The sequence below is a fragment of the Brucella grignonensis genome (genome assembly GCF_002252505.1).
Taxonomy (GTDB): Bacteria; Pseudomonadota; Alphaproteobacteria; order Rhizobiales; family Rhizobiaceae; genus Brucella; species Brucella grignonensis.
The window spans coordinates 283,966-339,959 of the sequence record NZ_NNRL01000164.1; the positions used below are offsets into that span (position 1 = coordinate 283,966).

Genomic DNA, 55,994 nt, shown 5'->3' on the forward strand with positions numbered 1-55,994 from the left:
GAACGGCTCGGGCAAGTCGACGTTGTCCTATATCCTCGCAGGTCGCGATGATTATGAAGTGACCGAAGGCGACATTCTTTACAACGGCGAGTCGATCCTTGAGCTCGACCCAGCCGAACGTGCTGCCAAGGGCATCTTCCTTGCGTTCCAGTATCCGATGGAAATTCCAGGCGTTGCTACGATGGAGTTCCTCAAGGTTGCGATGAACAGCCAGCGCAAGGCGCGTGGCGAAGCTGAGCTCAAGATCCCTGAATTCATCAAGCGCGTCAAAGACGTTGCTGGTGGCCTCAACATCGACATGAATATGCTCAAGCGTCCACTGAATGTTGGTTTCTCGGGCGGTGAAAAGAAGCGCGCAGAAATCCTGCAGATGCAGCTTCTCGAACCAAGCCTTTGCGTACTCGACGAAACCGATTCCGGCCTCGACATCGATGCGCTGAAGATCGTCTCGGATGGTGTGAATGCACTCCGTTCGCCTGACCGTGCCGTGATCGTGATTACGCACTATCAGCGCTTGCTCGAATATATCGTGCCGGACAGCGTTCATGTTCTTTACAAGGGACAGGTCATCAAGTCGGGCGACAAGAATCTTGCTCTTCATCTTGAAGAAAATGGTTATGCCGACGTAATCGGCGAAGTTGCCTGAGGAGGGATGGATCATGAATATCCAGACCGCTCCAACTGCAAAGCCAAAGACGTCGGCGGAAAGCGCGCTGATCGATAGCTTCGCCACCCGTATGGGCGAATTGCCGGGCAATGGTGATGTCGTTGTCGCTCGCGACAACGCGTTGGAATCGCTGAAAGTGCATGGTCTTCCGTCTCGCCGTATCGAAAGCTGGCATTACACGGATTTTCGTACGCTTCTCAAAGGCGTTGCTGACTTCAATTCGGCTGCAGGAACCAATGCGCTTCCAGCGCTGCTCGCAGGCTCATCAATCATTGCCGCAAGCAATGGTGTAGCACTCGACGCAAAGGCTCCGGAAGGTGTGGCCCTGACTGCTGTGCGCGATGCGCTTGCTGATGGATCGCTTGTTCCACAGCTTACCGTTCGCGGCACCGATGATACGATCGGCCAGATCAATGCTGCCTATGTCAGCGATGGCTGGGCTGTTTCGATTGCCGATGACACGGAGCTTGAAGCGCCGCTGGAACTGCAGAACATCCAGACGACCGGGCAGGGCCATACGCGCTTCCCAGTCGAAATTGGTTCAAACGTCAAGGCAACGATCATTGAGCGTCAGTCGGGTGGTGAAGGCGATGCTTTCTCGACCTCTGTCAGCCATGTGACTGTCGGTGACGGCGCTGATGTTATCTGGGTTATCCTGCGTGATTTCGGTCAGGCAACACAGCTTGCCCAGTTTAACGCAACCATTGGCGCAGGATCGAAGCTTACGCTTTACATCGTCAATGCTGGTGGCAAACTGGTTCGCCAGGAAGTGCATCTGACAGTGGCGGGTGAAGATTCGGATTTCGAACTTCGAGGCCTCAACCTTCTGGCGGACGATTCTCACACCGACATCACCATGACGGTGGCGCATCAGGTCGAAAATACACGTTCGACACAGATCATTCGTAACGTGGTCAAGGATCGCGCACGCGGCGTTTTCCAGGGCATGATCCGTGTTGCACAGATCGCTCAGAAAACCGATGCGCGCATGGCCTGCAACACGTTGCTGCTGTCTGATGATGGCGAGTTTGATGCGAAACCAGAGCTGGAAATTTTTGCGGATGACGTGGCTTGCGGCCATGGTGCGACGGTTACAGAGCTTTCCAAAGACTATCTCTTCTATCTGATGGCACGCGGTGTTCCTGAAAACGAAGCCCGCGGCCTGTTGATCAAAGCATTCATCGCTGAGATCATTGAAGAGCTGGAAAACGAAGCTCTCGTCGAGGCACTGGAAGATGTGCTTTCGAACTGGCTTTCAGCCCACGCTTGAATAAATAAGGCGGAGTGGATTGTTCACTCCGCCTTTTCTGCCTGAATGGTAGAAGGAACGATCATGGATCAGAAGAATCCGCTTGTAGCGGCCTATGATGTCGAAGCGATCCGCAGAGACTTCCCCATCCTGTCACGACAGGTTCATGGCAAGCCGCTCGTTTATCTCGATAATGGCGCGTCTGCGCAAAAGCCGCAAAGTGTCATCGACGCGATTACCCACGCATATTCAAATGAATATGCGAATGTGCATCGCGGTCTGCATTTTCTCTCCAATGCCGCCACAGACGCTTACGAAAAATCACGCGAAACAGTCCGCCGTTTTCTGAATGCGGGTTCGGTAGACGAAATCGTCTTCACGAAGAACGCGACTGAGGCGATCAACACGGTCGCTTACGGTTATGGCATGCCAAATATCGGCGAGGGTGATGAAATCCTCCTGTCGATTATGGAGCATCACTCCAATATCGTACCTTGGCATTTCATCCGTGAACGGCAGGGCGCAAAGCTTGTCTTCACACCCGTTGATGACGAAGGCGTGTTCCATATCGAGGAATTCGAAAAGCGTCTGACCGAGCGCACGAAGCTTGTCGCAATCACCCATATGTCCAATGCGCTTGGCACGGTCACGCCGATCAAGAAGATCGTCGAACTGGCCCATGCGCGCGGTATTCCTGTACTGGTCGATGGCAGCCAGGGTGCAGTTCATTTGCCGGTCGATGTGCAGGATCTGGGCTGCGACTGGTATGTCTTTACCGGTCATAAGGTCTATGGTCCGTCCGGCATCGGCGTCCTTTATGGTCGCACTGAAATGCTCGAAAAGATGCGTCCGTTTCAGGGTGGTGGAGAAATGATCGAGGAAGTGACGGAAGAAAACGTCACTTACAATCATCCGCCGCATCGTTTTGAGGCTGGCACACCGCCAATTGTTCAGGCGATTGGGCTTGGTGCAGCCCTCGAATATATGGAGAAGGTCGGCCGTCATGCGATCCTCGCTCACGAGGAAGACCTGCGTGACTATGCGCATGAGCAGCTGGGTAAGATCAATAGCTTGCGCATTTACGGCAACGCTCCAAACAAGGGGGCGATCATTTCGTTTGCGTTGGAAGGCATCCACGCGCATGACGTGTCGATGGTCATTGACCGGGCAGGAGTTGCAGTGCGTGCAGGCACGCATTGCGCACAACCGCTCTTGAAACGCTTTGGTGTCACCTCTACATGCCGTGCATCCTTCGGGATGTATAACACCCGTGCTGAAGTCGACGCGCTGGCAGAAGCCTTGGAAAAGGCAAGGAAGTTTTTCGGATGACCGAGATCGAACAAAAAGTTCAGGAACAGACTGAAATCACGACGGACGATACGCTCGCATCGGCAGATGGAAAGTCTGTGTTTTCCGCTTCTGCTATTCCGCAGGACGAGCTGCTCCGGCTGACCGATGATATCATCGGGGCGTTGAAGACGGTTTATGACCCTGAAATTCCAGCGGATATTTACGAGCTTGGTCTGATCTATAAGATCGATATCGAAGATGACCGCACTGTCAAAATCGAAATGACGCTGACTGCCCCTGGATGCCCTGTCGCCGGCGAAATGCCGGGCTGGGTTGAGAATGCTGTCGGTGCAGTTGAAGGCGTTTCGATGGTTGAAGTCACCATGACGTTCGATCCACCGTGGTCGGCTGATCGTATGTCAGAAGAAGCGCAGGTTGCTGTCGGCTGGTACTAAGAAATTAAAAGCCCCGCAAAATGCGGGGCTTTTGTTTGGTCAGAAGCCTGTCGTGTTTGCGTAGTGCAGGGAGTTCTTTCCGATACATCCCTGTACGAGGCCAACCAGCCCGCCCAACGCCGTTGCCGATGATACAAGCCCCTGGCCGCCTCTGAAGGGTATGGACAGAACTGCGCCCACAAACTTGAGTGCACGGCCAGCGATTTTTACAGGCAGCTTTTTCAATGTCTTGTTCGGGTTTTCGCGATACCGAGCACCGAATTCCGTGATGTTGTGATCGCGATTGCGGCGATAGTGATAACGCAGCGTCAGGCGGGATGAGGGCACTGTTTCATAGACGATGGCATCACAGGCCCAGCCAGTTCTTGCGCCCAGCGATTTTGCCTTAGCCCAAAGATTCCAGTCTTCGCCACCTGTCAGGCCGAAGTGGGAATCGAACCGCAATCCTGTATTGCGGAAAAACTCCAGCTTTCCCATCCAGCTGCCTGTGGCAACTTTGATGGAATCGCCACGGCCTAACTGACATTTACGACGACATTTTCTTTCGGATTTGTAGCCGCTACGCTCTATACCTGACCAAACCAGCTTCTGCAGAAAGGTGAGCTTTTCATCAAAGGGCTTTGGCCTTACAGGCGAGCCGATGATGTCGAGATCAAGACGATCCCGCTCAGCGAGCAGAGTTATAAGCCAGTCAGGCTCGACAAATTCGTCATCGTCCACATAGACAAGAAAATCGAAACCATGTTCGATTGCGTGGTTAAGCGCACGATTACGCGCTGACGAAATACCCAAGACGCCTTCGATAATGTAATCGATCTGGTCCTCACGCATCTGCGCACGGAAACCTTCGACAGTTTCATCGAGCGTCGGAGAGGAGTTATTTTCAACGATAAGGAATGTAACGGATGCGTTGTCTGGCTTCTTTATTGAAGCGAGTGATGAAAAAAGATTGCAGAGCATTTTCGGTCTGCTGCGAGTGACGACGGAAATACATATACGCCGCTGTTGCATGATGTACTAAGCCAATAATGGTTTATTTGTGATATTATGCATGCTTATTATGTCTTTATTATGAATAAAATGATTACGAAATAATAATATTAGAACTTGGAACAAGGGAGAGAACCCTTGTTCTTGTAGATCGATCAAATTTAGAAGGAAATAAAGTAAAGCGCTTGGTGCTATGCGCTAGTGGTGCCCCCAGAGAGACTCGAACTCCCGACCCCCTGATTACAAATCAGGTGCTCTACCAACTGAGCTATAAGGGCAGCACAGGCGTGGAATTAGCATAATTCTCAGCCGTGTAAAGCGAAAATTCACATTAGGTGGGTGATGGTAAGCAAGTTTTGCTTATGATAGCCATCAAGCCTGTGGAAATTGCACGAGTGGATTGAATTTGACGTTGGAATCCCGGCTGACATACATGCTGTTTCAAACGTCAAATTTGGTAAATTCACTCGATTCATAACGTTACTCGTGGTCTTTCGATTCTGACATTTGCTGAAAGCCTATATTGAGGGGACGCAAATATCGGGATCAGAACCCAAGCTGGCGCATTGGAATGGAAGATATGGACGATAAATCCCTGGCGCTTCACTTTCTCTCATCGGGAACAGAAGAATCACTTGCGGCTCAGAAAGAGCTGGTGAAACGTTACGGGCATGTTGCGGCCGAAGATGCAGATACAGTTGTGGCTCTCGGCGGCGATGGCACCATGCTGCAGGCTTTGCGTGACTTTATGAACACCGGCATACCCGTATACGGCATGAACCGCGGCTCGGTCGGGTTTCTCATGAATGAGTTCAGCGTGGAAGATTTGCCTGCACGCATTCATGCGGCGCAGAAAGAGACAATCCGCCCGCTGGAAATGATCGCGGAAACCGAACATGCGCCGCCGTTCAAGGCGCTCGCAATCAACGAAGTATCGCTATTTAGACAATCCTATCAGGCAGCCAAGATTCGCATCACCATTGACGGCAAGGTGCGGCTTGAGGAGCTGGTTTGCGATGGGGTCATGGTTGCAACGCCTGCGGGTTCAACTGCCTATAATCTGTCGGCACAGGGACCAATTCTACCACTCGAGGCTCCGCTGCTGGCTCTTACACCCGTAAGCCCATTCCGGCCAAGGCGCTGGGGCGGGGCGTTGTTGCCGAAACATGTAACCGTACGAATGGAGCTGCTGGAAACAGAAAAGCGGCCGGTTAATGCCGTTGCTGACAATAACGAAGTCAAGTCAGTAAGGTCAGTCACCGTCCGTGAAGACCCGGACAGCCAGGTTGCCATCTTGTTTGATCAAAATCATTCTTGGGATGAACGAATTCTAACAGAACAATTTAGACATTAGTTGGCTACGATTTTAGTAAAATCACGCATTAGTGTGGAGTGAAACATAATAAAATACAAATAAATAAGCGTTTTTATATTCTGATGCGGTATTTTAGTTGACTTTTGCACGCTGTGGACGTAGGCGATGCTGCAAGAAGACGCTAATTGCGTTGCAGACGCCTTTTCTGCCTTGGTTCCTGCGCCGGTTGACGCGGCTGCAATGACAGGATGGGTGGAATTCATTTCCAAAAAGAGAGCTGCGCCTCCATTGACGACATTTGCCGAACTCGGTCTTTCCCCGAAAGTGCTCGCTGCTGTTGAAGCTGCGGGATACACCGCGCCTACACCAATTCAGGCTGGTGCTATTCCACCTGCACTGGAGCGTCGAGATGTTCTTGGCATCGCTCAGACTGGCACGGGCAAGACTGCGTCTTTCGTTTTGCCGATGCTCCATCTTCTTGAAAAGGGCCGGGCACGTGCTCGTATGCCGCGCACGCTCATTCTTGAGCCGACACGCGAGCTGGCAGCACAGGTTGAAGAAAACTTTGTGAAGTATGGCGTCAATCAGCGTCTCAACGTGGCATTGCTGATTGGCGGTGTTTCGTTTGAAGAGCAGGAGCGCAAGCTTGAGCGCGGTGCGGATGTGCTCATTGCGACGCCCGGTCGTCTTCTCGATCATTTCGAGCGCGGTAAGCTCCTTCTGACCGGCGTTGAAATTCTCGTGATCGATGAAGCTGATCGCATGCTCGACATGGGATTCATTCCCGACATCGAGCGTATTTGCAAGCTGATCCCGTTCACCCGTCAGACCCTGTTTTTCTCGGCGACGATGCCACCGGAAATTACCAAGCTGACCGAACAGTTCTTGCATTCGCCGACACGTATTGAAGTAGCGAAGGCATCCTCGACTGCAAAGACCGTTACACAGCGTCTGGTAAAGTCGGGCAAGAAGGATTGGGACAAGCGCGCAGCGCTGCGTGATCTGATCCGTGCTGAAGGTGATACGCTCAAGAATGCTATCATTTTCTGCAACCGCAAGAAGGACGTATCCGAGCTTTTCCGCTCATTGGTGCGTCATGAATTCGATGCCGGCGCGTTGCATGGCGATATGGACCAGCGCGCGCGCATGACGATGCTGGCCAATTTCAAAGATGGCAAGTTGCGTCTTCTGGTTGCTTCCGATGTTGCAGCGCGCGGCCTTGACATTCCTGATGTCAGTCATGTGTTCAACTACGATATTCCAATCCATTCGGAAGACTATGTGCACCGTATCGGTCGTACCGGTCGTGCTGGACGTTCCGGTAAGGCGTTTACGCTTGTTACGTCTTCGGACACGAAATATCTGGCGGCGATCGAGTCCATGATTGGCGAAAAGATTGAATGGCTTGATGGCGATCTCTCAACCTTGCCAGCGTCCGACGAATCTGAAGATACGTCACGTAAGGGCAAGAATGCTCGCGGCAAAGGTAAAGATGCCAAGGGTAGATCAAAAGATAAGCAGAAGGTCGAGACACCTGTGATTGTTCAGGCAGATGAGCCGCAGCCGGTAATCAGTGAAATCAAAGAACGTCGCGATGCGATCCGCACGTCAAATGACGAGCGTCGTAACAAGCCACAGCACGACAACCACAAGCGTCGTCGTGATCGCGACGATGATGATGGTCCGGTTCCAGTTGGTTTCGGCAATGACATTCCAGCATTCATGCTGATCCCGACCGGGATTTAAGTTTAGGTTGTTGCGAATTGAAAACGCCGGTCTGGTTCAATCAGACCGGCGTTTTATGTTTTTGATACGGATAGTAGAGAAGAACGAGCTGTTGGAGCGCATCCCGAAAAGTGTGAAACGGTTTTCGGAAAAGATGCGCGTAAAAACAAATGATTAGAGAGCCGATCTGATCCAATCAGATCGAAACGCGCGCCGGAGCTCCTCCTACGACTTCCCTTTAGGCGCAGCCCTGAGACTCGCCGCGAATGCCAGTCGCGCCCAATCAGTCATGATTTCGGGATCGTCATAAGCCTCGTCTGGCACACTCCAGTAAGGCATGGCAACAGGCTTGCCACTCTTCCGACCATCGTAAGTCCATTGTCTGGACCCAGCTTCAATGAAGGCGGGTGCTGTTTGCACATCGGCTTTCAGCAACAGCTCGTCCTGAACAACGAGCGCTATAATCAATCCCTGATGGTAAATACCTTTGCCGCCAAACATGCGACGAATACTGATCGCTCCTAATCCTTCAAACAAATCACGTAAGGATTGGTCGTCCATTTTGGGAACCCGGGTATTTAAGCGGCGCCCTGCATCAGGCGCAGGCTTTCTGGGGAGGCTGCAGTTAGCTCAACAGATTCACCACAACCACAAGCCGATGTCTGATTTGGATTATTGAATACAAATCCGGTGCGCAGTGTTGTGACTTCGAAGTCCATCTGCGTGCCAAGCAGGAACAGCACAGCCTCAGGCGCGATATAGACCTTTGCGCCATCTTTTTCGACGGAATCATCACCGGCTTTCGGCTCAGTGACGAGATCAATCGTATATTCCATGCCAGCGCAGCCGCCTTTTTTGACGCCAACGCGAATACCAACAGCACCGTCACGCGACGCCATGATTTCACTAACGCGAGCGGCTGCTGCATCGGTAAGCGTCAAAACTGAGAAACGGCCCATTTTTCATCTCTTCCGGTGTTATACTGGTCTGCAACTGGAGAATCATCCAGTCTGCTCGAAGCAATACGCTTTTCTGCGAGGTTGCCACGTTTTCACTATAGTTAGTGTTGTAACATCATTACTGCAAGACACCAAATCGGGAGCACGGCCATAACGGGCGTGCGTGCTTTGGCGGGCTGCAAACAAAGAATTGCTGGAAGAGGAGAAGCGAATGTCGATTGAGCGTATGAAGCCTTTGATACTTGCTGGGGTCGCGGGCGTTTTCAGCACCCTGGTTCTGATGTCCGGTGCGCAAGCCCAGGAAGCGCCCAAGAAAGCTGCTCCGGCCCAAGCCCAAACTCAAGCACAGAAACAGGAAAAGCCCGTCGAGGAAACCAAGCCGTCCGAGCAAACTCAGGATGCTGGTGATGGCGTAACTGTTCCTGATTACCGCGATGACCGCTCGACTCCGCAAGCGCTAATGGAATCCTATTACAATGCGATCAATCGCAAAGAATATGCTCGCGCTTACAGTTATTATTCGGAAGAGGGGCGGGAGCCCGATTTCAAGACATTTGCCAAGGGGTATGAGGGCACCAAGAGCGTAAAGGTTGCGGTCCGGAAAGTCGACCCAGATCCGGGCGCGGGGCAAATCTATTGGAGCCTTCCGATTGCTATCGAATCCGAAGGCGATGATGGTAAGAAACAAGTGTTTACGGGCTGTTATACGATACGCCTCACCAATCCCGGTATGCAGGAAGAACCACCTTATAAGCCAATGCAGATTATGACGGGTTCATTGACCAAGTCACCGCTGGCCATTGAAGAAAGCGTGCCGGAAAGCTGCGAGGCACCGTAACGAAATTCATGCTTGACCTTACCACGATGGGAAGCTGCACATTGGTATCAGCTAAAACATCTGAGTCAGACGAGCGAAGTTATTCTGGCCTGAGGTGAATGCTTGAGAATAACCAGATAGAGCGGTTCTGTATCCAATCCCAAGGGAACTGCTCGTGAGCAAGGAGTGAGTTGAATGGTAACTTTTTCTGTACCGAAGATGAAATGCGGTGGTTGCGCCGATAGTGTTACAAGCGCTCTGCGCGAGCTCGATGAAAAGGCTATTGTTAATATTGATCTTGATAAGAAAGAGGTCGAGTTTGATGGTAGCGCATCGCGGGATCAAGCGCTCAATGCTCTGTCTGCTGCCGGTTATCCTGCAACGGTCGCGCAATAATGTGATCATTGTTGCGCGCGTTGTGATGACGCGCCGCTTGTAAGATATCTGACCAAAGCATAATTGCCGGGCTGAAATGCCCGGCAATTTTTGTTCGGTTTCATAGGAGGGCAGATCGCGGCGACCAAGTGTTGCAGTCAGGTCTGCAAATGTTGTGTTCGGCAAATCTTGTGCTCGATTGACTGGAAGGCCGATTTTTGCCACATCAACGGCAAATCTCGTTTATGGTGTCCCATAAAGATAGTGAGCCGCGATTGTCACGGATTTGCCGAATGATCCGGGCTCTGTTCGAAATGGGTGCCAGAAGGCACAATCATCGCGTGATCGCGATATAGAAGGATATAGGGCATGGCTATGGCAGCCGATTTCCAGGATCTTCGCACGAAGATGGTCGATAATCAGATCCGTACCACGGATGTAACGGACCTCAGGGTCATCGATGCTTTTCTGACTGTTGCACGCGAAGCTTTTGTTCCGGCAAACCGTCAGGTGCTTGCTTATATCGATGAAGACCAGCTTCTTGAAAGCGAGGGCCCTGCGCCGCGCTACCTGATGGAGCCATCGCCTTTTGCAAAGCTCGTGCAGCTCGCAAAAGTAAACAAGGACGATGTCGTTCTGGATGTTGGTTGCGGCACCGGCTACTCGTCTGCAATCTTTTCTGAGCTGGCTGGATCGGTCATTGGTCTCGAAAGTGATTCCGCTTTGTTGGCCGTTGCGACGGCTCGTTTGCAGGAACTTGGCCATGACAATGTTGTGATCGTTTCAGGCGATTTGAATACAGGTTATCCTTCTGAAGCGCCTTACGACGTGATTTTCATCGAAGGTGCAGTTGATTTTGTGCCGGAAGTACTTTTCAATCAGCTTAAAGAAGGTGGCCGTCTGGTTGTCGTCGAAGGGCGTGGAAATGCCGGAGTTGCGCGACTTTATGTGAAAGAAAGCGGTGTCGCTTCGGGCCGCAGCGTTTTCAATACAGCAGTTCGTCCGCTTCCTGGTTTTGAGCGTATTGAGCAGTTCGAGTTTTGATCCAGCGCGTGGGGCAATTCTGCAACGATGCAGAAATTGTTTGTGAAAGCACTGGCGGGAAAGATGGAAATAGCGGAATTTACACGTTATTAAGTCTTCCCGAACCGATCGGTTCGATTATAGATTCGTTTGTTCTGATATGAGGTATACGGTGTTCAAAGCGTGCAAAGGACTTATGGCGGCGGCAATACTCCTGTCTGGCACCGTTTTATCGGGACAGGCCGCTTTGTCAGAGACGCTGAATGGCGCTCTCATGAAAGCCTATAAGAACAACGCAACCCTGAACTCATCGCGGGCAGGTGTGCGCATTCAGGACGAAAACGTTGCGATTGCAAAATCTAACTACCGTCCTCAGGTGACAGGTTCTTATAATATCGGTCGCGGTAAGACGCCAACAGCTGGCACGCGCACGACCGGGACTTACGGTATTGAGCTTAATCAGATGCTGTTCGATGGTTTTCAGACCAAGAACAATGTCGCCGCAGCTGAAACTACTGTGTTTGCGCAGCGCGAAAACCTCCGCAACGACGAGCAGAACACACTCTTGGAAGCTGTTCAGGCTTATATGAATGTGTACCAGCTTCGCCAGGTCGCAGTGCTTCGCGAAAAGAACCTTGCTGCGATGAACGAGCAGGTCCGTGCTTCGCGTGCACGTCTTGATGTTGGTGAAGGCACACGTACTGATGTTGCCCAGTCAGAATCGCAGCGTTCAACAGCGATTGCGGAGCTCAATTCGGCTCGCGCCAACGTGAAGTCTGCCGAAGCGACTTATGTTCAGGTCATCGGATCGCAGCCAGATCGTCTTGCCGCCGCACCTGCCGCCAAGAACTTGCCCCGGTCTCCAGATGTTGCCTATGCAAACGCTGTTACCGTGCACCCGGGTATCCTGGCTACCCAGTATGCAGTTAACGCGCAGGGTTACAACGTCAAGGCCAAGGAAGGCGCGTTGCTGCCGACCGTTGGTCTGACCGCCAGCGCGAGCCATCTCGACACTTATGCTGGCACGAACGCTGGCGATGGCAACTCGGCTTCGGTCGGTGTTGGTGTAAGTATCCCGATCTATACCGGCGGTCGTACATCGGCACAGATACGTCAGGCCAAAGAACAGCTTGGTCAGGCACGTATCGAAGTCGATATTATTCAGGACAGGGTGCGTCAGGCAATCAGCTCGGCTTGGTCACAGCTTGAAGCAGCTCGTGCGTCCGTCAAGGCAAACCGCGACGGTATTGCGGCAGCTCAGCTGGCTCTCGATGGTGTTATCGAAGAGCGTAAAGTTGGACAGCGAACCACGCTTGATGTGTTGAATGCGCAGAATGCGCTTGTCACGGTGCAGATCGCACTTGTTCAGGCAGAGCATGACTCGATTGTTGCAAGCTATGCACTTCTGAATGCAAGCGGTCGCATGACAGCGCAGGATATGCAGCTGCAGGTTGCTCAGTATAAGCCTGAAGAACATTACAATGCTGTGAAGGATAAGTGGTTCGGCCTGCGTACGCCAGATGGCCGCTAAGCTCTAAGCATATGAGATAAAGGAACGGCGCCATCGGCGCCGTTTTTGTCTGATTCTCGCTGTGTCAGAGAATTCTTAATAAAATGATAAAGCTGTGGGTTCGGATTTCATGTGCCTGTGGAGGGATTCTCAAATCGCCGCAGGTCCGGTACCCTTAATCCATTGATTCTCTGCCTGTGTGAGTAATTGGCAATAAGGGAAAGACGGACAGCTATGGCACAAACATCCAGCGCAGCACGCGAACCGTCAATGGAAGAGATACTCGCTTCCATTCGTCGGATTATCGAAGATAGCGATGTTTCGCGTCATCCGATGCCTGCTGCGTCCGCATTTCCAGCACGTGGTGAAGTCGCCAAGTTTCGTAAGCCTGTTACAGTGCAGGAAACCCAGCCTGAGGCAGAAGATAAATCTGCCCCCAAGAGCGATGTCTTCTTAGATGAGCCCGTATTGCGTGGCCCGCTTTCAGAAGCTGCTTCTACTGTGACCGTTGTTGATGAAGCTCCTGAAGCGGATGAGGACGATGACGATTTCATTCTCGACGCACAGAATGATGATCATCGCAGTGAAGTCGCAGAGACCAATGCCGAAGTTGAAGTCACTCAATCTTTGGAAGAGCAGATTGCCGTTGAGCTTGATGCTTCACAACCTTCTGAGCCGGAAGCTGAAGCAGCACCTGTTGCTGCAACTCAACCTGCCGACTTGAAAGCGCAGGGTGCAGCACATATTTTGTCAGAGGGCACCGAACGGAAAGTTGCCGCTGCGTTTCAGGATCTGAACCATGCGGTTCACTCGGAACCACGCCGTTCTTTCGATGAAATCGCTTCTGACCTTTTGCGCCCGATGTTGCAGAGCTGGCTTGATAACAATCTGCCGCCTCTTGTTGAGCGGCTCGTTCGCGAAGAAATCGAACGCGTGGTGCGAGGCGAACGTTAAGAATGTCTTCCAGAAATGGGAGCCGCCTTTCATAGGGAGATCAGTTCACTGGACTGATTTCTGATCCTGCTTCGATGGGATAAAGACATGCGAAAAACACTGATCTAAAGCAAGATGCGCTTTAGGGTCTGTGGGGAATTAGGTTTTGGGCGTGGCGTGAGACGGATTTTGTTTCTGAACAGGAGAACAGGACGCGGTGGAGTGTATCTCCACGAGGACTGTTCGACACATTCAGAGAGAAAATCCGCCACGTCCTAAAGGGATATGGTGAAAATGGCCCAGCTTCGCGTCGCAAAACCTCGATGGAGAACCACTCCACCTTCGGCTTTGCTCCTAAACCCGTGCTATTTTCATCCATACCACGCTTCAAAACTAATTCCCCGCAGACCCTAGATCAGGTTCGCGCCAGATTGGACCTCATGACCCGTCTGTCTCGCAGGCGGGTTTTAACTTTTAGGGTGATTTGTAGGCTGTTAATTGCTATTGAGCCGTCAATCAATTCATTCCGCATAAAGACCGGACGTTTCCATGCTTGAGAAGACTTATGACGCCACGGCTGTAGAGCCGAAAATCGCTGAACGCTGGGAAGAAGCCGGCGCATTCAAGGCGGGTGCAGGCTCAAAGCCTGGCGCCGATCCCTTTGCCGTGGTTATTCCTCCGCCGAATGTGACGGGGTCGCTGCACATGGGGCACGCGCTTAACAACACGATTCAGGACATCATGGTCCGTTTCGAGCGCATGCGCGGCAAGAATGTTCTCTGGCAGCCTGGCATGGATCATGCGGGCATTGCCACGCAGATGGTCGTTGAGCGCCAGCTTGCTGAACGCCAGGAACCAAACCGCCACGCCATGGGCCGCGAGAAATTTATTGAGCGTATCTGGCAGTGGAAGTCTGAATCAGGTGGAATGATCTCCAATCAGCTCCGTCGTCTTGGTGCATCATGCGATTGGTCGCGTGAACGCTTTACGATGGATGAGGGGCTGTCGCGCGCTGTTCTTGAAGTCTTTGTCTCGCTTTATAAGCAAGGACTGATGTATCGCGACAAGCGTCTCGTGAACTGGGACCCGAAGCTTCTGACTGCGATTTCCGACATTGAAGTCGAATCGCGTGAAAGCAAGGGTCACCTCTGGCATCTGCGTTATCCGCTGGAGAACATTCCGTTCGATCCAGAAAATCCGCACACTTTCATCGTTGTTGCAACGACGCGTCCTGAAACCATGTTTGGTGACACGGGTGTTGCCGTTAACCCGAACGATGAGCGTTATCATGCGTCGGTCGGCAACAATATCGTTCTGCCGCTTGTTGGACGCCGCATCCCGATTGTTGCGGACGATTATGCTGATCCGGAAGCTGGTTCTGGTGCTGTCAAGATCACGCCTGCGCACGACTTCAACGATTTTGAAGTCGGTAAACGTAACAATCTTCGTGCTGTCAACATTCTGACGCCATCGGCGGCGATTACGCTCAAGGACAATGTTGATTTCCTCGAAGGTCTGGAACTGACACCCGATCTCATCGCGCTTATCAAAGAGTTTGAAGGGCTTGATCGCTTTGCTGCACGCAAGCGCCTTGTCGAAATGCTTGATGAGCAGGGCTATCTGGAGAAGATCGAAGATCACACGCACGCCGTCCCGCACGGCGACCGTGGTGGCGTGCCAATCGAGCCTTATCTGACTGATCAGTGGTATGTAAACGCAGCCGAACTCGCAAAGCCAGCTATGGCTGCAGTTCGCGATGGCCGCACACAGATCGTACCGAAGAACTGGGAAAAAACCTACTTTGACTGGATGGAAAACATTCAGCCGTGGTGTGTTTCCCGTCAGCTGTGGTGGGGTCATCAGATCCCGGCATGGTATGGACCGGATGGTCATTGCTTTGTCGAAAAGAGCGAAGAGGAAGCGAAAGCTGCCGCACGTACTCACTACGGCGAAGAGGTTGCTCTGGAACGTGACACCGACGTTCTGGACACGTGGTTCTCGTCAGGCCTGTGGCCGTTCTCAACACTCGGCTGGCCTGACAAGACGCCGGAACTCGCGACTTATTATCCGACCAGTGTTCTGGTAACCGGTTTCGACATCCTGTTCTTCTGGGTTGCCCGCATGATGATGATGGGCATGCATTTCATGGAAGAGATTCCGTTCCATACAGTTTATCTCCATGCACTCGTACGCGACAAGCACGGTGCCAAGATGTCGAAATCCAAGGGCAACGTCATTGACCCGCTTGAGCTGATGGATGAATACGGTGCGGATGCGCTGCGCTTCACTCTTGCCATCATGGCTGCCCAGGGGCGCGACGTTAAGCTTGATCCGGCGCGTATTGCTGGCTATCGCAACTTCGGCACCAAGCTGTGGAATGCGACTCGTTTTGCCCAGATGAATGGTGTGAAGCTCGATCCGAATTTCAAACCAGATGACGCAAAACTCGCTGTCAACCGCTGGATTCTGACAGAACTGACGAAGGCCACGCGTGCTGTAACCGATGGCATCGCGAACTATCGCTTCAACGAAGCGGCAGGTGCAGCCTATCGTTTCGTCTGGAACCAGTTCTGCGATTGGTATCTGGAACTGCTCAAGCCAATCTTCATGGGCGATGACGAAGCAGCAAAGGCTGAAGCACAGGCAACGGCCGCTTACTGTCTGGATGAGATCTACAAGATCCTGCATCCGTTCATGCCGTTCATGACCGAAGAACTCTGGACCTTGACCGCAGGCGAGGGCACCAAGCGTAAAACGGTTCTCGCCCTGGCAGACTGGCCCGAGCTGTCGTTTGAAGACGAAAAATCGGCTACTGACATCAACTGGCTGGTTGATCTTGTCATGGGCATTCGTTCTGTCCGTGCGGAGATGAACGTTCCAGCGGGCGCTGTAGCTCCAATCGTCGTGCTTGAGGCAAATGCTGCAACCATCGACCGCTTTGCGCGTCACGATGCTGCAATCAAGCGTCTGGCACGTGTGGAATCTGTTTCCTTTGAACAGGAAGCACCAAAGGGTTCAGCCCAATTGGTGCATGGCGAAGCCACAATCTGTCTTCCTTTGGGTAGCCTGATCGACCTGAAGGCCGAAGCCGCTCGCATGGCCAAAGAAGCGGGTAAGATTGCAGCGGAAATGGAAAAGATCGAGAAGAAGCTCTCGAACGAAAAGTTCGTAGCGAACGCAAAAGAAGAGGTCGTTCAGGCGGAGCGTGAGCGTCTGGCGGAATTGAAAGATGCGGCTGCACGTGTTGCAACCGCAGAAGCCCGAATCCGAGAAGCAGGCTGATTGCGCCCGTCAGATCCAACCGCATTCCGAATCATTGGCCCGGCAGCTTCAAGTTGCCGGGCTTTTGCGTTCCCTAGGATTGAAATTTAGTGTTTCAAGGCATTCTGAAGTTAATCGAACCACCGTTTCGATTGTTTTTTAGGTCTGTTGCGCTTTAGCAACAAGGCTCGAATTGGGTCAAAAAGTGGCAAAATTTGGCGGTTTTGGCGTCAAATACGCCTTGAAAATTAGAAGAATTCGTAAATGGCAACCCGATTTTACGCTTTTCGTCAAAACACGTCTTCGCTACTTGCTGTTCTCCCAATTTATGCATCTTGCAGGCTGAATCCTTCCTGATTTACGTTTGCGTCAAAGTAAATTGCTGGTGTTCATTGGATTCTGTTTGGGAGGACATTTTATGAAGCTGCAGCGCATGAAAGCTGTCGGGATCGTAGCGGGTCTGTTGGGGAGTGCCGTTGGCGCACATGCAGGCGGCTTTGAACGTAGTTCGCAGGATTTTGACATTCTGTTTGAGCAGGGCACCGTGATCGATACAACAGGCACGTTTGTGGCCCCGCAGCGTAAGCTGAAGAATATTCGCGGGCCGATCGGAACTGCGACCGGTGGTATCAACCCTATAACAAGGCAGCCTTATTCCACAGAAGTGGATGAAGCAAAGAGCTATTGGGTTCCGAAATTTTCCGCCAAGGTTGATCTTACGGATGATTTGGCTTGTGCGGCGCAGTACCGCCAGCCTTGGGGTATCCACACAGATGTCGGCACCGACAATATCCGCATGTTTACTGCGATCGAGCAGAAAATCTCATCCAACGATTACGGCTTGAACTGTTCTTATCGTTTCAATGCGGGTGAAAAGGGCTATTTCCGCCTTCTTGGCGGTGTCAGCTATCAGGAACTGAAGGGCGAACAGACCCGTATGATTCCACCGGGTTCTGCATTTCGCGGTTCGTTCCGTATCGCTTCGCTTGACGTTGAAGACAAGGCCTTTGGCTGGCGTATCGGCGCTGCCTATGAGCTCCCTGAATATGCGATCCGTGCAAGCGTGGTGTACCAGTCTGAGGTCAAGTATAACCTTGAAGGCACCATCGATAATCTAGCGCTGAGCCCGATTACCGGACGTGCTCTTCCGATTAGTGTCGCCAGCGATGTCGCAACACCACAGTCGGTTGAATTTAAGTTCCAGACCGGTATTGCTCCAGATTGGCTTGCTTTTGGTTCGGTCAAGTGGACTGACTGGTCCAGCATTGAAAAAGTTGCATTCGACTCTTCTTCGAACCTCCAGCTTGCACCGGGCGTGATCATTCCTAAGGGAACGAACATTACCAACCTGAACCTCTATTATCAGGATGGCTGGACTGTTAGCGGTGGCGTTGGTCACAAGTTCAATGATCAGTGGTCGGCTGCAGCGACAGTTACCTGGGATCGTGGCACAACCACAGGTCTTACATCACAGACAGATATCTGGCTGTTTGGTCTGGGCACCAACTATAAGGCTACCGATAACTTCGAAGTTCGCCTTGCTGGTGCAGCAGGCTGGCTGACCTCGGGGGAGATGGATGATACGGTCGTCAACGGCGTATCGAATGCCACTGGTTCTAAGGGTGATTTCGGCAATGACTTCGTCGGCGCTTTGTCGCTGACGGCTAAGGTCAAGTTCTGATTGTTTAATCAGGACAACAAAAAAGCCCGGCTTCAAGCCGGGCTTTTTTGTTGAGACTTATTCTACCGCTCAAGGCGAGCAAGCAGGGAAGACGTATCCCAGCGACCGCCGCCGATTTTCTGCACTTCTTTGTAAAACTGATCAACCAAGGCGGTTACAGGCAGCACCGCACCATTACGATCGGCTTCCTCGAGACAGATACCGAGATCCTTGCGCATCCAGTCGACAGCAAAGCCAAATTCATATTTGCTTTCGTTCATGGTGCTATGCCTGTTTTCCATCTGCCAGGAACCTGCGGCACCCTTGGAGATGACACTGATCAGCTTCTCGATATCCAGGCCAGCTTTTTTACCGAAGTGGATACCTTCCGCGAGGCCCTGAACAAGACCTGCAATGCAAATCTGATTGACCATCTTGGCGAGCTGACCCGATCCGACAGGCCCCATCAACCCGACCGAACGTGCATAGGCTTCGATGATCGGCTTGGCCTTGTCAAAAACGGCATCTGACGCGCCGACCATCACGGTCAGAACGCCATTTTCTGCGCCAGCCTGGCCGCCAGACACAGGCGCATCAATGAAATGAAATCCACGCTTCTGCGCTTCTGCGTCGAGTTCACGTGCTACTTCCGCGGAAGCCGTGGTGTTGTCGATAAAAATAGCGTTCTTTTTCATTGTCGAAAAAGCGCCATCTGGACCGGTTGTCACTTCTCGCAGATCGTTGTCATTGCCAACGCAACAGAAAACGAAATCTGCATCACGTGCTGCTTCGGCAGGAGTGGTTGCATGGTTGCCGTCGAACTGTTCGGCCCATTTTACAGCTTTTGCACTCGTGCGATTATAAACTGTAACGTTGTAGCCACCTTTGGTCTTCAGATGGCCCGCCATCGGATAGCCCATCACGCCGAGGCCGAGGAAGGCCACTTTAATTGCTGTCATTGTCTAAAAACCTCCAGAGGAAACGTGTCAAAACATAGAATTAGGTAAGGGGCGTCATAACCGCTTTGCGATAGGCGGGACGCTGCGTAAGACGGTTATACCAGTCTTCGAGATGAGGCGTTGAAGTGCGTTCAATCGGAAACTCGAACCATGCATGGGCATAGCAACCCAGTGGAATGTCGCCGATGCCGAAATCTTCACCCGATAACCATGGCTGGTTGGCAAGTGCCTGATCGGCAATTTTGAGTGATCGCGTCAGACCATCAATCCCCCGCTGCATGGCCGCCTTATCACGCTTGTCTTCCGGAAGGCGGATCAAGTTCATGATCACATCGCGAAAGTCGGCATAGAGCGTGGAGGAAGCCCAATCCATCCATTTTTCCACTTGAGCACGTTCGGCAGGGGCTTCAATCCAAAGGCTGCTCTCCGCATGCATTGCAGCAAGATAACGAACGATTACATTGGATTCCCAAAGTGTGGTGTCGCCGTCTTCGAGAAGGGGAATGAGACCGTTGGGGTTGCGAGCCAGGAAATTTGAATCTTGTAAACCGCCAAACTGCCCACCTACATCGATCTGTTCATATTCGAGCCCGAGTTCTTCGGCTATCCAAAGCACCTTTTTTACATTGGTGGAATTGGTTCGACCCCAGATTTTCAGCATGATTGAGCCTATCGGTTTGTGATTAAAAGACGCGAGCTACATTTAACAATATGCATGTATTTAAAGCAGATCGCCCCCGGTAGCTGCAAGGCTAACGGGGGCGATAAATTTTCTTTTGTTCGTAAGATTAGCGGATCAAATGTCTTGTCAGTCGCCGTTCAAGGAAGTCCCAGACGTGCCGCAGGCATTCGACAATTAGCAGGTAGATAACTGCTGCCCAGATATAAGTCTGGAAATCAAAAGTCCTTGAATAGGCACGGCGTGTTTCCCCCATGAGATCGAGCACGGTGATGATTGCGACGATAGCCGATCCCTTGATCATCAGGATAATTTCGTTGCCATACGGACGCAAAGCCACGATCAAAGCCTGAGGCAGGATCACTTTCCAGAATGTCACACGCTTGGAGATACCGAGAGCCGCCGCACCTTCCCATTGTCCAGCGGCAACGCTCTGAATAGCGCCACGCAGGATTTCTGCCTGATAGGCTGCAGTGTTGAGCGAAAAGGCCAGAATCGCGCAGTTCCATGCGTCACGGAAGAACACCCAAAGGCCAATACTTTCAAGGAAAGGACGGAAGGTGCCGAAACCGTAATAGATCAGGAAGGTTTGCGCGAGCAGCGGTGTGCCACGGAAGAAATAGACATAGGCAAAGGCGATGCCGCGCAGCCATCGGTTCTTCGACATGCGTGCCGCTGTGATTGGTAGCGACAAGAGCGCTCCAATAACAATCGAAACTGCAACAAGCTGTAGTGTAACCAGCAGCCCGGACCAATAACGCGGAGCGTAGGTTTCAAACAGATCGATACGCCACGCATTATAGAGATAGAGCGCCAGTCCGACGAAAAGCAGTGCCCAGAACGCAACGATGATGTGACCGGCGATGCGTGTGCGTGACCAACCTCTGGTTATTTGAGGAGGGGCCAGAACATCTGCTTCGCTGCGAGAGGTGATTTCACTCATAATCAGGCTCCTCGCGACGCTTTATTACCCGCATCTGCCCAACGAGCGATGCGGTTGATGAAATATGAGGAGATGATTGCAAGCGCGAGATAGAGCAAGCAGGCGACGCCGAAGAACAGGAATGGCTCCTTGGTCACGCGTGCAGCAATCGACGTCTGGCGCAGAATGTCTGACAGCGTAATGACCGAAACGAGCGATGTGTCTTTCAGTAGTACAAGCCAGAGATTGGCAAGGCCCGGAAGTGCAATCTTGATCAATTGCGGGAGAATGACTTTGCGCATCGTCTGCCAATGCGAAAGACCAACCGCGTAACCGCCTTCATATTGCCCACGCGGGATCGCCCGGAACGCCGACAGAAAGACCTCACTCGAATAAGACGAGAAAACGAAACCAAGTGCGATCATACCCGCGACAAAGGCATTGATCTCGATATTTGCGTTGACATCGAACAGAGCCAGTAGGCGTTGCAAACCAAGCGACGCACCGAAATATACGAGAAAAAGTGTCAGTAGCTCCGGCAATCCGCGAAAAATGGTCGTGTAGATATTGCTCGCAAGCCGAACCGATGGCTCTTCCGATTGTTTGCCCAAGGCAACGATAAAGCCAAGGGCGAGGCCGACGGGTAGGGTCGCGACGGCCAATGCGATTGTCACCATAAGCCCGTTGGCGATACTGGCGCCCCAACCGTCAGGGCCGAAACTCAATAGCGTGGCGTAATGTTCCATGCGCCTATTCTCTTCCTGAGGGCTTCAAGTCTGTCGTGAAACAAGACCCGATAAATTTTGATTTTCTCATTATAGCCCAAATAGTTACGCCGGTTTACGTGGAAGTAAACCGGCGCATGAATGTTAAGATATCTTAGTTTTCTGCACCATAGGCATCGAAATCAAAGTACTTGTCATTGACTTCTTTGTACTTGCCGTTAGCGCGGATTGCCTTGATCGCTTCGTTGAACTTTTCAATCAGCTCAGGACGGCCCTTTTTGAAGGCGACGCCGGCACCAGGACCGTGAATTTCGATAACAGGCGGGAAAGTGCCAACCATCTTGCAGCAGGCGCCATCTGGCGATTTCAGCCATTCGGCCAATGTAACGCTGTCGTCGTTAACTGCGTCAAGGCGACCATTTGCGAGATCGAGACGATATTCTTCGGCAGTCGGATAAGCCTTGATCGTGCTGTCGGTGAAGGTCTTCTCCGAATAATTGGCGTGTGTGGTCGAAACCTGTACACCGATCGTCTTGCCTGCCAGATCTTCCTTGGTCACGCCCTTGATGTCGGTATCCTTAGGCGCTGCGATGCCGGGAGGTGTGTTGTAATATTTGTTCGAGAAGTCGACCTGCTTCTTGCGTTCGTCGGTGATGGACATAGACGCGATGAAGGCATCGAACTTACCGGACTGAAGGGCAGGGATAGCACCGTCCCATTCCTGCGTCACGAATTCACATTCGGCTTTCATTTCGTCGCAGAGCGCCCGGGCAATATCTACGTCAAAGCCGGAAAGCGTGCCGTCTGGCTTGATGAAATTGAATGGAGGGTAGGCACCTTCCGTCCCAATCTTGAGCTTCAATGGTTCCTGAGCATTGGCAATACCGGCGCTCATGCTGCCGAGTGTGATAGCAAGTGCTGCAACTGATGTCGCCGCAGCGATACGCTTTATAACGCGCATTCCTAGTCCTCTCGTTTAGTTGTGGCTGGTTCCCTGATTCTTTTTCTGGTTCAGCCGCTTCAAGAGACGCTGTCGACATAATATTTTAAGTAGTAAGTCTGACAGTCGATCCCCCGTTTATTACCAATAGATGCTAGAGTTGACGACGCGCAATATTTTTTCGCACTTATGCCCAGTCATCCGCCCAGAACTTGATAATCCCACCATTTTCCATGTCATTGCAAGACGGTTTGCGTAATTTAATTGTGCATGTAGAAAGGGGATTTAAAAGGGATTTCTATAGAATATAACGATATTACCGTGGTTTTTACGGATACTGGCGAAGCTAATGGGGAAATCCTCAAAGCTCCATCAATTGCACAACATAGTCTGCAATTTCTTCGATTGCATCCAGATCAAACACGGGCAATTTTTCATGTTGCACCAAGTGGTCGCTGGCAATTGCAACGATGCTGGAATCGTCCTCACAAAGCGGCGGACCAACGTGCCCGCCGGAGCGTCGAAGTTCGATTTTTTTATGAGATTCGCGCTTATAGCCCTCAATCAGAACCAGATCGCACGGGGCGAGTTTACCCACGATCGCTTGTAACGACGGTTCCTCTTCGCCCAGATTTTCATGCATGATTGCAAAGCGCGCGGAGGATACGATGGCGACTTCAGCGGCTCCTGCATTTCGGTGTCGCCACGAATCCGTGCCAACGTGATCGATATCAAAATTATGGTGGGCGTGTTTCACTGTTGCGATTCGATAGCCACGTTTGGTTAGCTCCTGAACGAGCCTTTCGGTTAACGTGGTCTTGCCCGAGTTTTTCCAGCCAGTGATGCCGAACAGCTTATGGGTCATTTCAGGGCCTCATTAAGACGGATCGCTTCAATCAGATCTTCAGGTCTGTTGATGTTGAAGAAAGGATCAAAAGTTTCGCTTTGAGCGAGCTGCATAAGGGGAAAATCGACTTCTTCAAAGCCGATATGCCGCGCAAAGGCAAGAACGCTGGCTTTTTCAGCATGTGTGAGCCATTCATCGAGCGGTCGCAACAGGTCTGTTCCCCAAAGTCCGAAAATTGGATGCACGCGTCCATTCGAACTGGCCAGCACAATGCGAGCCGCAGTTTTCTTTTGTCGCTCATAAAGTCGGGATATCAGATCTCGGGGAAAGAATGGACTGTCGGCCGCAACACTCAATAAGAATGAGAACTCTCGGCTGTATTCCAGTGCAGTTTTTAGTCCGACAAGTGGTCCACCATGCGAAGAAGGTGAATCTCCGACTACCGGAATATTCAGCTTTGATAGGCGGCTGGGGTCGCCATTTGCATTGAGAAAAAGATGATCTACCTGCGGTGAAAGCCGCTCTGCAACACATGAGATGATTGTTTGCGAGCCAAGTTTTTGCAGAAATTTGTCACCGGCCACACCGCCCGCTTGCATACGGCTGGATTCACCGCCTGCAATAATTGCACCTGCAATGCGGGTCGTTTCTCCCATTACGACGGTTCCACTCCGGTTGGCGTTGCCGCCAAAGTGCTCTTGTTCTGCTCGCGTTTTTTGCGAACATTTTCTCGATAAACCATATAGATGCCGCTGCCGACGACAAGAATTGATCCGGCAATTGTATAGGAATCTGGTGCTTCGTTGAAAACAACAGTGCTCAACAGGATCGCCCAAAGCAGGCTCGAATAGCGAAATGGTGAGACAAACGAGATTTCACCTTCGCGCATGGCCATGATGATGAAGTGATATCCAATCAGCAGAAGCCCGGCAGCCAAAGCCATAATCAGAACCGGCGCGAGGCCAACGGGCTGCCAGCCGCCCATAGGCTGAATCAGGCCGCCGCCTGTAAGAGCTATGGCACCGGCGGTCAGTGTGGACAGATAAAGTGTGGGAACATGTGCGGGCACGCGACGGGTCGCGATATCGCGCATAGCCGCGAAACAGACACTGGATAGAAGAATGCCAACGGCAGCAAGACTTGCTGAACTATCGGTGCCGGGACGAATAATGATTATAACCCCTACAAGGCCTAAGGAGATACACATCCATCGTCGCCAACCGACTTTCTCATTGAGGAAAAGTACGGCGCCAAGGGTGACGACCAGCGGCGTTGCCTGAAACACGGCTGAACAAAATGCCTGTGAAAGGTGGCCGAGAGAAAAGATATAAGTGACGGTCGCCAGCACTTCGCCCAAAACGCGCAACGCCGTCATCAAGTCCATCGACAAATTGCGCAATGCGCCATTGTGCCAAGCGAGCAGGCCTATCGCAATTGTCGCGAATATCCCGCGGATGAACATATACTGACCGCTGTTCATCTGCGTTAGCAGATATTTTGTCATAGTATCGCCGATGGTGAATGTACCCATGGCGAGGAGCATAAATATACTTGCACGAAAATTAGCTGACTGCGGCACGATATGGAATCCGGTTTAGGAATGTATATCGCTATCGCATCAATTGGATTCGGTCCAATTTATACTAGTGGATTGAATTTGACGTTTGGATTCCGACTGACACAAATGCTGTTTCAAACGTCAAATTCGAAAAATCCACTAGATTCAAACTCTTGCTAGTGGTCTTTTTGATTCCGACATTTGTTTAACGCCTGTATCGAGGGATGCAAATGTCGGAATCAGACCACTTGTTGCAGATGTATTTAAATTATTTATCCGCCGGTAAGGCTCATGTGGCGTGCAACAGCCGGGCGGTTATGATCTCGGTCAATGATGAAATCATGGCCTTTGGGCTTGCGCGAGATGGCTTCATCAATCGCATCATTCAATATGGCGTCGCTTTCACTTGCGCGCACTGCGGCGCGCAAATCCGCATCATCATTCTGTCCGAGGCACATATAAAGCATACCGGTACAGGTCAGTCGCACACGATTGCAGCTTTCACAGAAATTATGCGTGAGAGGTGTAATGAAACCAAGACGTCCACCAGTTTCAGCGATGGTGGCATAACGGGCAGGGCCGCCGGTGCGGTACGGAATATCGGTCAGCGTAAACTGCTGGCTGAGATCGTCGCGCAGCTGTGAAAGTGGAAGATATTGATCGGTGCGATCAAATTCGATTTCACCCATCGGCATGGTTTCGATCAAAGTCATGTCCATGCCGCGGCCATGCGCCCAGCGGATCAGTTCCGGAATTTCGAATTCATTGAAGTTTTTTAACGCAACCGCGTTGATTTTAACGCGAATCCCAGCCTTCTGAGCCGCATCGATACCCTCAATAACGCGATCAAGATCACCCCAGCGAGTGATGGTGCGGAACTTATCGGGATCGAGTGTGTCCATTGAAACATTGATACGCCGCACACCGCAATCTGCCAGCTCATCCGCATATCGAGCCAGCTGGGAACCATTGGTGGTGAGCGTCAATTCGTCCAGTGCGTCTGTTTTAAGGTGACGCGACAGCCCACGAATAAGATGCATGATATTCTTGCGGACCAGCGGTTCTCCGCCGGTCAGGCGCAACTTGCGAACGCCCTTGCCGATGAATGCGCTGCAAATCCGGTCTAGTTCTTCCAGCGTCAGCAGGTCTTTCTTCGGCAGGAAAGTCATGTGTTCCGCCATACAGTAAGTGCAGCGATAGTCGCAACGATCAGTGACTGAAACGCGCAAATAGGTTACTGCGCGCCCAAACGGATCAATCATTTGTCCGGTGGGAGAAACAACAGGCAGTGTTTGAGAACGTTGCATAGAGTAAGCCATTGTTTCCACATGCTGCAGAGCCTGCCTGCATCTTAGTCCTAGAGATAGGTTTCGCGAAGCACTTTGTCCAGTTTACACCTTGATATAGCAGCTTCAAGCAAGAGCACATTAATCGAACAGATCTATCCCTTGGCTCTTCTCATAATGGATAAAGATCAATATCTCTTTGATTTGACGCAATTCGAAGCGGCTGATGCAGTATTTACATGCAAGCCGTCATATAATGAAACGCCGCTGGAATGACGGAGAACAAATATGAGTGATGTCTGGCCTACCGAACTGCGGGTCTCGAAGGATCGCAAGCTTTTGACGGTGGCTTTTGAAAGCGGTGAACGGTTCCAGCTGACTGCGGAGCTTCTGCGTGTGTTGTCTCCGTCGGCGGAAGTGCAGGGGCACTCACCAGAGCAGCGCGTGACTGTGGGCGGCAAACGCAATGTCGAAATTATGCGCATGGACCCGATTGGTAATTATGCTGTCCGCATTACCTTCGACGATATGCACGACACAGGCCTGTTCTCATGGACCTATCTTCATAAGCTGGGCACCGAGAAAGACGCGCTTTGGCAAACTTATCTGGATGAGCTCTCAGAAAAAGGGCTGAAACGCGATTCGAGATAAAGAAAAGGGCGGTTTCCCGCCCTTTATTTTCAACCAGGCCTTTATTTCAACCGAGATTGAGTTCTTTGAAGAAGTCGTTGCCCTTGTCGTCGATAACGATAAAGGCCGGGAAGTCGACCACTTCAATACGCCAGATGGCTTCCATGCCGAGTTCTGGATACTCGACCACTTCAACCTTCTTGATACAGTCCTGTGCAAGACGAGCAGCCGGACCGCCGATGGAGCCAAGATAGAAGCCGCCGTGGGTGCCGCATGCTTCGCGAACCTGACGCGAGCGATTGCCCTTGGCGAGCATCACCATCGAGCCACCAAACGATTGGAACTGATCGACATAGGAATCCATGCGACCTGCGGTTGTCGGGCCGAATGAACCCGAAGCATAGCCTGTCGGGGTTTTTGCGGGACCCGCATAATAGATCGGATGGTTTTTGAAATAATCGGGCATCGCTTCGCCATTTTCCAGACGTTCGCGAATTTTCGCATGTGCGAGATCACGTGCGACAATAATCGACCCGGTCAGCGAGAGCTGCGTCTTTACAGGGTGCTTTGACAGTTCCTTGAGAATTTCTTCCATCGGCTGATTGAGATCGATCTTGACCACATGCGATGACAGCTTTTCCTCATCAATCTCGGGCATATATTGTGCCGGATTGGTTTCAAGCTGCTCAAGGAAGATACCGTCCTTTGTGATCTTTCCTTTGGCCTGACGATCTGCCGAGCAGGAAACGCCAAGCCCGATAGGCAGCGATGCACCGTGGCGCGGCAAACGGATAACGCGGACATCGTGGCAGAAATATTTGCCGCCAAACTGTGCGCCGACGCCAAGCGACTGTGTCAGTTTGTGAATTTCGGCTTCCATTTCCAGATCACGGAAAGCATGACCAGTTTCGGAACCTTGCGTTGGCAGACTGTCGAGATAACGCGTCGATGCCAGTTTCACAGTCTTCAGATTCATTTCAGCGGACGTGCCGCCAATAACGATTGCCAGATGATAGGGCGGGCAGGCCGCTGTGCCGAGGCTGAGGATCTTGTCCTTGAGGAAGTCGATCATGCGGTCATGCGTCAGCAGCGATGGCGTGCCCTGAAACAGAAAAGTCTTGTTGGCCGAACCGCCGCCCTTAGCTACAAACAGGAACTTATAGGCGTCTTCGCCTTCTTCATAGATGTCGATCTGAGCAGGCAGATTGTTCTTGGTGTTCTTTTCTTCGAACATCGAAAGGGGGGCAAGCTGCGAATAACGCAGGTTCTTCTTATTGTATGCATCAAGAACGCCAGCACCCAAAGCATCGGCGTCGCCGCCTTCAGTCCAGACGCGACGGCCTTTCTTACCCATGATGATCGCAGTGCCAGTGTCCTGACACATCGGCAAAATACCACCGGCGGCGATATTGGCGTTCTTCAGAAGGTCATAGGCGACAAAGCGGTCATTATCGGTGGCTTCCGGATCTTCCATAATGTTGGCAAGCTGCTGCAGATGCCCCGGGCGCAACAGGTGATTGATATCAGCAAATGCCGCTTCCGAAAGAATGCGCAGGCCATCAGCATCAACGCTCAGGATTTCCTGTCCCTTGAACGTGTCGACCGACACATGATCCGAGGTCAGTTTGCGATAAGGGGTGTTATCTTCGCCAAGAGGGAAAAGATCGGCGGCGCTTGCTTCTGCCATTGTGGTACCTCGCTTGCTTGCCTGCAGCATCTCTTGAGATGCACTCCGTTATTCAGCCCAAAACAAAGTCCGGGCATATTCTGCGGGGGCTTTTATCGTGATGGAGGGCGGAATCCACTGCGGCACATTGTTCAGTCGGATACTAAAGCGATAGGCAGTGTGTCCGCGAAGGCACTTTTCAAGAAAAATTGATGGAGTTGGGGCCAAAATTACCGGAGGATGTGTTAACGTTAAAAGATTCTATACGACATTCATCAATTCTACGGGCAAAGATTGAAGCGGATTCGCTTTTTAGCGATTGCATTGAATTGGCGGTTAGAATGCAGTTCTCCAGACATTTGAATCGGGACATTAAAGATAATCGCAAAAGCGGTCCTTATGTCCGTAATGCGCTTGTTTTCGCTCTGACAGCATCAACGCTGTTCTCGACAACGCAAGCGCAGGCAGCAAACTCATTGCTGGAGTTGTTTCAGCAGCGCCGCCAGCAGCAAGCTCAGCCTGTTCAACCTCCAGTGCAAGCCGCACCCGCGGCTCCGGAACAGGGGGCTGCGAAAACTGTTTCCGTACCGAGAGCTGCTGTCCCACCGGCGCAGCGTGTCACGGTCAAGGGACCACAAATCTACAATTATAAACCGGACGCGCTGCTCAAGGTCGATTTCTCGGCTGTTGATATGCAGGTGACGGCTGCAGTTGATCCGGCTCACGTTGATCCTTTGACATCAGGCATGTCGCCGATCGGCCCTTCTAAAAAAGTTGACGAGACCCAAGGTGAACGCGCTTTTGACGCGGCATCGGATTACCTCAAAACCGTCGATGTCAAAGCCGAAAAACAGATCGCCGAAGCCATCGTCAGTTTCTACTCGGAAAAGCGCACTTTCCTCTGGTCATCAGATAACAAGGCGCTCGATAAGGCGCGGAACGTTGCAGCTTTCTTCGCACAAGCTGATGATGATGGCCTGAACCCAGAAGAATATGCTGTCGCTATTCCGGGTGATCATTTTGATGAAGCAGAGCTGACGGAACGTCAGCAGAAGCTTGCTGATTTTGAAATCCGCATGTCTGCACGCGCTTTGCGTTATGCCATAGACGCAGGCGAGGGGCGCGTTGTTGCCGACAGGTTGAGTGGGTTCCATGATCTTCCGCGTGGCCGCGTTGATCCAAAGGCTGTGCTGGCGCGTCTCGCATCGGAAAGCGATCCGGTCGCATATCTCAAAAGTTTCCAACCCAATAATGAGGCTTACGCTTCGTTGAAACGCGAACTGGCAAATACGGAGGCGCCTGTTGGCGAACCTATTCGCATTTCGCTGGATAAGGCGATCCGCCCCGGCGACACCAACGATCAGCTTGGTAAAGTGGTGGCGCTGATCACGCGACATGCACCAGCCAGCTATCTCGAACAGCATCGCGATGTTTTACAGGCTCATGCTGATGCCAGCATCTATGATCCTGAATTGGCAATAGCCATCAAGGACTATCAGAAGCTTTCGGGCAGCACGCCAGATGGCATCATCGGCAAGAACACGATTGCAGCACTTCAGGGCGAACAGGATTCGGTCAAACGTGATCGCATTCTCTATTCCATGGAGCGTCTGCGCTGGCTGCCGCATGATTTTGGCTCGCGCTATGTGATGGTCAATCAGCCATCTTATCGGGCGGAATATTTCGAAGACGGCAAAGAAAAGCTGGCCATGAATGTGGTCATTGGTTCGCCGACCCATCAGACCTATTTTTTCTATAACAAGGTCCAGACGGTAGTTTTCAATCCTTCCTGGGGCGTGCCACGCTCGATCATCCTGAACGAAATGCTCCCCAAGGTCATGCGCGATACCAGTTATCTCGATCGCAATGGCTATGAAGTCTATGTTGGTGGCAAGAAGGTTTCAGCAAGCGCAGTCAATTGGAGTGCTGTGGCCGCGGGTAAGGCGCATGTTGGTGTCCGTCAGAAGCCAAGCCTTGATAACGCTTTGGGTGAATTGAAGATTCTGTTCCCCAATGCGCACGATATCTACATGCATGACACGCCGGCGAAATCCTACTTCAGCCGCGACATGCGTGCACTGAGCCATGGCTGTATTCGTCTGGAGCGTCCACGCGATATGGCAGCAGCCGTTTTGGGTAAGCCAGTCGAAGAGCTGGGCAAATATTTCGGCAAGAACGAGCGCGGCCTCAAAGTCGCCAACCCTGTTCCGGTTTACATTGCCTATTTCACAGCCTGGCCGGACGCGAACGGTAATGTTCGTTTCTTCAACGATATTTACGACCGTGATTCAGGCCTGCAGAAAGCGTTCGACAAAACGGCAGAATCTCGATTGGCCGCTCTTTGAGCGGTCAGTCCTTATCCGGCTATTGATAAAGTATATCATTGCAAGAATGGTGGGCGCGACGGGGATTGAACCTGTGACCCCTCGCGTGTGAAGCGAGTACTCTCCCGCTGAGCTAGAGCGCCGGGCGCCCTATTGGGCGCGCAAAGGTCGCTCTAACGCTTTAAAATTAGAGCATAATCTTACCTTAAACTGATCCAAGTTTAAGGAATTATGCTCTAGGCGCCCTTGGAGCAATTGGCTGCTCGAAAGGTGGTGTGCGTATACGTGTGCCGCATTAGAGCGCATCCCGAAAAGTGCGAAACGGTTTTCGGATAAGATGCACTTTAAAAAAATGAAATTAGACGCCGGTTTGATTTAATCAGACCGGCGCCTAATTATCTGCTCTTCTATTTTAGTCCTGAATGTAACAGGCTTTTTTCTGACCGCGCGCAGGATCGCCGAAACTACGGTTGTCACAGCGGACGCCATCACGGAATACGCGCTCTACATAACGTCCCTTGGCTCCGTAACGCACGACCTTGCGACCATAAAAATCGCAGAAGCCTTTTTCTTTTGCACATTGCTGCCAGTCGCCGCGACCGCGATCATCGCGCCAGTCATTGCGACGATCATCACGCCAATCATCGCGACGGTTATCGCGCCAATCGTTGCGACGGTCATCACGCCGGTTTTCATAACGATCACGGACGACAAAAGAGCAGCTTTTTCGTGTGCCAGGTGCTGGATCACCAAAAACCTGATTAGAGCAACGCACGTTCGGGCCGTCGATGAACTGAGACGTTCCGCGGCCATTTGCGCCGTAGATGACTTCGGTCGGATAAGGAAGCCTGCAAGTTTCATTTTCACCGGCACAACGCTGCAATTGTGCTGCTTCCGCTGGAGCGGGAGCAAATGCGTATAAAGATGCAACGAAGGCTGACACGCCTACGATGAGGCTGATTTTATTAGACAGAAGAGCTGCCATGGCTAACACCATTGTTTGAATGTCTGATGCGTTCTTATAGAATTTAGTTCTTGAATATAGAATGAACGGCGACCCGCATTTCAACTGGTCGAAATCTCATGCACGTGAGGTTAATTGAACGCAAATCGTGTAAAAAATCCAGTTAGATAGTTCCCTTTTTGTGTTGAATCCGCAAGAGTGCAGTCTGATGTTTCCCGTCAGCAAGGTCGTAAGAAAATGCATGGTGAATACAAAGTCCACGGTGGCAAACTGGTCGTTATCGATCTGGAAGTTCAGGATAACAAACTGAGCCAGGTTCAGGTCGCAGGCGACTTTTTCCTCGAACCGGCCGAAGCTCTCGATGATATTCGCGATGCACTGAATGGCTTACCAGCGACCGCCTCGGCCGAGGAGATTGCGGACGCTGTCCGTAAGGGACTTCGTCCTGATGCATTCATGATCGGTTTTAGCCCGGAAGCTGTGGCAATTGCTGTTCGTCGCGCGCTCGGCGTTGCTCGTACATGGCGCGACTATGAATGGCAGATTATTGATATTCCGCCTCTTACGCCGACAATGCATCTGGCTCTGGACGAAGTTCTGGCGCGCGAAGTGGCTGCAGGACGCCGTGCGCCGACTTTGCGGTTTTGGGAGTGGGAACGTCCGTCGATCATCATTGGCGCGTTTCAGTCACTGCGCAATGAAGTGGATATGGAAGCAACCAGCGAATTGGGTGTGGAAACCGTGCGTCGCGTAACGGGTGGCGGCGCCATGTTTGTAGAGCCGGGCAACTCGATTACCTATTCGCTCTATGCGCCCGGTGATCTGGTCCGCGATATGAGCTTTGCCGATTCCTACGCATTCCTTGATGAATGGGTTCTAAAATCGCTCAATTCGCTTGGAATTGACGCATTTTATAAGCCGCTCAACGATATTTCGAGCTCGAAGGGTAAAATTGGCGGAGCGGCCCAGAAGCGGTATTCCGGCGGCACCGTTCTGCATCATGTCACCATGGCTTACGATATGGACGCCGAGAAAATGGTGAAAGTTCTGCGCATTGGGCGAGAAAAACTTTCAGATAAGGGTACGGCCAGTGCTGTCAAGCGCGTTGATCCTGTGCGCAGCCAGACCGGCTTGCCGCGCCGCGAAGTCATCGACCGCATGACGGAAATGTTCGTATCATTGAATGGCGGCGTGAGCGGATCAATCACACCGGAGGAGTTTGCTGCAGCCGAGCAGCTCGTAGAGGAGAAATTCGCTACTGAGAAGTGGCTGCACCACATTCCTTAAGCGAAGAATGGTCTCAACGGCCATCGCGCCACGTGACAGCGCGGGCAAGCCATGCGATAGGGAGGCCAAGTTATCACAAGGCCTCCCACGCACATGATCCGCATCGACAATATCAGCAAGTCCAACAGCCACCGTATTCTCTTTATCGAAACTTCCGCCGCATTGAACCGTGGTGAGAAGATTGGCCTTGTCGGACCGAATGGCGCTGGCAAGACAACGCTTTTCCGTATGGTTACCGGCGAAGAGTTGCCCGATGAAGGTCAGGTCACAGTCGAGAAAGGCGTAACGATCGGCTATTTCAACCAGAATGTTGGCGAGATGGGTGGGCGCTCGGCTGTTGCGGAAGTGATGGATGGGGCAGGCCCGGTCAGTGTTGTGGCCGCAGAGTTGCGTGAACTGGAAGCCGCGATGTGCGATCCTGATCGTCTCGACGAGATGGATGCAATTATTGAGCGCTATGGCGAGGTTCAGGCCCGCTACGAAGAGCTGGACGGCTACGGGCTGGATGGTCGTGCGCGTGAAGTTCTTGCTGGTCTCAGTTTCAGTCAGGAAATGATGGACGGCGACGTCGGTAAATTGTCCGGCGGCTGGAAGATGCGCGTGGCTCTTGCCCGCATTCTTTTGATGCGTCCCGACGTTATGCTTCTCGATGAACCGAGCAACCATCTCGATCTCGAAAGCCTTATCTGGCTTGAAGCATTTCTCAAGAATTATGACGGTGCTTTGCTCATGACCTCGCACGACCGCGAATTCATGAACCGCATTGTCTCCAAGATTATCGAAATTGATGGTGGCTCGCTCAATTCCTATAATGGTGATTATGGATTCTATGAAGGTCAGCGTGCACTTAATGAAAAGCAGCAGCAGGCTCAATTTGAACGCCAACAGGCTATGCTGGCCAAGGAAATCAAGTTCATTGAACGGTTCAAGGCACGTGCGTCCCACGCATCGCAGGTGCAGAGCCGTGTAAAGAAACTTGAGAAAATCGACCGGGTCGAGCCGCCCCGTCGCCGCCAGACCGTCGCTTTTGATTTCGCCCCTGCACCGCGCTCAGGAGAAGACGTGGTCAGTCTCAAAGGCGTCAACAAGGCCTACGGAAGCCGCACGATCTATGATGGTCTGGACTTCATGGTTCGCCGTCGTGAACGTTGGTGCATCATGGGCGTGAATGGTGCAGGAAAATCGACGCTGCTTAAGCTGGTTACAGGAACGACCGAGCCAGACCAAGGCATTGTAAACCTTGGTGCCAGTGTGAAGCTTGGTTATTTCGCGCAGCACGCGATGGACATTCTGGATGGCGACAGCACCATTCTCGAATGGCTGGAGCAGCGTTTTCCAAAAGCAGGGCAGGCACCGCTTCGTGCATTGGCCGGTTGTTTTGGTTTCTCGGGCGATGACATTGAAAAGAAATGCCGTGTGCTTTCCGGCGGCGAGAAAGCCCGGCTGGTGATGGCAGCGATGTTGTTTGATCCGCCGAATTTCCTCGTACTTGATGAGCCGACGAACCATCTGGATCTCGATACCAAGGAAATGCTGATCAAAGCACTTTCGTCCTATGAAGGAACGATGCTTTTCGTATCGCATGATCGGCGTTTTCTTGCGGCACTGTCCAATCGTGTATTGGAACTTACGCCAGATGGTATTCAACAATATGGCGGCGGCTACACCGAGTATGTTGAGAGCACCGGCCAGGAAGCACCGGGTCTGCATGCCGGATAAGGAAAAGGCGGGAATTTCCCGCCTTTTTTGTCCCATGTTTAGCGGTAAACAATGCCGCCATCGGTAAGGATCGCCTGTCCGGTAATGTAGTCTGAATCCGGGCTCGAGAGGAACGATACCAGCGAGGCAACATCTTCCGGCGTCTGAGCACGGCCAAGCGCGATGCCTTCGACATATTTCTTGTAGGTTTCGCCTATTGGCGCGCCGGTCAACTCCGAGAAACGTTCATCGATTTCGACCCACATGTCTGTCCCAACGATGCCAGGGCAATAAGCATTCACAGTGATGCCAGCGCTTGCATATTCCTTTGCAGCGGCCTGTGTGAGCGCGCGAACGGCAAACTTGGTAGCCGAATAAACACCCAGCATTGCAAATCCATCATGGCCCGCAATCGATGAAGCATTAATGATCTTGCCCTTATGTCCGCGCGTTTTGAATTTGGCTGCCGCTGCCTGAATGCCCCATAAAACGCCTTCGATATTGATTTTCAGGATACGGTCAACTTCTTCCGGCTTAACATCGGAAATCGGCTGAACCTGTGCAATGCCGGCATTGTTGACGATGACATCAAATCCACCCAGTTCCTTCTCGGCATGCTCGATCGCAGCATAAACATCATCGCGTTTGCTGACATCGGCGGAGAAGGTGGATGCCTTGCGCCCAAGCGCTTCAACTTCCTTTTTAACGGCTTCAAGCTTGTCTGCCTTCAGGTCGACCAGTGCAATATCAAAGCCATCCTTGGCGAGACGGAGAGCGATGCCGCGTCCAATACCCTGTGCTGCACCTGTTACCAATGCAACTCTGGCTGTATTTGACATGATGTATCCTTTTCTGCTGTTAAGCGAGGGGGAGGAGGTATTTAGGCAGTCATAAACGGCTGCTGATCGAGAAGCTGCCGCCGTCCAATGATGTTAATAAGACAATTAGAGATAACCAACGCTGGCCTCATTGATCGTGATCAAGTGTTCTATGCGTTGCGATCAAGCTGTCGATTTTGCTTCTTAATGCTCACGTCGATCTATATACTAGATAAAGAATATCAACTTTAGGCCTGACATGACCGTCTTCCCAGAATCTCCTGTGCCAAACATTTCCGGCAAGCTGCACCGTCGCCGCTTTTTGTTTCTTTCCGTAGCAACGCTCTTTGGACCATCGTTGCCTGTTGGTCTTCATGCTGAAGAAAAGGATACATTGCGGATAGCTCTTGCCACGAGCATCTCTAATCAGGCTGCTGAAATAGCCGCAGCTGAAGCAAAGGAGCAGGGATTGAATGTGGAGCTGGTGGAGTTTAGCGATTGGAACACACCCAATACTGCCGTCGCGGATAAGACAGTCGATGCCAATCTCTTCCAGCATATTCCCTATTTGAATTACACAAATTCGAATACGGGCAATGGGCTTGTCGCAGTTGCACCCGCGTTCAGCACACCTTTCGGACTCTATTCCAAAAAATACTCTAAGCTTGAGGATCTCCCCGATAATGCTCAGATCGCTTTCTCTGGCGATGTAATTAACACGGGCCGTTCTCTGCTTCTTTTGCAGCAGGCAGGTTTTCTGGAACTGAAACCTGGTACAGATCAGCGCGCCAGCCTTGAGGATGTTTTGACCTGGAAGAAGCCTCTTAAGATCGTGCAGCTTGATGGCCCGCAGATAGCGCGATCGTTGGATGATGTGGATGCGGCTGCAACTTATCCGACATTCGCGAAACTTGCAGGATTGGAAGCATCGTCAGGGTTGATCTTCGAAAATGAGCCGATCTATGCGTTTCAGTTCGTGACACGTCCTGAACTGCGTGATGATCCTCGCCTGAAGCAATTTATCGCCATTTATCAAAACTCACCTGCAGTGAAAGCCAAGCTCCATGAGCTTTATGGCGATATGGTTTCCTTCCCGCGCTAGGCGCGGGTAGGGCCGATAATCCCGCAATGAAGGCATACAAACAGAACACGCGGATTTTCATGGCTATTTTGCCAAATAGACCATTGAAGCAATGGCGTGGTTCAGCTAGAAACGGCTGGATTGAGGCTTAAGCCTCCCGGCGATGCACCCGTAGCTCAGCTGGATAGAGTGCTGCCCTCCGAAGGCAGAGGTCACAGGTTCGAATCCTGTCGGGTGCGCCACTAAAATCATCTAACGTATTGAATTTAAATCAGAAAAGCGACATCGGAGGTCGCTCTGCATAAATCTGTTCATAACTGGTCGGTGGCTATAAAATCGATAAATTGCCACCTTCGGCCCTATCTCAATTCGGTAAGCGCCCAAACGATTCTGCTCATTCCATCCCGGCGGGTGTCAGTGACGCGGAACCGGCGCAAGTCATCGAACTGGATCTCGTCGCCCTGTTTGGCATGAACGGCGTCCGGATATCTGTGAATGTCGACCGAGAACTCGCTGCGGTGGCCTTTGACGAGGCTTTGCAGTGAGTTGCCGGTGCCGTCACGTTTGCCGATTTCTACGCCAGCTGCTTCGAAGTTCTGCTCGAGAATGCCTCTGCCGGTCCAGCTCTGGCGCTCGGGATCTCCAGCTGACCTACCGTTCGGGCTGGAGCGCATAGGCGTGAAGGCGAACCGGATTGCGAACGTGCGGTCAATGGTGCGGCTCAGCTGCCGTTCCATGCGGTCGAAAATAGCCATGTCGGAGTCCTTTCTTGAAGATTGCCCCCACGCCGATAACGTGGGGGCTGGTGCCTGTCCGTTCCCCCGTTCTGGTAGGGGCAGGCTGGGGTGATTGTTTGCGAAGTCACGATCACCGGCGCGACATGAGGGAGAGTCCTAAGGTTGCGACACCTTTTCCTCCCTCAATTCGGTTGATTATGCGGCTGGCGCTTCTGGGATGACATGATCCAGACGCGTCCACGAACGCCATTCCAGCCAGCCAAGGCCATGGTCGAGGCGGATCTTGTATTTCACGCCGTCGATCTCGAATCCGACCTCTGCTTCCGTGTAAGGGCTCTCGTTCCCGTTCAGGTATACGCGAACTGGACCTTCCATCTCCTTCGGGTCGGCCACAAGCCACGATGTCGTCTCGCTGGTGAGGCGCGCGTCGGAGATAATCGTCAAGCGACCGGCGACCGGATTAACGTCCGCCACGGCAGAAGCCTGTACGCTGGCAAGAGCCTGAATGGCGCGGCCTTCATACTTTGGATGCACAATCCAGTATTTGGGGTATGCACCGATGATGAAATCCCCACGCCCCTTGCGCTGTGCCATTTCCGCCCGCTTGGTCATTAGGTCCATAGCGGTGGCGGCAGGCGAGGAAATGTCCAGCTCCACGATGTTGCCACGGTCGGCGTGAAATACCGTTTTTCCGTCGCGCATCTTTGGCCCGGCCATACCGGACTGCTGAATAAAATCAGACAGCTGCTTGTTGACATAACCGGCAAGTGCCCGGCCTTGCATTTGTGACATGCTATCCAGCACGCCAGCGGCGTTAATGACCAACTGACGAGAAAGGCCAACGATTCCGCCCCAGGTTGAAACCTGAATGGTCTCGCCGCCTTCATCTACGAAAGATGACCGATACTCGCCGTGCTCGTTTACCTTGCCGAACTGGAGAGTCGTCCAGTCGACAAATGCCTCCGTGTGAACGTTGAAGTCGGTCACGTCTCGCTTACCGAATACCAAGCCGAGCTGCGAGACACTCTCCTTATAGAAATCGACAATGCGCAGATTAGCAACGTCTCCGGTGATCAGCGCGAAATCGCTGGTTGTGACGTATGCTCGCAAAACACTCTGGTCCGACCAGCCGCGAACGTCCTTACCGCTGCGCTCAAGGCAACGGCGGGCGAAAGCGGCTTCACCGTCGGCGAATACGCCACGCGCTGCCGGGGATAGTTCGGTGCCACGCATACGGCCAAGCAGGGCTTCCACGGCGCTTGCACGGAAGAACGCGGGGTCGTCATAGGTGCCGCCGCCCATGCCCTGCGTTGCGACAACTGGGAAAGTCGGCGTTGCGCTCTGGCGCTCGACCATGCGCTCGAAGTACAGCGTGCGCAACTCTTCGATGTCCGTGCCACCGTCCAAGGCTCGTTCGATCTCGCCCTCGGTGATGACTCCGCGCGTCATCGCGCCAAGGTCACGGATGTCCTTTTGACGCTTGCGTTCAGTGATGAGGTTGCTCTTCTTGAACGAACGCTGTTCGTTTTCGGCGGATTCGATAGGTTCAGGCATTGCAGGGTCCTTTCGGCTTGTTGCTGCGGGATCGGCTGGAACAGCGACTGCGGATAATTCCAGCGGCTCCCAGTCGATTGCGCGAAGGGTCGGCAACTGGCCTCGTTCCCCTTCGGTCTTTTCGGATTTGTGGACGCGGTATCCGACCGAGATAGACAGCGGGTGGCCGTCCTGTAGGTCTTGGAGGATGCGCTCGGCGCTCTCGTGGCGGGATAGCCTGAGCGTGGCGAAAGCCTTGCCACCTTCGATGCGAACGGAACCGGGCACGACTGTGCCAAGGCGGGCGTCCATCGTCGGTTCGTGGCCGTCCAGCAGGGACATGGCGTTGAAGCGGTCCATACGGATGGCTTTCGCCGTGACGGCCAGCTCTTCCATGTAGTAGCCGTCGTCCCACGAGTACCGCTTCACAGCTGCGCCAGTCGTCCAGCACACCTCGACGGTGCGGGCTTCGACGTTCAACGTTGACGAACCGGCGGCAATGCTTGCGGCTCTGGTGAGGAGTTTGTCGCTCATGCTGCGGCCCTCTGTGACTTGCGCCGACGGATGCGTTCCAGATTGGCACGGGCATCCTCAATGGCGCGGTGCAGCGGCAGAACCATAGCCATGCCGACCGAGTCCATGAGGCCTTCGAGGTGACCGGCTGTGAGGGCTGCTACGCGATAAGACTGTTTTTCCGTCTCAACGAACAAGATCCAGCACTTGCGGCCATGCCCTTCGAACACATAACGAACCTCTTGCTCGACTTCCTTCATCAATTCCGCGCCGACCGCCATGGTGAAACCAAGCTGCGCCAGCTCGCCAACGGTTAAGGCTTTCACGATGTCGAGGTCGTTAAGCGGCAACGCCGAACGATTCAAAGCACGCATAAGGCGGCTGGCGGATGGCTCGCTGATGTTCAGCGCCTCGGCAATATCGACTTGTCTCAACTGTTCCACCTATAATCTCCGATTATTGATTAAGCACGACACATCAATTTATTTCATGTAAATCATGTAACTGAAATGAATGAGTCCAAGCAATCTCATCAATGGAGTTTATAAATGACATCGCGTGTTGCTCAACTCCGCCTCCAGCTCCTCGACCAAGCCAGCGGCCCAGCGAAAAAGACTGGGGCCGCGCTCGGTCAGCTGGAGCGCGACATTTCCAAGCTCGGTCGCAATGGCGTGGCTGGTGCGAAGAATCTCGGCAACCAGCTCGACCACCTTCGACAGAAGGCCGCGGCGGCTGGTCGGTTTACCGAACTGCGCAACGGCATGCGCACCACGTTCGATCAATTTCGAACTGCACGATCCCGCGTCAAAGAACTGGAAGCTGCCCTAGCATCGGCAACCGGCCCGACTGGCAAGCTCAAGGCGGAACTGAGATCCGCGCAAAGCACTGTAAAGTCGCTCGGCGCGTCATTCAGGCAACAGGCGGCCGCGGCTCGCGCCACAGAACGAAGTCTTCGATCTTTCGGGTTGAACAGCCGGTCGGCGATTGCGTCGTCTCAAACGGCGATACGCGGCGAGATGGCGAAAACCGTTGCGCAAATGCGTCGTATGCGAGCGGAAGCTGCGAAGCCTGTGCGGCCTGGTCGTGGTGCTGGCGGTGGTTTCTGGTCGGGTGCTGCAAGTGCTGCGGCTGGTGGGTATGCCGCCGGTTCCATGCTGACGCGCCCTGTCGCAAAAGCATTGAGCTATGACGAGACGTTGACTTTTCTCGCTGGCACAATGGCGGGCGATGGCTCTGTAGAGGATAAGCAAGCTGCCAAGGTGCGCGCTTCCGATTCCGTCAATCGGTCACTGCAAGAGTCTGGCGGCACCCGTGATTCAGCGGCGGCGGCATTGAATACCCTCGTCGGGTCCGGTCTGTTCGAAGGGGATTCGGCTTTACAAGCGCTGACACCGATACTGAAAACCGCGTTCGCGTCCGGTGCCAATCCGGAAGATGTTGCGCGAATGGGCGTTGCCTTCAAAAACTCCGGCATTAATTCATCGGAAGACATGCAGCTCGCATTTGATAGCGCTCTTCGAGCGGGCCAACTCGGCGGTTTCGAACTACGTGACATGGCGCGATGGCTGCCCGGCCAGTTGGCACTTGCACGCGGGTCGGGCCTCACTGGCCTTGATGCCGTCAAGTATCTCGCCGCTGCCAACCAGACTCAAATCAAAACGGCTGGCAGCCCTGACGAAGCCGGTAATAATTTAGTCAATACGCTACAGAAATTGAACAGTCGCGAGCTACAAAAGCAAATGGCTGATCAAGTAAAAGCGAGGGACGGCGACCCTAAGAATGAAGATGGCGAGTTTGACTGGCAATCTTACATGGTTAAGCGTCGGCAGTCTGGCGTCTCAGGACCGGAAGCTCTTTCCGAAATACTTAATCGGCAGCTGGAGGATAACAAGCAGTATCAGGAGCTACTCGGAAAGGCTCGTGACTCCAAAAGCAATAACGAGCGTCTGAAGAATATCGAAGGTGCTTTAAACATCGCAGAAGGCAGCACGTTCGGAGAAATATTTGCAGACCGGCAAGCGTTGTTCGGTGCTATTGCACTACAGGTTTACAAAGACCAGCAAAAGCAGATTGAAAACCAGCTTGCCAGTTCTGGCGGTGCCGTCGCAACCGAGTCCGAGTTTGTCAGGTCGCAAGCGTGGTCGAAAGTGCAGGACGTTCGTAATGCTGGCGACCGCGCGAATGAACAAACTTACGACGCGCTTTCCGGTCCGCTCGGGGATCTGGCAAAATCAGCTTCGGACGCCGCCGCCGCGTATCCAAAGCTAACCGCCGGTGCATACGCCGCCGCAACTGCGCTGGGGGCCTTGGCCGCTGGCGCTGGCCTCTACGGGCTGGGGAAGACGGTTCTCGGCGGTCGGCGTGGTGGCGGTGATCGCCCCGGCCCGTGGAAGTCTGGCCCGTCTGCCCCTTCTGGAGGCTCTGGAGGCGGTCGAGGCGGTGTCGGTGCTGGTCGGCTCGGTTTAGGTGCTCTCGGCGCTGTGGGAGCCGTTTTGTCGATTCCGACTGACGAGACCGAGTTCAAACAGTTTGTGCAAGCGAACGCGGAACGCTCCGAACGCTGGAACCGCTACCTTGAGGAAAAAGTCGGAACGCCTCGCTCTTGGCTGGGGATAGGGACCGGTGGTTCATCCGCACGCACATCCGTCGCAACCGGGGAGTCCGATCTCTCGGTCGCAACCATGCGATGGCCGATCCAAGCTCAAGAGGCGATGCGTGGTTATGTGCAAGCGGTCGCGCAAGGCGGCGCTGATGGCGAAGCCAAGGCCAATCAGGCGGCGGCACAGATTACACAAGCCCTCACGATCGACGGCAAGCTGTCGATCGATACAAGCCAGTTAGACTCGGCCATTGCGAAGGCTCGGTTGTTAGGCTCGACAATCGCCACCGCTCGCAGTGGAACCGCTCCAACCGTTTCACCGTCCGGCGGGTCCCTTGATCCGAAGCTCGACGGTAAGCGAGCGTCTGGCGGCCCTGTGAAAGCAGGCGGCGTCTACCAGATCAATGAACGTGGGCAGGAGCTTTTCGCGCCGGGATCTGACGGCACGATCATCCCAAACCACAAGATCGGTGGCGGTGTCGGGGTCACGGTCCACGCTCCTGTGAACGTCACAGTGCACGGCGGCGGCGATGCGGCGTCTATCAAGGCTGCGATCCAGCAAGGAGTCGAGCAGGCCATGGCCCAGCTGGACGCGAAACTCTCGAGGTCTCTCCAGACTACATGGTCCAATCTAGCATACGGAGATCGATGATATGCTTATGGCATGGGGACCGTTCCGGTTCACAGTACCGAACTATTCGGTAGAAGAAGTCCGCCGGTCCCTGTCGCCGCGCATGGAGAAAAGGGGGCACGAGGCCCCCTTTATATTCGGGTGCTGTTCACTCCACGGCCTGCGGCTTCGGCAGCTGGTCCGCAACCTTCGCCAAGTCCTCGACCAACTTCATGCGGACGGTGTCGATAATGTCTTCAACGCGGCGGCGCTGGCGGACGAACTCGGCCTGTGACAGGCCAGCCTGGTCGATAATCATTGCTGGAATCATGTTCAACGTCGAGACGAATGTTCCTACCAATTCGTCGACAATGCCCAGCGACTCGTCCAACGCGATCAACGAGCCCTCGCGCTTCGCTAAGTCGACTTTCGCCATTTTCGCCCGTGTGCGGTTCAGCTCTTGCAGCTCGGGATCTCGGCGGGATTCCAGCGCAGTGACGTAGCGAGAGACGCTCGGATGAAGCAAGTATCGGCCATGTTCGACCGCGCGCTCGATCACCCCTTCAGCGGCCAACTGCCGGATTCGACGGTCGGTCAGATTCAAAATGGTCGCCAGCTCTTCGCCGGACAGTGTCACTTCTAATGTTTTCAATGTCTTAACTCCTGTTATTCGGAAACGGAAATGGGTTTGAGATTGCGGAATTTACTCAAAGACTGCGCTGCGCAGCACCCGTGGGCGGGAGGGGGTTGGGGTAAAAGAACCTAGAGCCACACCCCCATGCCAGCGCTGGCTCAGCCGGTCGGCCACTGCGCCCACGTCTCTTGCCCGGCAAGCAAGATCGTCTCGGTCGATAGATCGACGACGTTGTGTTCATCCCCGGCTTGGAGCAACGCGACGTTGACGGCGACGTGATGAACCGGCGTCATGCATAGCAGGCATCCAAACTGCCAGACGCCGAACTGTGTGTCGGGATTGCCTTCTGGTAGTCCGTCGCGGTGCACTCCGTCAGAAGCCCATTGCAGCCGAACGTCAGTCATAGGGATAACGGCTATCGTTGCGCCTTCCTTCGGCTTTGGTCTGATCTTGGGCGTCCTCATTGTACCGGCCCTCCCGCCTTCGGCGCATCCCCGTCAAGGCTTCTTTCCTCTTTGATAAGGTCTACGATTGCCTTTGCATGGCGGACTGCGCTCTCTCGATCACTGTGCAAGCTCATCACGTCGATCTGCTCGCCAATCCTGCGAACAACGGCGAATGACCGGCGAGGTCTCTCCAGCTCGATTGTCAGAAGGTCGCCCGATGCAAACCGGATGCCTTCGAACACGGTTTCGGCTTCGATCACAGCGACGGCGTCTTGTGCGAAGACTTCAATGTTGAGGTTATCGGTCATGGTCGACCTCCTACGGCAAATGCCAGCAATGGCGCGGGGTGGGCGCGGTTGAGGCCGGAGAGTTCGGCAAGCCGCCGCAAAACCAGCGCTCGAAAGTGATCTTCGACGCGGACGCCCTGCCAGCGCTCCCCGCCTGCGGCTATGACGCTTTCGCCAAGCCGACCAGCTTCGACCCGAATTTCGCGGTGTTGGAATGCCTGTCTCTGGCCGTGGAGCTTGGCTGCTAGGATACGGGCGTGATTTTCCAGATGATCAGGGAATTGAACGACTTCAACCATTTGATGCCTCCATGTAGGAGTCAAGTCCGTCACGATCAGTGCCTTGTATATACGTATCCACCTGCACAACGTCAGACGAAAGAGACCTATGATTAAAAGAAGAATCCGGTGAAACCGGTCCGGGTTCAGTATGGTGGTTATACAGGGTTGTGACGACCCTGTTGTTATAGGGTTGTGACGACCCTGTGAGCTTGTTTTCTGGCCACTGTTCCGGGGGGACCAATGCATAAGCCTTTCCGCGATATGACCGACCGGAACCGCCCTCATTCGTGGCGGCCAGCGCAACGTCCTTGAGGTCTTGCGGAAGGTTGGCAGCCTTAATAATTCGTAGGTATCCCCCATCTGCTAGGACAGCCAGACTTCGACGAATGCTGCGTTCGTCCTTCGGGTAGTAACCAGCCTTGCGGGCGATACCCGCCTGGCTCGGCCAAGAATATCCATGCTGCCCGGTGAAACCGAACAGCGCGACTGCTACGCGAAGGGTTCTTACGCCAAGGTCGTGGCGCTGATTGATTGCCTCCAGCCACTGGAAGCGGTCAGCGTTCACCTTTGGGCGGCTCGCCTTGATAATCTCCAGCATTTGTTCGGACGTGATACCGAAATGCTCTGCGAACCGGTCGCGGTCATACGCGTCAAACATTCGCTGATCAAAGCTTGGCGCGGTGCGCACTGCCCGGAATGCGGCCATAGCCTTTTCGAAAGAGGCACTCATAACGCGGCCCTCGCAATTACATCGGCAATGTTACCGGCGTTGCCCAGAAGCACCGCCCACGATGCGAAATGAACGGTGAGCTTGAGAATCTTCAAAGATGCTGGCATTGTGAGGCTCCTGTCTGTGACGGATGGGATTTTCCTGCCCCGCGCGAGGTTCCTGCCAGCGCGGGGTTTTTGTTTGCAGCGTCTGCCTCGATTAGCCGGTTGAGCAAGGACTCGAGTTCGGTGTCAAACATGGGTCCAGCTATATCGAGGTCGGCGCGCCCGGGCTCCGACAGAAGGAACCAGCCCCCTTTGCGGCTGTGATGCACTCCGGCACCCATGCGGGCGGCTTTGCGGCGAATGCGTTGCTCAAGCGCGATCTGTTTGCGAATGCCGCGCTCGTTGAACATCAGGCGGGTGGTTTTGCTGGTGTGCGCGTATTTCATTGTCGTGTTTCCTCCAGCTCGCAGAGTTTCACGAGCGCAATGTCGATCCTCTGGCACAACGCCACGATGCTGGCGGCGGCGTTTTGTGATGCGCGTGAGATTCCGGGATCAGCTGCGATGCAGGCGCTAAGGGATGAAATTGCTTCGACGAGGTCATTGACGTCGACGAGATGGCCGACAACTTCGGCGGTGTGGTGTTCGATGGTGGAAGGGGTGTTCATGCTGCAGCCCTCCGGGGACGCGAGGCAATGCGAGCCTCGAGCCAAGCAACAACCTCCGACCGGACGAATGCAATTCTCTTTTCGCCAAGATTAACTGGTTCGGGAAACCTTCCGTCAGCACGCATTTTATTGATTGCTGTTCGAGACAGGGAAGTAAGGCTGCAACAGTCGTTAAGGCTTATCAGGGTGGGGTTTGTATTTTCGATTTTCATTTGGACACCTCATCTTTGTTGGACAAGGTGAAATTAACATCTTTCACGAAAACTGAAAGATGGAGTCAAATATTTCCTTTTCTATTCAATACGTTGCGTATTTTTTTTCACCTGAAAAAGTTTCGTTTTCGATATGTTTTTGGTCTTAGTCTTTGATTTTGCTTGAAAGCAAATAACCTGTGGATAACTCTGTTTTCGGGGATTAATACGGATTGTATTAATCCGTATTTAATGATTGCGACCGCTTGGGAAGTACGATCACGACACCCTTTGGATCCGTCAAATAGCTCGCCCATGCGCCCATGAGGTGCCGCCGCTTCTCGACTGCCGCATTGCGGCGGTACGCCTTCTCGACTGCGCTGCCGATCTCGTGAGCGAGGGCTTCTTCGGCCAGCTCACGGGGAAATGAGGTTTCATTGCCTGCCCAGTCACGGAACGCGGAACGAAAACCGTGCACGGTGTAGTTACCGCCACCGGCTGATTTCAACGCCTTCGATAACGTCATGTCACTCAATGGCGTCTTGCTGCGAGCACCGGGGAACACGAGGTCACAGACGGCGCGGGCCTTCATTTCCGTTAGGATTGAAACGGCTCGATCTGAAAGAGGGACAACATGTGCCTTGCCTGCCTTCATTCGTGAGCCTGGAATCGTCCATAGCTTGCCGGGAATGTCGATCTCGTCCCATGTTGCTCCACGGGTCTCGCCACTGCGAGCAGCCGTTAGGATCGTAAATTCCAACGCTTTTGCGCCGACTCCATTCACCTCAGCAAGCTTGACGAGGAAGGCGGAAACGTCGCCATAGGCCATCGCGGCATGATGGCCGCGCACAAGCTTTGCAGGCGGTGGCAGTAATGCCTCGAGATTACCTTTCCATTCGGCTGGATTCTTGCCTGTGCGTAGGCCTCTGGCCTTCGCGTGGTCCAATACCAGCTTGAGGGCCTCACGGCACTTGGCGGCGCTCTCTGGCTTTGTGTGCCATAACGGCTTCAAGACTCGCAAAATGTCGTCCGTTGAAACCTGCCCAATAGGAACCTTTCGGATGGAATCCGCATAGGTAATCGTGAACCGCTGCCAGCGTTGAAGTGACTTTTCGGATTTCCATTTTGGCTTCATCGCCTCGACAAACTCATCCGCGATCTGCCCAAACGTCATAGGCTTGACTGCGGCTTTGCGCTCGGCAAGCTCGGTCTTGGGGTCGCAGCCGCGTCCAACGATTGCACGGCATTCCTCGGCTTTGTCTCGAGCCGCTGCAAGCGACACATGCGCCGCGCCGCGACCATACGGCCCCAAACCGATCTCCCGGCGGGTGCCGAACCGTCGCCAGATAAAAACCCACGACCGGGTGCCGGAAGGCTGGACGCGCAGATAGAGGCCGTCTCCGTCTGAATAAACGCCGGGCTTGGTAAGTGCCTTGACCTTTGAATCACTGAGTTTGTGACGTGCCATTGTTCATACTCGCTTTCATAACCGGGCTGGTTTCCACTATGGATAACCGTGTCGCCTATGATGCTAACAAGGTGAATGAAATCAACGGCAGTTTACCAATAAAGTCAGCAAAAACATAGTCTTAACGCATGTCGGGTGCGCCATAAAATCAATAAAATCAAATGGATACGATGGCGTTAGACTCAGTCGGCTAATATTCTTTTCGTCGGGTAAGCGCTAGGTAAGCGCGCGGAGTGATGTCGAACGTTAATAGCGCCAGAACAATCGAATCATCGCAAACGAAAAACCCCAAGAGCGCGGTTGAACTCTTGGGGCTTCTCAAGGCAATCCGAGAGGAACGAAACCGGATTGCAATTCATGGCCGTCACGGTCGAGGACGATGAAACCCCCGCGACGGCCTCGCTTGACGACTAGGGGACTAAGCCGCTGACGTCATACGATCTCACGCACAATAGCGATAATTAGTTTCCATCACGCACCTGACCGGCAAGGAATGCATGTGCTTTCGCCTTCACTGCGTGTCCTTCATCCGTGGTCGCTGGCATTTCCGCAATTTGGCTTGCCAATGCCCGCACAGGCTGCGCCACCGCATCAATCGCGGCTGTTTCCGTACCGATGCTTACACGATCAGGAATTGCATCAATCATGGCTTGATAGGTCGCATAAGCTTCATCGAACCTCCGGCCAAGCTCAATCAGATCGCGGTCATCGCTCATGCTTTATCCCTTTCAATCTCAGTTTGAATCGCCCGCTCGCGCTCTGTTTCGAATAAGAAATGCGAACACCACTGCCAGCCAAGAGGCGATCAAGATCACCCAATCCAGCCCATAGATAGCGGTATATCGTAGTTACAGCCGGTCCACCCTCCGGGTCATCTGCATACATCGCATCGAATATACGTTCAGCTGTTATTCCGCTTCCACGACCCGACCAGACCGCGCAGAGGATGGCCGCAGCGTGGCCGGTGATGCCATGCGAGGCAAGCAATTCATCTAGCCCCAGCACACCGACAGGTGATTTGCACATCGGGCAACTAGCCATCAATAACCCCGTCGCCGCGCCTCGGCCACGGCCTTCCTGATAAGACGGATATCATTCCCAGCCCCATGTGCGTTGAGGGACCTGACCACTCCCGGCGAAACGATTTCAAGATCAGCGATGAACTGGCGCGCCGCTGACAGGTCGGCGTCTGAAATCCCGGACTGCTGAACAGCCGTCATTCCTTCATTGAAACTGGCTTCACGTTGCTCATGCGTCGGCGGAACCATGCCAGCGCTATGACGGACAATCTCAAAAGCTTCTTTTAGATCGCCCGCATCAGTGCCAGCGGCACGCATATCCTCTCTTCCATAGAATGATTGTTCCATGGTCAGCACGACAAACCGGCTGGCGAGCGCACCCGACGCATCTGCAAGGCGCGGCAGTTCGTTGGTAAGGATGACGAAACGAGCCGAAAGCCTTCCTGTCCATGCCGGTTTGAATTTACGGTCAACGGTTATGCTGTCCTCGCCGGATATGGACAGAAGCCGCTCGGCAATGCTCGCTTGATCGGCCCGGCCACTCAGGCGGGCATCCCCAATCATCGCCACAGACTTGCCGATCAGAGGCGCAAGACCGAAGTTCGTGGCAAGGCTGGCAAGGGTAGGAGCCGCAACGCTGTCCTGCCCCATGATGCCAGTAAGAACGCGGGCAATTGTCCCTTTACCGGAACGCTTCGGGCCGACGATAAGAAAGACCTTTTGTTGCGACGTATCGGGCGACAGAAGATAGCCGAACATGTCCTGTAGTGCTTCAATCGATTGGGTATCGCCGGGCCAGACTTGATCAAGAAAGCGGAGCCATTCTTTCGGCTTAGGTGCGTTCGGATCAAATTTCACGTCCGCCGCATTGAGACAGAAGTAAGCGGGCGAGGGCTGATATAATTTCCCCGATGGCAAATGCAGCAGCCCGTTTTTCACCGGCAGCAACTCATGAGCTGGCGGCATGTCACTGTCAGAAAGCCACGTGGGCGGCTCGATATGAGCCGGGAGATTGCTCACAGCTTTGAGAGCCGCCAAGACATTTTCCACACTGGAACGGTTCGGCTGAAATGGGATTTCTTCGAGTTCCTTTCCCAAGCGTTTCGCGCCGTCGAGATACTCCCAAATGCGCGCCAGAATGCTGTCGTTATCGGCTTCACGATAGCAAGCGCCGGTCCACTCATAAAAAACGCCACGGTGATGATGCAAAGCCTTTGCGTCATCCGCCGTGTACCTAGCGGACATCAGCGCTCTTGCGGACGGCAACGGGTCGCGCGGGTCGAGGATAGGCCGCTCGCCGCTCGGCACCGGGCGCGCAGAACCGGCAGGCGAGAGAGGCACGGCCTGATCCGCGTAATCAGCCAGCGGCGGTGCATGGTCGAGATATTCAGGCGTCGCGCCGTATTCGTCGGGATCAGGCAACGGCTTGTCGGTCGGCGGATACCAAGGCCGGACGGTTGAGCGCATAAATGCGTCAAGGTTTTCTCTCGTCCAGAAATCAGCAACCGCGTCGGCACAATCCCACCCCTTCGGAGGCTTGATACCACACTGCCAGTTTTCAAAAGTATAGACTGCTACGGTCATGCTCGGCCCTCCAACCCAAAGGACCGCATAGCATCGGCAATCGCTTCCCGCGTCGGGTTCGGATGAGCAAACGGCATGCGGAATGCTGCTTTCGTGGTCGCGCCAGCCCATCCGCCGTCAGCACGTCGCCAATGCTTGAAACCAGCCCGTTCGGCAATTCGCTTTTCACTTTCGTGTCGAACCGCGACCCCGACATGCTTAGCGCTCTGAACAACATGGCGAGCGATGGCTAGCCCGAAGCCCATCTTGCGACATGCTGGATCGGTCCATGCAAACCGCAAGCGGCGCGCATAGCCGGGCAGATCAAGGCTGCAAACGGCAATGGCGACAGGATTGTCTTCATCCTTGATCGCAAAGATCGGACATGGCGTTGTGGCGATGACTGCGGCAACCTCCATCGCATGCCGTGATGTTAGATTGCTTTGAATTTCATTGACACAAATGTGAGCAAATAGAACGCGCTCCAATCTATTCGTGATACTGCGAACATGATGGTCAGTCATACGCCTGCCTCCATCCTGTCGAGCGTTTCAAGAAGCCATTCAATCCAACGCTGATTATGGGCCTCGCAATTGCCCATCGTGCCTTCACCGCGCCATGGTCGATGTGGATGCGGCTCTTTCTTCACGCCGTCCAACTGCACAAGATCACTATAGACCTTGAGCAACAAACCACGGCTCTCGTCGGAGAGATCATGCTTTCTATAGATCGCGTTTAAGCGCTTCGCTATTGCTTCAAGCTGCTCGTCATCGAGGGGCAAGCGGTAGTCGTGACCTGAAATTGAGCGAGGCCACGTCGGAGTAAATTCGGACATGAAAGCCCTTCCTATTGAAAAGGGCGGCAGACGTTGTTATTGTCGCAACAGTTCAAAATTGTTTAGCCGCCCGGTTGTACATTCAGCCGGGCGTTTTCTTTTCCCGGCATGTTGGAAGGCATCAGGCGGCTGCACTGGTTGAGCAGACTGGATCGCCAAGCATTTCTTTGACCCACCTATCAAGCTCAGCGACATCGTACAGAACGGTTCTCGCACCAACTTTGCGAAATGCAGGACCGCCACCGTGGCAAGCGAGCTTTGCAAGAGTACCGCACGTCCGGCTAACGCCGTGACGCTGTAAGAGATATTCAGATGCTTCGGAACGCTTTAAACGCGGCGGAAGTCGATCAAGATCAATCATAATGCTCACCTTTTTTAATTACTGAACGTTTCTGGTGAGCAATATGAGTGACTGATGGTTACCAAGCGAAATCGCCTAAACGCAAAGCCCGATTTTCATGCGCGTTTTCTTGCTGATGGATGCTCAATAATAGAGCCGCTTCGCTTGTCACCCATCATGCTTGCGACTTCTTTCGCCACCTTATCGGCGGCAGCGCTCAAAACAGCATCAACGCGCGCTACATAACTGGCTGTTACACCGCCAGCAGCATGACCGAGCAGTGCCGCGACAGTCGGCAGGGTCAGGCCGAGATTGTCCGCAGTGGTTGCGAAGCCATGACGCAACCCGTGCAAGGTCAAGTCAGACAGCGCTACATTTTCCGCTTCTTTCAGGTCCGCATGTTCAACAATGCGCTGATAAGCCTTCGGCAAACCACCGAAGGCGGCAGCGTCCTTCCGTTCTGCCGGGAAAACGAAGTCGCCTTTCTCGTTGCGCTTGCGGACCGAACGCAACAGATCGACAGCAGTGTGACCGAGAGGACGAACGCTTTCGCCTGTCTTGCTGTCTTTGAGGTGCAGGCACCGGCCATCAAGGTCGATTTCATTCCAACGCAAGCCGATGATCTCGCCACGCCGCATCCCGGTCAGTGCCGCAAGTCGTACGGAATCTGGAATACTCCTTCTAACAGCCAGTGATAAAATGTTGACTGCCGTTCCGGTGCGGTCTTGGAACGGCGGTCCAAAAGCTTGAATTTTAAAAAACTGTCAGAGACGTTCGCAGCATCTTATATCCAGTTCGTTTGCATGCCATCATGAAATACGCTTTAAGAAGCGACGTAAGATTCGCGAGGCCCGTAAATGGAAAAAAGTGCTGAAGAACAATTCTCCGCGTCGCAGGATTTTATTGACTTCGTTGGGAAACGCAGGTTCGCGACGGTAATGGCAGACCCGCCTTGGCAGTTCATTAATCGAACTGGTAAAGTGGCACCTGAACATAAGAGGCTTTCACGCTACGGTACGATGGAACTGGATGCCATAAAGGCGCTTCCGGTAGCTGAAGCTTGCGCGGCGACGGCTCATCTGTATCTATGGGTTCCTAATGCTCTTTTGCCGGAAGGCCTTGAAGTAATGCGAGCATGGGGATTCAACTACAAATCAAACATTGTCTGGCATAAGATTCGGAAAGATGGCGGATCAGACGGTCGCGGTGTAGGTTTCTATTTCCGTAACGTTACGGAGTTAATTCTGTTTGGAGTCAAGGGCAAGAACGCACGTACGTTGCCACCGGGAAGATCGCAAGTGAACTACATTTCTTCACGGAAGCGGGAGCATTCGCGTAAGCCTGATGAGCAATATCCTCTCATAGAAAGCTGCTCGCCGGGTCCTTACTTGGAAATGTTTGGGCGTGGCGTGCGTAAGGATTGGGCGACTTGGGGTAACCAAGCTACCGAGGCGTATGAGCCCTCGTGGGACACATACAGTTACAACTCCGCGACTGACAGGCCTATCGCAGCTGAATAGTCAACTTTCAGATGCGATGGCGTCCCGAATGAGGGCATTTTCTTCCTCAACAATGTCTTCCAAGTCAATGTTTTGGTCAAACCTGACAATACTTGATGGAAGACCAATCAGCACCAGAGGACAAGGATTTCCGACGCCTCTGTGCACTCTCGCTTCCAGTTTGCTCCAGTGCGTCGTCGCTGCTCCGTATTTGTCTGCTACGAAAAGACTAGCCCACGCTTCTTCAAACGAGCATCCCGACGCACTAACTCTATTTTCGACGGCAGTCCTCTGCCTCTTTGTGCGCGCCATGCCGAACTCCTCAACTGCGTCGTTCGAATTCAATCCTCGCTCGTAAGCAAATCGCTGAACCAATTCCTTCATATTATCTTGCATTGTGGTGCCGCGAGTAACGATAACTCCAACAGAGATAGCCCCGTCTGCATGAAGTCTTTTAAAATTCTCCAAGTCGCGGTCGAAGAACGGGTCCTTGTTGTTCCATTCGATTTCTAAGGCAACTATGCCTTTATCAAACTGTTTCACGTGGTCGATCTCGTGCGAAATCGCTTCCCTTCGTTGGCCGTTTATTGTCTTTTCAACGATAAAATTCATCTTCTTCCAACCCAACGCTGCAAGTGAGCGTCGCAAACGCTGCGTCCCTTGGGTCTCTCCGCCGCCAGAGCCGATGATTTCTTCAATTGGAATTGACAAACTACCTACGGCATCTTCGAGCTGGGAAACCGCTTCTGGAAAATCGACACTCAATATTGCTTCTGCATGAGAATGAATTTCCACCTGAAAACCAAGCTCTTTAAGGGTATCAAACATACTGCCTACGCCAAAAAATGTTTCTGACGAAGACTAACAAATTGAACTATCCAAATCCTTAATAAGCCCTAACGAGTTAAGCAGGGTGGCAGAATCTTAGATGAGTGCAGTTGATGGAAGAACGTAAAAACTAAGAAATGTCTACCACGCAACAGCCTTCTTCATTACGCTCTGAAGCGCAATGTTCTTCAACTTGAGCGCAATACTGGAAGATTGATCCAAGTTATCTTTACGGTGCATGGCATCGTTATATATCACGCCAAGTAAGAAGCACACCTCTGGTACGTTAACATTCAGGGATTCCGCTAGTTCAAGTTTCGCTGCCGTTCCATGTAAGTCAAGAAATTCTGCTCGCCTCTGAAGGTCACCAATTTTTTCGTATGCGCATCGTTCAATCGCTATACGAACATGCGCGCACACTGCGAACGGATCATAAGACTCAGCCCCTTCGACAAGTTTCTCCCAGTGCTCTCTCAAAAAATCATAGAAATCAACACTCACGCCGTGTTTCTTAGGTAGTCCGTACGTCTCATTAAATATTTTTGAAATATCCTTACGCTCCGGATGATAGTGTAGAAAGTACTTCGAAAGATCGTCCTTCCATACTGCATCATCACGCTGCAAAATCACCTTTTTCATCGTATTTGAAATGCTTTGATTTGGCATTCCAAGATAAATCCTATTCTGCTTTTGAAGCGCATATCCCTTAAAGAATACGGGGTCAAGATGCGTCAACAAAGCCAAATATATTCTTCGTCCTTCCTTCTTAAAATCCTCTATTAATTTACTTAGAAAATATTGAGCTACTACAATATTTGCGTCATCAAGGTAATCAAAAATTTCATCGATAATTAAGATTATAGGTTTTTGTGATCTTGAATTTGTTACCTTAATGAGAGCGCAGGTAAAGTAAAGGAGGTCTCGCTGACCATTTGAAAGAGAATTTGCATCCGGGAATTTAATGATAAGACGTCCCTTAGTTTCTTTTATATTTGCAGCAACCCAGCCACCATTTATATCATTTATAAAAGCTTTTATGTTGCTTAACCGCCGTTCAAAGTCGCAGCGTTGTAGCCATTTCTTAAACTCCGCGCGATTGTCCTCAATTAGTTTATGTAATTGAAACGTCAACAGAAAGCGTTCAACTAAATTTGTTTCAGTGGCTGACTGCTCAATTATCTGAACAATTTGCTTGATAGGTTCACAAGCCATGATAGCGCTTGTGAATTCTTGTGAGAAACGCTGAGCGATATCCGGCTTGGTTCCTTTCGCTGCAACCAAGAACAATAGCGAGGCGTCAAATAACTCTGTGCACCGCTTTTGTTTTAATTTGTCAATAACGTCAATGTTGCTTAACAAATCGGAACATATAGAATTATTAAGAATTTTCGTTAAATTGGGAGACAATTTTGAGTTTTCTGCAAGTAATATCTTGTAATCAGACGAATTATAATTAAGTACTGCCTTCGGTGGCACGGGGCCTAAATCTAAGTCCGAAATCTCTAGATACGGTCTTGCGACTGCAAAACCGTTAGGACGCGGCATTTTTGCTTTAGCTTCTATATTTGATTTGATAACGGAAATTTCGAATTCTTCAGATACTTCGTTTTTCGTTTCATCGGCGGTTAGCCATTTTCCCTCATGACAAATCTTGAGCAGTGAAATCCGTACTTCTTGTTGCCGATGCTTGTCTTTTTCATCAACTAAAAGTTTTGCGCCTCGGGCACAATTGAACGCGGTAGATAACGTGCTTTTCCCGAATCCATTAGGTGCTATAAAAATATTTGGCTTATTGGGAAGAAACTGGACATCTAAAGTTGTATCATCAAATCCACGGATATTCTGAATTACAATTTTCGAAATTGTCATTTTGCGATGCCCCCAAGTCAGCCGAGTCCGATAAAAGACGTGAATCGGATTTTTAATCAAGACATCAACATCAGCGACAGCTTATTATGATACCCTGGTAAGACGCGACGGGTTCATTTCAGTGAAGATGTCACGGTGCTTTGCACTTCCGCGCCCCGCTGCGGACACCAAGCTTGCGCTCAATGATTTGTTCTTGTTGGAGCGAAATCATTGCATGTACCGCCTTCTCCTCCGGCAGGCAGACCAACCAAACTACGATGACACTTCATGAAAAGTTCAAGACCAGTCGCGCCATGCTCAGCTTCAAGACGCCATTAAACTAAAGCGGTTTTCCTCAACTTCGAAAGGGTAGAGCGGCTACAGCCAGTAGCGGCTATAATGCTGTTCCAGCTTTGGCCACTCTCCAGCATCTTCAAAAGGGCTGCATTCCGCGACTTGTTTTCTGGCCTGCCTTTATATTTTCCATCAGCTTTGGCTTTGGCTATTCCCTGTTTCTGTCGCCTCCTACGATCATCATAATCTTTCCGCGCAATTGCGGCGATCATATCGAGCAACATACTATTGATCGCCTCAAACATTCGAAGCGTGAACTCATCCGCATTTTCTGAAGCCATTGTCCATGAGGTTGGAAGGTCAAGTGCAACAACCCGTAATTGCTTCGCTCGAATTTCTGCCTTCAGGTTTTCCCAATCGCTGGCGTTCAACCGGCTCAGCCGATCTACCTGCTCAATTAGGAGCACATCGCCGG

At 52.6% G+C, this 55,994-nt stretch carries 57 protein-coding genes and 2 tRNA genes (2 of these 59 only partly in view); 21 read left to right on the plus strand and 38 right to left on the minus strand.

Annotation, left to right across the window (positions count from 1 at the left end; all coding sequences use genetic code 11):
* The 4 genes from sufC to CEV33_RS19260 form a co-directional block, all read left to right on the plus strand.
* Positions 1-646 carry the 3' portion of a Fe-S cluster assembly ATPase SufC gene (sufC, locus tag CEV33_RS19245; RefSeq protein WP_024896639.1) on the plus strand. Its footprint begins 110 nt before the window's first position, so only the last 646 of its 756 coding nucleotides appear in the window; its start codon lies beyond the left edge, outside the window; its stop codon occupies positions 644-646.
* Between the two features lie 13 nt (positions 647-659).
* Entirely contained in the window at positions 660-1,937 is a 1,278-nt protein-coding gene (gene sufD / locus CEV33_RS19250; protein WP_094541993.1) for a Fe-S cluster assembly protein SufD, read from the plus strand.
* Between the two features lie 63 nt (positions 1,938-2,000).
* A complete protein-coding gene (locus tag CEV33_RS19255) occupies positions 2,001-3,245 on the plus strand; it encodes a cysteine desulfurase (RefSeq protein ID WP_094542088.1) in 1,245 nt (414 codons plus the stop codon).
* A complete protein-coding gene (locus CEV33_RS19260) occupies positions 3,242-3,661 on the plus strand; it encodes an SUF system Fe-S cluster assembly protein (protein WP_094541994.1) in 420 nt (139 codons plus the stop codon). The genes CEV33_RS19255 and CEV33_RS19260 overlap by 4 nt, the downstream gene beginning before the upstream one ends.
* Positions 3,662-3,700: 39 nt before the next feature.
* On the opposite strand, the gene CEV33_RS19265 is transcribed toward CEV33_RS19260, so the two are convergent.
* Positions 3,701-4,672, minus strand: coding sequence for a glycosyltransferase family 2 protein (locus CEV33_RS19265; protein ID WP_094541995.1), 972 nt, complete (start codon positions 4,670-4,672; stop codon positions 3,701-3,703).
* 181 nt (positions 4,673-4,853) lie between these two features.
* Positions 4,854-4,929, minus strand: a tRNA-Thr gene (locus CEV33_RS19270).
* Positions 4,930-5,231: 302 nt separating this feature from the next.
* Here CEV33_RS19270 and CEV33_RS19275 point away from each other — a divergent pair.
* Positions 5,232-6,005, plus strand: a complete 774-nt coding sequence (locus tag CEV33_RS19275; RefSeq protein WP_094542089.1) for an NAD kinase — start codon at positions 5,232-5,234, stop codon at positions 6,003-6,005.
* A gap of 249 nt (positions 6,006-6,254) precedes the next feature.
* Positions 6,255-7,712 (plus strand): DEAD/DEAH box helicase, encoded by a 1,458-nt coding sequence (locus tag CEV33_RS19280; RefSeq protein WP_094542090.1) that lies wholly within the window; start codon positions 6,255-6,257, stop codon positions 7,710-7,712.
* Positions 7,713-7,916: 204 nt separating this feature from the next.
* Here the strand turns inward: CEV33_RS19280 and CEV33_RS19285 are convergent, their stop codons facing one another.
* Both CEV33_RS19285 and sufA read right to left on the minus strand, forming a co-directional pair.
* Positions 7,917-8,252: a TfoX/Sxy family protein gene (locus CEV33_RS19285; protein ID WP_094541996.1), complete on the minus strand. Its 336-nt coding sequence runs from the start codon at positions 8,250-8,252 to the stop codon at positions 7,917-7,919.
* A 17-nt stretch (positions 8,253-8,269) separates the two neighbouring features.
* Complete coding sequence (sufA, locus tag CEV33_RS19290; protein ID WP_094541997.1) at positions 8,270-8,650, minus strand: Fe-S cluster assembly scaffold SufA; 381 nt, start codon at positions 8,648-8,650, stop codon at positions 8,270-8,272.
* Positions 8,651-8,861: 211 nt separating this feature from the next.
* On the opposite strand from sufA, the gene CEV33_RS19295 reads away from it, so the two are divergent.
* The 7 genes from CEV33_RS19295 (at position 8,862) to CEV33_RS19325 (ending at position 18,250) form a co-directional block, all read left to right on the plus strand.
* A complete protein-coding gene (locus CEV33_RS19295; RefSeq protein WP_094541998.1) occupies positions 8,862-9,488 on the plus strand; it encodes a Cif family virulence factor in 627 nt (208 codons plus the stop codon).
* A gap of 174 nt (positions 9,489-9,662) precedes the next feature.
* Entirely contained in the window at positions 9,663-9,863 is a 201-nt protein-coding gene (locus CEV33_RS19300) for a heavy-metal-associated domain-containing protein (protein WP_094541999.1), read from the plus strand.
* Positions 9,864-10,217: 354 nt separating this feature from the next.
* Positions 10,218-10,886 carry a protein-L-isoaspartate O-methyltransferase family protein gene (locus CEV33_RS19305; protein WP_094542091.1) on the plus strand — a complete coding sequence of 223 codons (669 nt, stop codon included), beginning with the start codon at positions 10,218-10,220 and terminating at the stop codon, positions 10,884-10,886.
* 139 nt (positions 10,887-11,025) lie between these two features.
* Positions 11,026-12,396 (plus strand): TolC family outer membrane protein, encoded by a 1,371-nt coding sequence (locus CEV33_RS19310; RefSeq protein WP_094542000.1) that lies wholly within the window; start codon positions 11,026-11,028, stop codon positions 12,394-12,396.
* A 213-nt stretch (positions 12,397-12,609) separates the two neighbouring features.
* Positions 12,610-13,329: a PopZ family protein gene (locus CEV33_RS19315; RefSeq protein WP_094542001.1), complete on the plus strand. Its 720-nt coding sequence runs from the start codon at positions 12,610-12,612 to the stop codon at positions 13,327-13,329.
* 528 nt (positions 13,330-13,857) lie between these two features.
* The gene (locus CEV33_RS19320) at positions 13,858-16,590 is read left to right on the plus strand and encodes a valine--tRNA ligase (RefSeq protein WP_094542002.1); all 2,733 of its coding nucleotides are present in this window, start codon (positions 13,858-13,860) and stop codon (positions 16,588-16,590) included.
* A gap of 412 nt (positions 16,591-17,002) precedes the next feature.
* Positions 17,003-18,250: an OmpP1/FadL family transporter gene (locus CEV33_RS19325; protein ID WP_268875817.1), complete on the plus strand. Its 1,248-nt coding sequence runs from the start codon at positions 17,003-17,005 to the stop codon at positions 18,248-18,250.
* A 62-nt stretch (positions 18,251-18,312) separates the two neighbouring features.
* Here CEV33_RS19325 and CEV33_RS19330 read toward each other — a convergent pair whose 3' ends face one another.
* The 9 genes from CEV33_RS19330 to moaA all read right to left on the minus strand — a co-directional run bounded on the left by CEV33_RS19330 (position 18,313) and on the right by moaA (position 26,166).
* Positions 18,313-19,188 (minus strand): NAD(P)-dependent oxidoreductase, encoded by an 876-nt coding sequence (locus CEV33_RS19330; protein WP_094542003.1) that lies wholly within the window; start codon positions 19,186-19,188, stop codon positions 18,313-18,315.
* A 40-nt stretch (positions 19,189-19,228) separates the two neighbouring features.
* The gene (locus CEV33_RS19335; protein ID WP_094542004.1) at positions 19,229-19,849 is read right to left on the minus strand and encodes a glutathione S-transferase family protein; all 621 of its coding nucleotides are present in this window, start codon (positions 19,847-19,849) and stop codon (positions 19,229-19,231) included.
* Between the two features lie 127 nt (positions 19,850-19,976).
* On the minus strand, positions 19,977-20,810 hold the full coding sequence (locus tag CEV33_RS19340) for an ABC transporter permease (protein ID WP_094542005.1): 834 nt from the start codon (positions 20,808-20,810) through the stop codon (positions 19,977-19,979).
* Between the two features lie 2 nt (positions 20,811-20,812).
* A complete protein-coding gene (locus CEV33_RS19345) occupies positions 20,813-21,535 on the minus strand; it encodes an ABC transporter permease (protein ID WP_094542006.1) in 723 nt (240 codons plus the stop codon).
* A 133-nt stretch (positions 21,536-21,668) separates the two neighbouring features.
* Positions 21,669-22,475 (minus strand): ABC transporter substrate-binding protein, encoded by an 807-nt coding sequence (locus tag CEV33_RS19350; RefSeq protein WP_094542007.1) that lies wholly within the window; start codon positions 22,473-22,475, stop codon positions 21,669-21,671.
* 340 nt (positions 22,476-22,815) lie between these two features.
* A complete protein-coding gene (mobB, locus tag CEV33_RS19355; protein WP_094542008.1) occupies positions 22,816-23,319 on the minus strand; it encodes a molybdopterin-guanine dinucleotide biosynthesis protein B in 504 nt (167 codons plus the stop codon).
* Positions 23,316-23,957 carry a molybdenum cofactor guanylyltransferase gene (gene mobA, locus CEV33_RS19360; RefSeq protein ID WP_094542009.1) on the minus strand — a complete coding sequence of 214 codons (642 nt, stop codon included), beginning with the start codon at positions 23,955-23,957 and terminating at the stop codon, positions 23,316-23,318. The genes mobB and mobA overlap by 4 nt, the downstream gene beginning before the upstream one ends.
* Positions 23,957-24,844: a DMT family transporter gene (locus CEV33_RS19365; protein WP_094542010.1), complete on the minus strand. Its 888-nt coding sequence runs from the start codon at positions 24,842-24,844 to the stop codon at positions 23,957-23,959. The genes mobA and CEV33_RS19365 overlap by 1 nt, the downstream gene beginning before the upstream one ends.
* 287 nt (positions 24,845-25,131) lie before the next feature.
* Positions 25,132-26,166, minus strand: a complete 1,035-nt coding sequence (gene moaA / locus CEV33_RS19370) for a GTP 3',8-cyclase MoaA (RefSeq protein ID WP_094542011.1) — start codon at positions 26,164-26,166, stop codon at positions 25,132-25,134.
* A gap of 267 nt (positions 26,167-26,433) precedes the next feature.
* On the opposite strand from moaA, the gene CEV33_RS19375 reads away from it, so the two are divergent.
* Positions 26,434-26,796 (plus strand): gamma-butyrobetaine hydroxylase-like domain-containing protein, encoded by a 363-nt coding sequence (locus CEV33_RS19375; RefSeq protein WP_094542012.1) that lies wholly within the window; start codon positions 26,434-26,436, stop codon positions 26,794-26,796.
* 46 nt (positions 26,797-26,842) lie between these two features.
* Here the strand turns inward: CEV33_RS19375 and CEV33_RS19380 are convergent, their stop codons facing one another.
* The gene (locus CEV33_RS19380; protein ID WP_328588585.1) at positions 26,843-28,492 is read right to left on the minus strand and encodes a fumarate hydratase; all 1,650 of its coding nucleotides are present in this window, start codon (positions 28,490-28,492) and stop codon (positions 26,843-26,845) included.
* Between the two features lie 290 nt (positions 28,493-28,782).
* Between CEV33_RS19380 and CEV33_RS19385 the strand changes: the two genes are divergently transcribed.
* Positions 28,783-30,786 (plus strand): L,D-transpeptidase family protein, encoded by a 2,004-nt coding sequence (locus CEV33_RS19385; RefSeq protein WP_094542013.1) that lies wholly within the window; start codon positions 28,783-28,785, stop codon positions 30,784-30,786.
* A 391-nt stretch (positions 30,787-31,177) separates the two neighbouring features.
* Here the strand turns inward: CEV33_RS19385 and CEV33_RS19395 are convergent, their stop codons facing one another.
* The gene (locus tag CEV33_RS19395; RefSeq protein WP_094542014.1) at positions 31,178-31,750 is read right to left on the minus strand and encodes a hypothetical protein; all 573 of its coding nucleotides are present in this window, start codon (positions 31,748-31,750) and stop codon (positions 31,178-31,180) included.
* 177 nt (positions 31,751-31,927) lie between these two features.
* Between CEV33_RS19395 and CEV33_RS19400 the strand changes: the two genes are divergently transcribed.
* Entirely contained in the window at positions 31,928-33,016 is a 1,089-nt protein-coding gene (locus tag CEV33_RS19400) for a lipoate--protein ligase family protein (RefSeq protein WP_235818454.1), read from the plus strand.
* Between the two features lie 93 nt (positions 33,017-33,109).
* Positions 33,110-34,735: an ABC-F family ATP-binding cassette domain-containing protein gene (locus tag CEV33_RS19405; RefSeq protein WP_094542016.1), complete on the plus strand. Its 1,626-nt coding sequence runs from the start codon at positions 33,110-33,112 to the stop codon at positions 34,733-34,735.
* A 38-nt stretch (positions 34,736-34,773) separates the two neighbouring features.
* On the opposite strand, the gene CEV33_RS19410 is transcribed toward CEV33_RS19405, so the two are convergent.
* Positions 34,774-35,553: an acetoin reductase gene (locus CEV33_RS19410; protein ID WP_094542017.1), complete on the minus strand. Its 780-nt coding sequence runs from the start codon at positions 35,551-35,553 to the stop codon at positions 34,774-34,776.
* Between the two features lie 238 nt (positions 35,554-35,791).
* On the opposite strand from CEV33_RS19410, the gene CEV33_RS19415 reads away from it, so the two are divergent.
* Positions 35,792-36,634 (plus strand): MetQ/NlpA family ABC transporter substrate-binding protein, encoded by an 843-nt coding sequence (locus CEV33_RS19415; RefSeq protein ID WP_094542018.1) that lies wholly within the window; start codon positions 35,792-35,794, stop codon positions 36,632-36,634.
* A gap of 144 nt (positions 36,635-36,778) precedes the next feature.
* Positions 36,779-36,855, plus strand: a tRNA-Arg gene (locus tag CEV33_RS19420).
* A 117-nt stretch (positions 36,856-36,972) separates the two neighbouring features.
* Here the strand turns inward: CEV33_RS19420 and CEV33_RS19425 are convergent.
* The 3 genes from CEV33_RS19425 to CEV33_RS19435 form a co-directional block, all read right to left on the minus strand.
* Positions 36,973-37,368: a hypothetical protein gene (locus tag CEV33_RS19425; RefSeq protein WP_094542019.1), complete on the minus strand. Its 396-nt coding sequence runs from the start codon at positions 37,366-37,368 to the stop codon at positions 36,973-36,975.
* 177 nt (positions 37,369-37,545) lie between these two features.
* Positions 37,546-39,417: a phage major capsid protein gene (locus CEV33_RS19430; RefSeq protein ID WP_094542020.1), complete on the minus strand. Its 1,872-nt coding sequence runs from the start codon at positions 39,415-39,417 to the stop codon at positions 37,546-37,548.
* The gene (locus CEV33_RS19435) at positions 39,414-39,839 is read right to left on the minus strand and encodes a hypothetical protein (RefSeq protein WP_012093070.1); all 426 of its coding nucleotides are present in this window, start codon (positions 39,837-39,839) and stop codon (positions 39,414-39,416) included. Before CEV33_RS19435 ends, CEV33_RS19430 begins: the two co-directional genes overlap by 4 nt.
* 105 nt (positions 39,840-39,944) lie before the next feature.
* Here CEV33_RS19435 and CEV33_RS19440 point away from each other — a divergent pair, with 105 nt between their 5' ends.
* Positions 39,945-42,647 (plus strand): phage tail tape measure protein, encoded by a 2,703-nt coding sequence (locus CEV33_RS19440; protein ID WP_094542021.1) that lies wholly within the window; start codon positions 39,945-39,947, stop codon positions 42,645-42,647.
* 127 nt (positions 42,648-42,774) lie between these two features.
* On the opposite strand, the gene CEV33_RS19445 is transcribed toward CEV33_RS19440, so the two are convergent.
* The 16 genes from CEV33_RS19445 to CEV33_RS19515 all read right to left on the minus strand — a co-directional run bounded on the left by CEV33_RS19445 (position 42,775) and on the right by CEV33_RS19515 (position 51,802).
* Positions 42,775-43,257: a hypothetical protein gene (locus CEV33_RS19445; RefSeq protein WP_141211603.1), complete on the minus strand. Its 483-nt coding sequence runs from the start codon at positions 43,255-43,257 to the stop codon at positions 42,775-42,777.
* 140 nt (positions 43,258-43,397) lie between these two features.
* Positions 43,398-43,703 carry a hypothetical protein gene (locus tag CEV33_RS19450; RefSeq protein WP_094542023.1) on the minus strand — a complete coding sequence of 102 codons (306 nt, stop codon included), beginning with the start codon at positions 43,701-43,703 and terminating at the stop codon, positions 43,398-43,400.
* Entirely contained in the window at positions 43,700-43,993 is a 294-nt protein-coding gene (locus CEV33_RS19455) for a hypothetical protein (RefSeq protein WP_094542024.1), read from the minus strand. The genes CEV33_RS19450 and CEV33_RS19455 overlap by 4 nt, the downstream gene beginning before the upstream one ends.
* Positions 43,990-44,271 carry a hypothetical protein gene (locus CEV33_RS19460; RefSeq protein ID WP_094542025.1) on the minus strand — a complete coding sequence of 94 codons (282 nt, stop codon included), beginning with the start codon at positions 44,269-44,271 and terminating at the stop codon, positions 43,990-43,992. The genes CEV33_RS19455 and CEV33_RS19460 overlap by 4 nt, the downstream gene beginning before the upstream one ends.
* Positions 44,264-44,983, minus strand: coding sequence for a helix-turn-helix domain-containing protein (locus tag CEV33_RS19465; protein ID WP_094542026.1), 720 nt, complete (start codon positions 44,981-44,983; stop codon positions 44,264-44,266). The genes CEV33_RS19460 and CEV33_RS19465 overlap by 8 nt, the downstream gene beginning before the upstream one ends.
* A 91-nt stretch (positions 44,984-45,074) precedes the next feature.
* The gene (locus tag CEV33_RS19470) at positions 45,075-45,413 is read right to left on the minus strand and encodes a hypothetical protein (RefSeq protein WP_094542027.1); all 339 of its coding nucleotides are present in this window, start codon (positions 45,411-45,413) and stop codon (positions 45,075-45,077) included.
* Entirely contained in the window at positions 45,410-45,634 is a 225-nt protein-coding gene (locus CEV33_RS19475) for a hypothetical protein (protein ID WP_094542028.1), read from the minus strand. The genes CEV33_RS19470 and CEV33_RS19475 overlap by 4 nt, the downstream gene beginning before the upstream one ends.
* On the minus strand, positions 45,631-45,846 hold the full coding sequence (locus CEV33_RS24610; RefSeq protein ID WP_094542029.1) for a helix-turn-helix transcriptional regulator: 216 nt from the start codon (positions 45,844-45,846) through the stop codon (positions 45,631-45,633). The genes CEV33_RS19475 and CEV33_RS24610 overlap by 4 nt, the downstream gene beginning before the upstream one ends.
* A gap of 217 nt (positions 45,847-46,063) precedes the next feature.
* Entirely contained in the window at positions 46,064-47,293 is a 1,230-nt protein-coding gene (locus CEV33_RS19485) for a tyrosine-type recombinase/integrase (RefSeq protein WP_094542030.1), read from the minus strand.
* Between the two features lie 461 nt (positions 47,294-47,754).
* Positions 47,755-48,009 carry a hypothetical protein gene (locus CEV33_RS19490; protein ID WP_094542031.1) on the minus strand — a complete coding sequence of 85 codons (255 nt, stop codon included), beginning with the start codon at positions 48,007-48,009 and terminating at the stop codon, positions 47,755-47,757.
* Entirely contained in the window at positions 47,999-48,334 is a 336-nt protein-coding gene (locus CEV33_RS19495; RefSeq protein ID WP_094542032.1) for a hypothetical protein, read from the minus strand. The genes CEV33_RS19490 and CEV33_RS19495 overlap by 11 nt, the downstream gene beginning before the upstream one ends.
* On the minus strand, positions 48,334-49,896 hold the full coding sequence (locus CEV33_RS19500; protein WP_208620219.1) for a DNA primase family protein: 1,563 nt from the start codon (positions 49,894-49,896) through the stop codon (positions 48,334-48,336). The genes CEV33_RS19495 and CEV33_RS19500 overlap by 1 nt, the downstream gene beginning before the upstream one ends.
* Entirely contained in the window at positions 49,893-50,294 is a 402-nt protein-coding gene (locus CEV33_RS24050; protein WP_208620220.1) for a GNAT family N-acetyltransferase, read from the minus strand. Before CEV33_RS24050 ends, CEV33_RS19500 begins: the two co-directional genes overlap by 4 nt.
* 101 nt (positions 50,295-50,395) lie before the next feature.
* A complete protein-coding gene (locus CEV33_RS19505; protein ID WP_094542034.1) occupies positions 50,396-50,710 on the minus strand; it encodes a hypothetical protein in 315 nt (104 codons plus the stop codon).
* A 121-nt stretch (positions 50,711-50,831) separates the two neighbouring features.
* Positions 50,832-51,071 carry a helix-turn-helix transcriptional regulator gene (locus CEV33_RS19510; RefSeq protein ID WP_094542035.1) on the minus strand — a complete coding sequence of 80 codons (240 nt, stop codon included), beginning with the start codon at positions 51,069-51,071 and terminating at the stop codon, positions 50,832-50,834.
* A gap of 95 nt (positions 51,072-51,166) precedes the next feature.
* Entirely contained in the window at positions 51,167-51,802 is a 636-nt protein-coding gene (locus CEV33_RS19515) for a tyrosine-type recombinase/integrase (protein WP_328588587.1), read from the minus strand.
* A 105-nt stretch (positions 51,803-51,907) separates the two neighbouring features.
* On the opposite strand from CEV33_RS19515, the gene CEV33_RS19520 reads away from it, so the two are divergent.
* Positions 51,908-52,570: an MT-A70 family methyltransferase gene (locus CEV33_RS19520; protein ID WP_094542037.1), complete on the plus strand. Its 663-nt coding sequence runs from the start codon at positions 51,908-51,910 to the stop codon at positions 52,568-52,570.
* Here CEV33_RS19520 and CEV33_RS19525 read toward each other — a convergent pair whose 3' ends face one another.
* From CEV33_RS19525 to CEV33_RS19535, 3 genes are all read right to left on the minus strand, one after another.
* Positions 52,571-53,377, minus strand: coding sequence for a BglII/BstYI family type II restriction endonuclease (locus CEV33_RS19525; protein WP_094542038.1), 807 nt, complete (start codon positions 53,375-53,377; stop codon positions 52,571-52,573).
* A 141-nt stretch (positions 53,378-53,518) separates the two neighbouring features.
* Entirely contained in the window at positions 53,519-55,246 is a 1,728-nt protein-coding gene (locus CEV33_RS19530; RefSeq protein WP_094542039.1) for an AAA family ATPase, read from the minus strand.
* A gap of 314 nt (positions 55,247-55,560) precedes the next feature.
* Positions 55,561-55,994, minus strand: partial view of a recombinase family protein gene (locus tag CEV33_RS19535; RefSeq protein WP_094542040.1) — the 3' portion only. 181 nt of this gene lie beyond the right edge of the window; only the last 434 of its 615 coding nucleotides appear in the window; its start codon lies beyond the right edge, outside the window; the stop codon is at positions 55,561-55,563.

What these genes read in the sequence shown, in the direction of transcription:
- sufD (WP_094541993.1), top strand. Translation starts at nt 660, where the DNA reads ATGAATATCCAGACCGCTCCAACTGCAAAGCCAAAGACGTCGGCGGAA.
- CEV33_RS19255 (WP_094542088.1), top strand. Translation starts at nt 2,001, where the DNA reads ATGGATCAGAAGAATCCGCTTGTAGCGGCCTATGATGTCGAAGCGATC.
- CEV33_RS19260 (WP_094541994.1), top strand. Translation starts at nt 3,242, where the DNA reads ATGACCGAGATCGAACAAAAAGTTCAGGAACAGACTGAAATCACGACG.
- CEV33_RS19265 (WP_094541995.1), bottom strand. Translation starts at nt 4,672, where the DNA reads ATGCAACAGCGGCGTATATGTATTTCCGTCGTCACTCGCAGCAGACCG.
- CEV33_RS19275 (WP_094542089.1), top strand. Translation starts at nt 5,232, where the DNA reads ATGGACGATAAATCCCTGGCGCTTCACTTTCTCTCATCGGGAACAGAA.
- CEV33_RS19285 (WP_094541996.1), bottom strand. Translation starts at nt 8,252, where the DNA reads ATGGACGACCAATCCTTACGTGATTTGTTTGAAGGATTAGGAGCGATC.
- sufA (WP_094541997.1), bottom strand. Translation starts at nt 8,650, where the DNA reads ATGGGCCGTTTCTCAGTTTTGACGCTTACCGATGCAGCAGCCGCTCGC.
- CEV33_RS19295 (WP_094541998.1), top strand. Translation starts at nt 8,862, where the DNA reads ATGTCGATTGAGCGTATGAAGCCTTTGATACTTGCTGGGGTCGCGGGC.
- CEV33_RS19300 (WP_094541999.1), top strand. Translation starts at nt 9,663, where the DNA reads ATGGTAACTTTTTCTGTACCGAAGATGAAATGCGGTGGTTGCGCCGAT.
- CEV33_RS19305 (WP_094542091.1), top strand. Translation starts at nt 10,218, where the DNA reads ATGGCAGCCGATTTCCAGGATCTTCGCACGAAGATGGTCGATAATCAG.
- CEV33_RS19310 (WP_094542000.1), top strand. Translation starts at nt 11,026, where the DNA reads ATGAGGTATACGGTGTTCAAAGCGTGCAAAGGACTTATGGCGGCGGCA.
- CEV33_RS19315 (WP_094542001.1), top strand. Translation starts at nt 12,610, where the DNA reads ATGGCACAAACATCCAGCGCAGCACGCGAACCGTCAATGGAAGAGATA.
- CEV33_RS19320 (WP_094542002.1), top strand. Translation starts at nt 13,858, where the DNA reads ATGCTTGAGAAGACTTATGACGCCACGGCTGTAGAGCCGAAAATCGCT.
- CEV33_RS19325 (WP_268875817.1), top strand. Translation starts at nt 17,003, where the DNA reads ATGAAAGCTGTCGGGATCGTAGCGGGTCTGTTGGGGAGTGCCGTTGGC.
- CEV33_RS19330 (WP_094542003.1), bottom strand. Translation starts at nt 19,188, where the DNA reads ATGACAGCAATTAAAGTGGCCTTCCTCGGCCTCGGCGTGATGGGCTAT.
- CEV33_RS19335 (WP_094542004.1), bottom strand. Translation starts at nt 19,849, where the DNA reads ATGCTGAAAATCTGGGGTCGAACCAATTCCACCAATGTAAAAAAGGTG.
- CEV33_RS19340 (WP_094542005.1), bottom strand. Translation starts at nt 20,810, where the DNA reads ATGAGTGAAATCACCTCTCGCAGCGAAGCAGATGTTCTGGCCCCTCCT.
- CEV33_RS19345 (WP_094542006.1), bottom strand. Translation starts at nt 21,535, where the DNA reads ATGGAACATTACGCCACGCTATTGAGTTTCGGCCCTGACGGTTGGGGC.
- CEV33_RS19350 (WP_094542007.1), bottom strand. Translation starts at nt 22,475, where the DNA reads ATGCGCGTTATAAAGCGTATCGCTGCGGCGACATCAGTTGCAGCACTT.
- mobB (WP_094542008.1), bottom strand. Translation starts at nt 23,319, where the DNA reads ATGACCCATAAGCTGTTCGGCATCACTGGCTGGAAAAACTCGGGCAAG.
- mobA (WP_094542009.1), bottom strand. Translation starts at nt 23,957, where the DNA reads ATGGGAGAAACGACCCGCATTGCAGGTGCAATTATTGCAGGCGGTGAA.
- CEV33_RS19365 (WP_094542010.1), bottom strand. Translation starts at nt 24,844, where the DNA reads ATGCTCCTCGCCATGGGTACATTCACCATCGGCGATACTATGACAAAA.
- moaA (WP_094542011.1), bottom strand. Translation starts at nt 26,166, where the DNA reads ATGCAACGTTCTCAAACACTGCCTGTTGTTTCTCCCACCGGACAAATG.
- CEV33_RS19375 (WP_094542012.1), top strand. Translation starts at nt 26,434, where the DNA reads ATGAGTGATGTCTGGCCTACCGAACTGCGGGTCTCGAAGGATCGCAAG.
- CEV33_RS19380 (WP_328588585.1), bottom strand. Translation starts at nt 28,492, where the DNA reads ATGCTGCAGGCAAGCAAGCGAGGTACCACAATGGCAGAAGCAAGCGCC.
- CEV33_RS19385 (WP_094542013.1), top strand. Translation starts at nt 28,783, where the DNA reads ATGCAGTTCTCCAGACATTTGAATCGGGACATTAAAGATAATCGCAAA.
- CEV33_RS19395 (WP_094542014.1), bottom strand. Translation starts at nt 31,750, where the DNA reads ATGGCAGCTCTTCTGTCTAATAAAATCAGCCTCATCGTAGGCGTGTCA.
- CEV33_RS19405 (WP_094542016.1), top strand. Translation starts at nt 33,110, where the DNA reads ATGATCCGCATCGACAATATCAGCAAGTCCAACAGCCACCGTATTCTC.
- CEV33_RS19410 (WP_094542017.1), bottom strand. Translation starts at nt 35,553, where the DNA reads ATGTCAAATACAGCCAGAGTTGCATTGGTAACAGGTGCAGCACAGGGT.
- CEV33_RS19415 (WP_094542018.1), top strand. Translation starts at nt 35,792, where the DNA reads ATGACCGTCTTCCCAGAATCTCCTGTGCCAAACATTTCCGGCAAGCTG.
- CEV33_RS19425 (WP_094542019.1), bottom strand. Translation starts at nt 37,368, where the DNA reads ATGGCTATTTTCGACCGCATGGAACGGCAGCTGAGCCGCACCATTGAC.
- CEV33_RS19430 (WP_094542020.1), bottom strand. Translation starts at nt 39,417, where the DNA reads ATGAGCGACAAACTCCTCACCAGAGCCGCAAGCATTGCCGCCGGTTCG.
- CEV33_RS19440 (WP_094542021.1), top strand. Translation starts at nt 39,945, where the DNA reads ATGACATCGCGTGTTGCTCAACTCCGCCTCCAGCTCCTCGACCAAGCC.
- CEV33_RS19450 (WP_094542023.1), bottom strand. Translation starts at nt 43,703, where the DNA reads ATGAGGACGCCCAAGATCAGACCAAAGCCGAAGGAAGGCGCAACGATA.
- CEV33_RS19455 (WP_094542024.1), bottom strand. Translation starts at nt 43,993, where the DNA reads ATGACCGATAACCTCAACATTGAAGTCTTCGCACAAGACGCCGTCGCT.
- CEV33_RS19460 (WP_094542025.1), bottom strand. Translation starts at nt 44,271, where the DNA reads ATGGTTGAAGTCGTTCAATTCCCTGATCATCTGGAAAATCACGCCCGT.
- CEV33_RS19465 (WP_094542026.1), bottom strand. Translation starts at nt 44,983, where the DNA reads ATGAGTGCCTCTTTCGAAAAGGCTATGGCCGCATTCCGGGCAGTGCGC.
- CEV33_RS19470 (WP_094542027.1), bottom strand. Translation starts at nt 45,413, where the DNA reads ATGAAATACGCGCACACCAGCAAAACCACCCGCCTGATGTTCAACGAG.
- CEV33_RS19475 (WP_094542028.1), bottom strand. Translation starts at nt 45,634, where the DNA reads ATGAACACCCCTTCCACCATCGAACACCACACCGCCGAAGTTGTCGGC.
- CEV33_RS24610 (WP_094542029.1), bottom strand. Translation starts at nt 45,846, where the DNA reads ATGAAAATCGAAAATACAAACCCCACCCTGATAAGCCTTAACGACTGT.
- CEV33_RS19485 (WP_094542030.1), bottom strand. Translation starts at nt 47,293, where the DNA reads ATGGCACGTCACAAACTCAGTGATTCAAAGGTCAAGGCACTTACCAAG.
- CEV33_RS19490 (WP_094542031.1), bottom strand. Translation starts at nt 48,009, where the DNA reads ATGAGCGATGACCGCGATCTGATTGAGCTTGGCCGGAGGTTCGATGAA.
- CEV33_RS19495 (WP_094542032.1), bottom strand. Translation starts at nt 48,334, where the DNA reads ATGGCTAGTTGCCCGATGTGCAAATCACCTGTCGGTGTGCTGGGGCTA.
- CEV33_RS19500 (WP_208620219.1), bottom strand. Translation starts at nt 49,896, where the DNA reads ATGACCGTAGCAGTCTATACTTTTGAAAACTGGCAGTGTGGTATCAAG.
- CEV33_RS24050 (WP_208620220.1), bottom strand. Translation starts at nt 50,294, where the DNA reads ATGGAGGTTGCCGCAGTCATCGCCACAACGCCATGTCCGATCTTTGCG.
- CEV33_RS19505 (WP_094542034.1), bottom strand. Translation starts at nt 50,710, where the DNA reads ATGTCCGAATTTACTCCGACGTGGCCTCGCTCAATTTCAGGTCACGAC.
- CEV33_RS19510 (WP_094542035.1), bottom strand. Translation starts at nt 51,071, where the DNA reads ATGATTGATCTTGATCGACTTCCGCCGCGTTTAAAGCGTTCCGAAGCA.
- CEV33_RS19520 (WP_094542037.1), top strand. Translation starts at nt 51,908, where the DNA reads ATGGAAAAAAGTGCTGAAGAACAATTCTCCGCGTCGCAGGATTTTATT.
- CEV33_RS19525 (WP_094542038.1), bottom strand. Translation starts at nt 53,377, where the DNA reads ATGTTTGATACCCTTAAAGAGCTTGGTTTTCAGGTGGAAATTCATTCT.
- CEV33_RS19530 (WP_094542039.1), bottom strand. Translation starts at nt 55,246, where the DNA reads ATGACAATTTCGAAAATTGTAATTCAGAATATCCGTGGATTTGATGAT.